We start from the raw sequence: 55,745 nt of genomic DNA on the forward strand, positions 1-55,745 counted from the left end.
CGATCATGGTGTATCACTTCCTGCAACTCATCATTGTGGGCTTCATCGCCGGGCGTCATGCCTCCCGCGCCGACATGCTGGAGGCCATTGAGGAAACCGCAGCCGAAGAGCCTGCACTGTTGCCCGATGAGACGAAATAGGGGCATTGTGCGCCCCCGCAGCGCTGGTGCTGTACGTGCCGGCCTGCTTCAGAAAATGGTGAAGTGTGTGAGCGAAAAGCTGAAGCTCATTCTGGCCTCTGGTTCGCCGCGTCGGCTGGCGTTGCTCAATCAGGCCGGGATCACGCCTGATCTGCTGATGCCGGCAGATATGGATGAAACGCCGGAGCGGGGCGAATTGCCGCGCCGGCTGGCCCAGCGTCTGGCGACGGCCAAGGGTGAACTGGTTGCCGCGCGTGCGCGTGAGGCCGGAACGCCGGGGCTGGTTCTGGCCGCAGATACGGTGGTCGCCGTCGGGCGGCGCATTCTGCCCAAGCCGGATATTCAGGAAGAAGCAGATGCCTGTTTGCGCCTGCTTTCAGGGCGTGGGCACCGGGTTTATACGGGCATCTGCCTTGTGGATCAGAATGGCTACAGCCACACTCGGCTGGTGGAAACGCGGGTGCGCTTCAAGCGGCTTTCCGGCATGGAACTGGCGGATTATCTGGCTTGTGGAGAGTGGCGTGGCAAGGCTGGCGGCTATGCCATTCAGGGCATAGCGGGCAGTTTTGTACTGAAGCTGGTGGGCTCCTACACTGGCGTGGTGGGGCTGCCCTTGAGTGAAACCGTGAGTCTGCTGGCTGGCCAGGGCTATGATGTGCGCGCGGGCTGGGCGGGGTGTGCGACATGAGCGGTACGACAGACAAGACACAGGAAAGCCTCACCGGCCGGCCATGCCCGATTTGCGGCAAGCCGGGCGTGCATGCCTATCGTCCCTTCTGCTCAAAACGATGCGCGGATGTGGATCTGAACCGCTGGCTCTCCGGCAGCTATGCCATACCCGTTACAGAAGAAGAGGATGAGGACGGAGAGCGCCCGGTGGAGCGCGCTCCGGTTCGTTATCGTTTTTCTGAAGATTAGGCGGCTTTTCCAGGCTGATTGAGGATGAGGGGCCTCCATCAGCGCCGTGTAGAGCGCTCTGCGCGCGCACGAATCTCTCGCAAGGCCGTACGCGTGGCGAAGAGCAGGGCCGTGCCAACAAGGGCAAGCGCAGCGATGACGGGCAGATGATCTGTCACCCCGCGCATCAGGAAGCCCGCAGCAGAGGCGCGCTCCACACTCACCACCATGGCGACCACGCCAATGGCCAGCATCAGGGAGAGTGTGAGCATGGCCTGTGTCACGGCATCGCCCGCCTTGTGAGCACGCAAGGCACGCGCCAGAGTTTCCGGATCTGCCGGGGAATTCATGGATGCGCCCATATTGTGTCCATAGGTGGAAAGATCAGCCTCCCACACCCGGTTGGTTTCTGCACCCTGAGCATGGCCATGAAGACCTTTGTGGGCACCATATGTGCCAAACATGCTGGACGGTGTACCAAAGCGGGACATGCTGACCTCACACGAAATGGCAGCACTTCGAAATCAGAAAAACGAATCACTCCTGCGCTGCGCATTCAACAATGGCGGCGGACTGTGGCTGCTCCGCAGCTGCACTTCGGCAAAACGTGGCGGTATCATGGCATCGACTTCGGCGGGCAGGGTTTTCCCCGCTATGCCGGCTCGGGCAGGACTGTGTCTGCGGGGCGCCAGCCCATGTCGACATGATCTGGCTCGGCTTCCACCCGTTGCAGCCAGCGCCGCGTGGCGGGGAATGTCTCAAGGGAAAAATCGCCATCTTCGGCCATATGGGTGTGCGCGTAGAGGGCGATATCCGCCACTGTCAGGGTTTCGCCGACAAAAAAATCCCGGTTCAGAAGGTGGCGTTCCATGGATTTGAGAGCGGCATAGCCTTCCTCCATCCAGCGGTCCACATCATGGGTGCGCAGATCTCGTCCGCCCCGAACCTGGCTTAGCCAGAAGCGCGCGGCGGCGATGCCGGGTTCATGGCTGTTCTGCTCGAAGAACATCCAGCGCAGGGTTTCGGCCTCATCCAGCGGGTTGTCCGGCAGGAAGGGGGAGTTGCGCGCGAGATAGAACAGAATGGCGTTGGATTCGGCCAGATAGCGCCCTTCAACAGCCAGCAGTGGCACCCGGCCTTCCGGGTTGAGCGCCAGAAATTCCGGGGTGCGATTCTCTCCGGCAAAAATATCGACATCCACCAGCCGGAAGGGGCGGCGGAGTTTCGCCAGAAGCAGCCGCACCTTGTAGGAGTTGCCGGATGACTGTGAGGAATAAAGGGTCAGCACCGCGCATGATCTCCAGAACGGGCCTAGTGCCGCTTTTGTGAGCATGTGGCCCAGAATGCCGGAAAGGCAAGATGGAAGCACCTTCCCCTTTCGTTTCTCGTTGTATCAGGCAGATGTTGGGCCTGAGGACGGGGTGTGTGAGCGGAGAAGAGTTATTCTGAACCGTGATTTATGCAGAGTTCTGCCTTGTTCCTGGCCAGTGGCTGCACTATCGTCCGCCCGCACCGGATTCCGGTGCCCAGCGTTCAAGTCACATCAGCGCCCGAAAGCTGAGGCGGAATTGCCGCAGATGGGAAGGGCGCGTCTGGAGCAGCAAGGCCATGAGCCTCATTTCGTCCGCGCTGAAGCGCATCAAGCCGTCCCCCACCATTGCCATCTCCAACAAGGCGCGGGAACTGAAAGCGGCCGGGCGTGATATCATTGCCCTGAGCGCGGGCGAGCCGGATTTCAACACCCCGGACAATATCAAGGAAGCCGCCATCGCCGCTATCCGCCGGGGTGAAACGAAGTATACCGCTGTTGACGGTATTCCCGAGCTGAAGAAAGCCATTTGCGCCAAGCTGAAGCGCGACAATGATCTCGACTACAAGCCGTCCCAGGTGTCTGTTGGCACGGGCGGCAAGCAGGTGCTGTTCAACGCCCTGGTCGCGACCGTTGATGCGGGCGATGAAGTGCTCATTCCTGCGCCTTACTGGGTGAGCTACCCGGATATTGTGGAATTCTGCGGCGGCAAGCCGGTGCCTGTGATGACGCGTCTTGAAGATAACTTCAAGCTGCGCCCCGAGGTGCTTGAGGCGGCCATCACGCCCAAGACCAAGTGGCTCATTTTCAACTCGCCGTCCAACCCCTCGGGCGCAGCTTACAGCCATGATGAGCTGAAGGCGCTGACCGATGTGCTGCTGAAGCATCCGCATGTGTGGATTCTTACAGACGATATGTACGAGCATCTCGTCTATGACGATTTCAAGTTCGTCACGCCGGCACAGGTAGAGCCGCGCCTTTATGACCGCACGCTGACCATGAACGGCGTCTCCAAGGCCTATTGCATGACCGGCTGGCGTATCGGCTACGTGGCCGGCCCGGAGCAGATCATCAAGGCCATGGGCACGTTGCAGTCCCAGTCCACCTCTAACCCTTGCTCCATTTCCCAGTGGGCGGCGGTGGAAGCGCTGAACGGGCCGCAGGATTTCATCGCCAGCAACAATGCCGTGTTCAAGGGGCGTCGTGATCTGGTGGTGTCCATGCTGAATGCCGCCGAGGGGCTGACCTGCCCGACGCCGGAAGGGGCCTTCTATGTGTTCCCCTCTTGCGCCGGCACCATTGGCAAGAGCACGCCGGGCGGCGTGAAGATCACCGATGACGAGGTGTTCGCCACTCAGCTTCTGGAATCTGAGGGCGTGGCGGTTGTGAATGGCTCAGCCTTTGGTCTGGGTCCGGCCTTCCGCATTTCCTACGCCACCTCCACGGAAGCGCTGGAAGAAGCCTGCAAGCGCATCCAGCGTTTCTGTGCAGCGCTGAGCTGACAGCTTCACTGAACTGAGTAGAAAGCGCCGATTTCTCCCCAGAAATCGGCGTTTCTTCTTTTTGTTGCCCGGAAAGTGGCAAATTCTGCGGTCAAGCCTGCGCTTGTGGGCCGAATCCGGTGCGGGCTTATGCGGCCTGTCATCCAATCCTCCTAAAAAGCGATTGGCTGTCACTTCAAGGAGCAATCATCATGAAGACCCTGTTTAAGGCAGGATGTATTGCGGGCGGTCTGCTCGCTGTTGCTGCGCTTCCGGCGAGTGCCGCATCTGGCGTCGCATCTCAGGATCGTGCGCAGGTGGGGCGTCTGGAATGCCAGATGGCGCCCAATGTTGCCTTCGTGATCGGTTCGGAACGTGATCTGAGCTGCACTTTCCTGTCGAACGCCCGTGGCGCGAAGCCTCAGACCTATCAAGGCGAAATGCGTCGCTTCGGTCTTGATATCGGCTTCAATGGCAAGGGCAAACTGGTCTGGAACGTGCTGGCGCCATCTTCAGTTATGAAGAATGATAGCCTGCGTGGCACTTATGTGGGCGCATCCAGCAATGCGTCTCTGGGGAATGGCGTTGGCGCCAATGTGCTGCTTGGTGGCAGCAACAACACCATATCGTTGCAGCCGCTTTCCATTCAAAAGCAGACCGGCGTCAATCTGGGGCTTGGTGTCTCCAGCCTGTCGCTGCGCTGAAAACCGGGGCGTTTGCAACGCCCCACCCAAGCGTCACATACGGGCAACGCGTCGCGAAAAACACTTTATTAACCTGAATAGAGTATTGCGCGCGCGCCAAGGTGCTCTTAGGTGACCCTATCGCCTTACAAAGGGGGATTCCATGCGTACCTTCTCTGGTCTTCTGGGCCTTGCCGCCATTGCGGCTGTCTCCGCCACCCCGGCCGTCGCTGCCGATCTCAGCACCACGCGCCAGGCTCCGGCCGCTGCTGCGCCGCAGGCTTCGGTGGAAGTGGGCGTGCTGGTTTGCAATGTCGAGCCGTCTGTCGGCCTCGTCATCGGCTCTGTCCGTAACCTCACTTGCGAGCTGCGCTCTTCCGCTGTCCAGCCTTATGGCGTGATGGGCAACTACAAGGGCACCATTTCCCGCCTCGGCGTGGATATCGGCATGACCACCGGCGGCACGCTGGCCTGGAGCGTGTTTGCGCCCACCAGCAATGTCGGCACCGGCTCCCTGTCTGGTAACTATGTCGGCGTTTCCGCCAATGCGGCCCTGAATGTGGGCGGTGGCGTGAACGTTCTGGTTGGCGGCTCTCGCAATTCCATCTCTTTGCAGCCGCTGTCTCTGGAAGGCACTTCCGGTGCAACCGTGGCTGCGGGTGTCGCGAATCTGCGTCTGGAGCCGATGGCAGCACCTCGTTACACGAAGTGATCTGATTGTCGCGCAGGGTTGGGGTAGAATGTGGTCATGATCATGTTCCGCCCCGTCCTGTTCGCGACAGCAGTGGGTCTGTGGTCGGCTTCGGTTTCTGCTCAACAGGTCGAAACCGTTGCGCCACAGGACTCGGTGCCCCAAAATTTGCCGCAAATCAATGTGGCTCCAGATCCGGCCCCCCCGGCTGTGCGGTCTGCTGTTCCTCCTGTGCCGGAGGCGCCTGAAGGGGCATTGCCGCAGGTTGCGGCGGGCCTGCTGGAATGTCGTGGCGAGTTCGCTACGGGAACGGGCTTTGGCTCGATGCGGCGTGTGCGCTGCGAATATCGCCCCACAGGTGGGCGCAATCACTATTATACGGGCACGCTTGAGCGGGTGGGGCTCGATATCGGCATCTCCGATCAGGGCAGCATGCTCTGGGGGGTGGTTGCCACCTCTCCCACGCTGGAGAAGGGGGCCTTGGCCGGCACCTATGTGGGCTTCACATCGGGCTTTGCTATCGGGCCCGGTTTTTCGGCTAATGTACTGGCCGCCAAGGATGCGACCCGTCAGGTAACCTTGCAGCCTGTCAGTATCTCTTCAGATAGCGGCCTCAGCCTTTCCATTGCCGGCGTGACACTGATCCTTGAGCCTTCAACGGCGGGGCTGGCTGGAGATCCGGTACCTCAGCGCTGAGGCGGAGGCGACCTCATCTGTATTTTTTTCGGGAGTGTGACTTTGATGCGCTTGACCCGCGCGGGTCTGGGACGCATCGTCCAGCCCGGTAGCCGTTATCGTGTTCGGATGGCTGAATTATCAGAAGTGGAGAGGGTCATGGGGAATCGGGCGCACGGCACTTTCGGGAAGACCGTCACACGCGCTGGATTCGCCGGCTTTGCGGCAGCCCTCGGGATTTGTCTTCTGGGCGCGGCGCCTCAGGCGCAGGCTGCCAATCTGCTGGAAAAGAATTTCTGGCTTTCCGGGCCGAATTTTTCGGGCAAAGTGCCGTCTTGTGATGAGCCCAGCGCTCTGGGCCTGATTGCCCAGCGTTTTTCGGAGACGGAACGCCGTTTCTGGGCTTCGGACCTGTCCATTTCCGAATTTGGTCCGGTGAAGGAAATCGCCTTCCGTCCGTGGGGGCCAGCCTATGTGCCAACCCGTTATTGCAGCGGCACGGTTGTTACCAGCGATGCGCGCAAGCGCTCCATTTATTATTCCATCGTGGAAGATGGCGGCTTCATCGGAGCATCTTGGGGGGTGCGCTGGTGCATTGCGGGTCTTGATCGCAATTATGCTTATGCGCCGGGATGCCAGATGGCGCGTCCGTGAGGCAGACCTGTCGCCGCAGGGGCCTGAGCATCATGCAAAAGGGCGGGCATTGGTTTGGGCGTTCGCGCGCATCCATATGCCGTGACGCAAGCAAAACCATGTGGAGGCTGCTGGTTTGTGGCATGGCTCTGCTGGGAAGCTCGCCTGTCTCCGCTGAGCGGCGTGATGTGTCAGGCCAGTTCGATTTTTATGTGCTTTCTCTCTCCTGGTCGCCCACCTATTGCGAAGCGCAGGGCGAGAAGGCGCATAAGGATAGGCAATGTAACCGCGAACGCCCCTATGCCTTTGTCGTGCATGGGCTGTGGCCGCAATATGAGCGTGGCGCGCCGGCAAATTGCATTTATCCGGCTCCTTATGTGCCTAACGGCACCTTGAATGCGGTGATGGACATTATGCCCAGCAGGGGGCTGGCGATCCATCAGTGGCGCAAGCATGGCACCTGTTCCGGCCTGAGCTCGGAGCGTTATTTCGATAAGCTGCGCGCTGCGCGCGAGCATGTTGTGGTGCCAGCGCAGTTCCAGCGGCTGGAGCAATATCGCACTCTCTCACCAGATGAATTGGAGGCGGCTTTCATGGCCGCCAATCCGGGCCTGAAGCGCAACATGATCTCCGTCAGTTGCGACAAGCATCGTCTGCGTGAAGTGCGCATTTGCATGAGCCGGGATCTTGCCTTCCGTCCCTGTGGCGAAGTCAACCGGCGCACCTGCCGGTTGAACCGCATGGTGATGCCACCTGTGCGGGCCAGGGGCGAGCCGCCATCTTCCAGCTGGTTGCCAAACTGGCTTCCCAGCTGGTGATTGCCACCAGGCTCCCCACCCTTTGGTGCAGCCTTTGCTGGCGCGCCGCATTTTCGGGTTGCTGACATGAATTATCGCCACGCTTTCCATGCCGGCAATCCGGCCGATGTCATGAAGCATGCGGCATTGGCGCGGGTGCTGGCTTATCTGGGGCGCAAGGATGCGCCCTATCGGGTGCTGGATACGCACGCCGGGGCAGGGCTTTATGATCTGGCCGGCTCCAGTGCTCAGCGTACGCTGGAGGCTGAGGCGGGCATTGAACGGCTGCTCGCGGCAGAGTTGCCGGCTCCAGCCGCTGAACTCCTCAGCCCCTATCTGGAAGCCGTGCGGACCCTGCGGGTGGATGGCGCGCAGCTTTATCCAGGTTCTCCCGCGCTGGCGCTGGCGCTGTCACGTTCGCAGGATCGGTTCATCTTCTGCGAATTGCATCCCGAGGAACGGGCGCGTCTGGAGAAGCGTCTGGGTGATGACCCGCGCGCCAAGATCATCCAGCAGGATGCCTATCAGGCGCTGCACGCCCATCTGCCCCCGCGCGAGCGGCGGGGCCTTGTGCTGGTGGACCCGCCCTTTGAGGAGGCGGGGGAGTTTCATCGCATGGTCGAGGGGCTGGAGGCAGCTTACCGTCGTTTCGCGACGGGCATTTTCATGCTCTGGTATCCGATCAAGGATCTGAAGGCCGTTGACAGTTTCTGTCGGCAGGTCGCGCATTTGCGCTTGCCCAAGACTTTGCGGGTGGAGCTGGATTTCGCCCAGGTTCGCAGCCTCAATACATTGTCGGGCTCAGGTCTCATTATCGTCAATCCGCCCTTCACGCTGGCGGAGGAATTGCGCACCATGTTCACGGCTATTGCGCCGCTGATGGCGCGGGATGGCAAGGGCCGGGTGCGTGTATCCTGGTTGACGGGAGAGCGTTAAGGCCACCTTGCGGACCTCGTGTTCCGCATTGTAGCCGGATGAGGGGCGCGTGCGTAAAATTTCACTGAAGTGGATACCACTTCGTGTGGAAACGTGCGACCACACAAGGTGTTGAGGCGTTGCCCGTGTTTCGTGTTCCACGTTTCTCGGTCTGCGGCGCTTCGTCTGCCTCCTAGCAATCGGGTGTCTGCCATGCGTCTGCGTTGTTCCCTGACTTCTCCCTTTGCGCGCAAGGTGCGCCTTGCCGCTGCGGTTCTTGGCCTGCCGCTTGAACTGGAACTGGCAGATACGCGCGACCCTTCGGATTCCCTGCGCCAGCAAAACCCGTTGGGCAAAATTCCGATTCTGCTGACGGACAGTGGTGAGGCGCTTTACGATTCCCGCGTCATTCTGGCCTATCTGGATTTGCAGGCCGGTGGCGGGCGTTTGTATCCGGCTGCCCCGCGTGAGCGCATTGAGGTCATGCAGCGTGAAGCGCTGGGAGATGGCCTGATGGATGCGGCCGTCATGATGTTCTATGAGCGCCTCTGGCGCCCGGAAGAGCTGGTTTTCCAGACATGGCTGGACCATCAGCACGGCAAGGTGACGCGCACGCTGGAGATGCTGGAGGCCAACCCGCCGGCAGAGCGTGAGCAGGTGGATGCCGGTGATATCACGCTGGCATGCGCGCTTGGTTTTCTGGATCTGCGTTTTGCGGGGGCATGGCGGGCGGGTCATCCGCGCCTTGCCGCCTGGCAGGATCAGTTGGCCGCGCGGTGCACGGGCTTTGCCGAAACGAAAGCGCCGGACGCCTGATTTCGGGCCGCTACCCTATATGCCTCTCACGGAGACGCCCTTTCCATGAAAACGCCCTCCACCCTGTTGGTGAAGAATGCGCTTGTGCTTGTCACCATGGATGGCGCGCGTCAGGAGATTCCGGGGGGAGGGCTTTATGCAGAAGACGGGCGCATTGTCGCCGTGGGGCGGGCGGAAGATCTGCCCGCCAGCGCGGATGAGGTGCTGAATCTGGCGGGCCATGTTGTTCTGCCCGGTATGGTGAACACGCATCACCACATGGTGCAGAGCCTCACCCGCGCTGTGCCCGGCGCGCAGGATGATGAGCTGTTCCAGTGGCTACGGACGCTCTATCCGCTCTGGCAGGGGCTGACGCCGGAAATGGTGGAAACCGCCACCCTCACAGCCATGGCGGAACTGATCCTTTCCGGCTGCACCACTTCATCGGACCATCTCTATATCTATCCCAATGGGGTGCGGCTGGATGATTCCATCCGGGCAGCCCGGCAGATTGGCATGCGTTTTCATGCCGCACGCGGGGCGATGAGCCTGGGGGAAAGCAAGGGTGGGTTGCCGCCGGATCGGCTGGTGGAAGATGAGGGCTTCGTGCTGCGCGATGCCGAGCGGCTCATCAACAGCTTTCATGATCCGGCGCGTTTTTCCATGCTGCGTCTGGTGGTTGCACCATGCTCGCCCTTTACGGTGAGCGAGGATCTGATGCGCGACAGCCTGAAGCTGGCTCGTCGTGCGGGCGTGATGCTGCATACGCATCTGGCCGAGAATGATAGCGATGTCACTTTCTCTCACCAGACCTTCGGCAAAGGCCCCACAGAATATGTGCGGGATCTGGGCTGGGTGGGGCAGGATGTGTGGCATGCCCATTGTGTAAAGCTGGACGAGCCCGGCATTGCGCTGTTTGCCCGTACAGGAACCGGCATTGCGCATTGCCCCTGTTCCAACATGCGTCTGGGCTCCGGCATTGCGCCGGTGAAGCGCTTTCGTGCAGAGGGTGTGAAGGTGGGGCTGGGGGTGGATGGTTCCGCCTCCAATGATGGGGGGCACATGCTGGGTGAGGCCCGGCAGGCCATGTTGTTACAACGCGTGGCCTCTGGGCATGATGCCATGAGCGCCCGCACGGCGCTGGAGCTGGCCACGCTGGGTGGCGCCAGTGTGCTGGGACGGGATGATATTGGCGTGCTGGCCCCGGATATGGCAGCGGATTTCGTGGCTTTCGACATGTCCGCTCCCGCTTATGCCGGGGCCCTGCATGATCCGGTGGCGGCGCTGGTGCTGTGCAGCCCGCAGCAGGTTTCTTTTAGTGTTATCAATGGGCAAGTGATTGTGCGTGAGGGGCGCTTGCAGACGGTGGACCTGCCCGCCATCACGGCGCGCCACAATGCTGCGGCGCAGGAGTTGGCGCGGCTGGCGCTCGTTTGAACGAGATCTAGCAGGGGGCTTGCAACCTCTTCATGCCCGGCCCCTGTTGCTGCGGGAAAGCTGTGTGAGGGGGCTTTCCCCTTACTCCCGTCGCCCCCATATTGATGGAATGGCCAAAGCATCCCGTCCCGGAAAGCTGGGGGAGCGATCCCAGCGACATTTCGAGCCCGCGCCTGAACAGGTGCTGGACCCTGCGCTTGCGAAATCCCTGGGGCTGGACCCGAAGGATCTGACCCTTGCCACGGCGTCTTCCGGGGCATCCGCCACGGTGGCGGCGCTCTCGAGCCTGATCGAGAATGGACGGCCGGAGGTTGATGGGCAGGTGTGGGTGCCACACCGGCCAGAGCGCCCGGAGAAATCCGAAGGCGGCGTGCGCTTCACCATGAAGAGTGATTTTGAACCGTCTGGCGACCAGCCACAGGCGATCGCCGAGTTGTGCGCGCAGGCGCAGGAGGGCGAGCGCGATCAGGTGCTGCTGGGCGTTACCGGATCGGGCAAAACCTTCACCATGGCCAAGGTGATTGAAACGCTCCAGCGCCCGGCCATCATTCTGGCGCCGAACAAGACGCTGGCGGCCCAGCTTTACGGGGAGTTCAAGAGCTTCTTCCCCGACAATGCGGTGGAGTATTTCGTTTCCTACTACGATTATTACCAGCCTGAAGCCTATGTGCCGCGCACGGATACCTATATCGAGAAGGAATCCTCCATCAATGAGCAGATCGACCGCATGCGTCATGCGGCGACCCGCGCCTTGCTGGAACGAGACGATGTCATCATCGTCGCTTCGGTTTCGTGTATCTACGGTATCGGTTCGGTCGAGACCTATTCGGCCATGACCTTTGACATCAAGGTGGGGGATCAGCTCGACCAGCGCCAGTTGCTGGCGGATCTTGTAGCGCTGCAATACAAGCGCATCCAGGCTGATTTCGGCCGCGGCACCTTCCGGGTGCGTGGCGATGTCATCGAGATCTTCCCAGCCCACTATGAGGATCGCGCCTGGCGCGTCTCGCTGTTTGGCGATGAGGTGGAGAGTATCTCGGAGTTCGATCCGCTCACCGGTCAGAAGAGCGGCGACATGAAGAGCGTGCGTGTCTACGCCGCCTCGCACTATGTGACCCCGCGCCCGACCCTGATTCAGGCCATTTCCGGCATCAAGGCCGAACTGAAAATGCGGCTGGAGGAGCTTTATGGCATGGGCCGCTTGCTGGAGGCCCAGCGGCTGGAACAGCGCACCCGTTATGATCTGGAAATGATGGAGGCGACAGGGGCTTGTGCCGGCATCGAGAATTATTCGCGCTGGCTCACGGGCCGAAAGCCGGGCGAGCCGCCGCCGACCCTGTTTGAATATGTGCCCGACAACTCCATGGTTTTCATTGATGAAAGCCATGTCACCGTGCCGCAGATCGGCGCGATGTATCGCGGAGACTTCCGGCGCAAGGCGACGCTGGCAGAATATGGCTTCCGCCTGCCCAGCTGCATGGACAACCGCCCGTTGCGCTTCGAGGAATGGGAGGCGATGCGCCCGCAGACGGTGCATGTTTCCGCAACACCGGGCCCATGGGAGATGAACCAGACCGGCGGCGTGTTCGTCGAGCAGGTCATCCGTCCCACCGGCCTGATTGATCCGCCGGTGGAAGTGCGCCCGGCACGCACGCAGGTGGACGATTTGCTGGGCGAGGTGCGTGCGGCGGCGGCCAAGGGTTATCGCACGCTGGTGACGGTGCTCACCAAACGCATGGCGGAGGACCTGACCGAATATCTGCACGAAAATGGCGTACGCGTGCGCTACATGCACTCGGACATCGACACCATTGAGCGGATCGAGATTATCCGCGATCTGCGGTTGGGTGCGTTTGATGCGCTTATCGGCATCAATCTGCTGCGTGAGGGTCTCGATATTCCCGAATGCGGGCTGGTGACAATTCTGGATGCAGACAAGGAAGGCTTTCTGCGCTCTGAAACCTCACTGGTGCAGACCATTGGCCGTGCGGCGCGAAATGTGGATGGCCGGGTCATTCTCTATGCCGACCAGATCACCGGCTCCATGGAGCGGGCGATGGCGGAAACCAGCCGTCGCCGCGCCAAGCAGGTGGCTTATAATGAAGAGCATGGCATCACACCGGAGAGCGTGAAGAAAGCCATCGGCGATATTCTCAACTCGCCCTATGAGCGCGACCATGTGCAGGTCGATACGGGCCTGATGGAGGAGGGCGCGGCCGTTGGTCACAATCTCAAGAATGTGATTGCCGATTTGGAGAAGCGCATGCGCGCCGCTGCCGCTGATCTCGATTTCGAGACCGCCGCCCGGCTGCGTGATGAAATCCGCCGGCTGGAAGAGACGGAACTGGCCGTGGCGGATGATCCACTGGCCCGGCAGGAGGAGGTTGAGGACCGGACCGGGGGCTTCAAGGGCGCGCGCAAATATGGTCGCGCTGCCAATACACCGCCCAAGGTCGCGAAAGGGTCTGCCGTGAAAGGCACGCGCCGCACGGCCGCTGCGGATGAGGCTGATGAGGGCTTCGGCGAAGAGCAGGCCGGATATGCCGCCTCTGGGAGTGCGGCCCCGAAAAGCCGGGCGCACAAGCCCTCTCTGGATGATATGGGGCCGGGCAGTGATCGCGTCGTGCCGTTAGCCGGGGATGAGTATCGCCCCGGACCTCGGCCAGACCCGAAAACAAAGGGCTATCGCAAGGGGGGGCGGAGGAGCCGTTAGGCAGCTTTGCCGCCACCCAATTGCAAGTCAGTGTGGCACAGGGGTGCCTTCCAGCTCGGTGTCCTCAATAGGGTTTCCGAGATGGTAGGCGAAGTGACGCACGGCCGTGCCATCCGCGCTGGTCTCGCAGCTATAGGAGAGATGATACCAACGCCCCCTGCTGCGCACGGCTGCCCCCGGTGCGTTGATGGAAGCCTCGCTCATTTTCGGATCGGAGAAGGCATAGGCGACAAGGCTGTCGGGGCGCATGTTCCTGTGTTTGCGGCTGATTTCGCCCATCGCCTCGGCATTGCAGCGCTGTTCCACCCGCTCTGAAGGGGACAGGCGCAGGATCATCGGGTCCGGGCGCGGGGCTGCCAGTGCCGCGGTTCCGCAAAGACCGCCAAAAGCGACTGTAGTGCCGAGCATGAGTGCCATGCGGGCGGTGGTGAGAGACGGTGGAAAAGGTGTTTTCACAGGTGATGAATCTCTGGGCCGGGCATCTTTGGCCATATGGTTTGGGAAGAGATTGAGCCTGCTCTTCAGGCATGTGCAGCAGGCTTCTTGGCTCCGCTTGTTAGAAGCAGCTTGTGGCGGAGATGAGGTTTCGCCCACACTGGCTGATATTGGTGAAACGGCCTGTGAAACAGTCCCGTCTGGATACAGGTTCCGATACGGATCATGTCATGACTGAAGAGACTTCCCATATCGCCATTTTCGCCCTTCAGGGGGGCTCGCGCGTGCAGATGCAGGGCCTGCTTCACAGGGCTGCGGAAAATATGCGGGCTGCGGGCCTGTATGTGCTCGGTGCTGTGGAATGCGTAAGCGAGGGCATGGAGGATGATGCCGTGCGCTTGCTGAATCTGGCCAGCGGTTCTGCCAACGCGCTGCATCAGAATCTTGGCGCCGGTGCAGCAGGGTGCAGCCTGGATCAGGAGCGGCTGGTCAATGTCTGCGCCGAGGTGGAGGCGGCTATAGCCGCCCGCTTGTCCGAAGGAGGGAGTGGGGCGGATACGGTGGTTGTTCTCTCCAAATTCGGTCGTGAAGAAGCTGAGGGGCGGGGGCTGACGGGTGCTTTTCATGCTGCCGTTTCGGCGGAGCTGCCGGTCTTGACGGCTCTCTCTCCCAATGCGGAATGGGCATGGGAGGGTTTCGCTGAGGGCATGGCGGAGCTGGTGCCCGTGATGGATGCGGAAGGAGCCGTCGGGGCTGCGGAGGATTGGTGGAGGTGCGCGCTGCCACAAGGCTGGCCGGGCACGAATCGTGAGATGGCGAAAACAGATGCCATTGGCGGGTAGGCGGGCTTGGCTATCACAGTTGCCTGCATTCGGAGGCGGAAAAAGCTCACGAAGCGGTGTTCCTTGAGGGGAAGGAACGGAATGCGCTTCCGTCTGCGGAAATTATGGTCTAAGGAAACACCCCAATGGTTCGCTTCACGGATGTGCGCGGATGTTTCAATGTGCCGCACCATATTCGTCGGGAAGCGACGAACCTTTAATGCCTCATGGGGCGCGTTGATCCGCGGCCCTTTTTTTACGCCCGGTGCGTGACATCTGTCATGCAGAGCGGATGGCGGGTGGTGCATCGCGACCGGGGCAACCCCGAGCAGGATGCGCCAGACGCCCAGTGCACCGAGCGCCCAAGAGAGAGCCAGAGCGCCGAAGAGCGATGCCGAAACGCACAGATCTCGAAACCATCCTCATCATTGGCGCCGGCCCGATCGTGATCGGACAGGCGTGCGAATTCGATTATTCCGGCACCCAGGCGGTGAAGGCGCTGAAGGAGGAGGGATACCGGGTCGTCCTGGTGAACTCGAACCCCGCCACCATCATGACCGACCCGGACATGGCGGACGCCACTTATATCGAGCCCATCACGGCCGAGATCGTCACCAAGATCATCGAGAAGGAGCGCGGCGACCGCTCCAGGGGCTTCGCCATTTTGCCCACCATGGGTGGCCAGACGGCGCTGAACTGCGCGCTCTCGCTCCAGAAGATGGGCACGCTGGAGAAATATGATGTCGAGATGATCGGTGCGACGGCCGAGGCAATCGACAAGGCGGAAGACCGCGAGCTGTTCCGCGAAGCCATGACCAAGATTGGTCTGGAGACGCCGAAATCCCGCCACATCAAGACGCTGGCCCAGGCGCTGGATGCGCTGGAAGAAGTGGGCCTGCCCGCCATCATCCGCCCCAGCTTCACCATGGGTGGTACCGGCGGTGGCATCGCCTACAACAAGGCCGAGTTCATCGAAATCATCGAGCGCGGCATTGATGCTTCCCCCACCAATGAAGTGCTGGTGGAAGAAAGCGTGCTGGGCTGGAAGGAGTATGAGATGGAGGTCGTCCGCGACAAGGCGGACAACTGCATCATCGTGTGCTCTATCGAGAATATTGACCCGATGGGTGTCCATACGGGTGATTCCATCACTGTCGCGCCAGCCCTGACGCTGACAGACAAGGAATACCAGATCATGCGTGACGCATCGCTTGCGGTGCTGCGCGAGATCGGCGTGGAAACCGGCGGTTCGAACGTGCAGTTCGCCGTCAACCCGGAAGATGGCCGTCTCATCGTCATCGAGATGAATCCGCGCGTGTCGCGCTCCTCTGCGCTGGCTTCCAAGGCTACGGGCTTCCCCATCGCGAAGGTGGCGGCGCGTCTGGCCGTGGGCTACACGCTGGATGAAATCGAGAACGATATTACCGGCGGTGCAACCCCGGCCTCCTTCGAGCCCACCATCGATTATGTGGTGACGAAGGTTCCCCGCTTTGCTTTCGAAAAGTTCCCCGGCGCTGATCCGGTGCTGACCACGGCCATGAAATCCGTGGGCGAGGCCATGGCCATTGGCCGCACCTTCCAGGAATCGCTCCAGAAGGCGTTGCGCTCTCTGGAAACCGGGCTCACCGGCCTCGACGATATCGAGATCGAGGGTCTGGGGCAGGGCGATGACAAGAATGCCATCCGCGCTGCACTGGGCACCCCCACGCCGGAGCGCCTGCTCTATGTGGCGCAGGCCATGCGTCTGGGGCTGACCAACGAGCAGATCCACGCGGCCTGCAAGATCGACCCGTGGTTCCTCGCGCAGATCCGCGAAATCATCGAGGCTGAGCAGAAGGTGCGCCAGTTTGGCCTGCCGCAGACGGCCGGCCAGTTCCGCCGCCTGAAAAGCATGGGCTTCTCGGACGCGCGGCTGGCCACGCTGGCTGAAACAAGCGAGGTCGGAGTGCGGGCTCTGCGCCGCAAGCTGGATGTGCATCCGGTCTACAAGCGCATTGACACCTGCGCCGCCGAGTTCGCCTCGCCTACCGCTTATATGTACTCCACCTATGAGGCGCCTTTCGCAGGCACGCCGGGGGATGAATCTCAGCCTTCCGATCGTGAGAAGGTGGTTATTCTCGGTGGTGGCCCGAACCGGATCGGCCAGGGTATCGAGTTTGATTATTGCTGCTGCCATGCGGCCTTCGCCCTCAAGGATGCGGGCTATGAGGCCATCATGGTCAACTGCAACCCGGAGACGGTTTCGACCGACTATGACACCTCCGATCGCCTCTATTTCGAGCCGCTGACGGCTGAGGATGTGCTGGAGCTGCTTGAGCGTGAGCGCACAAATGGCACACTGAAGGGCGTGATCGTGCAGTTCGGCGGGCAGACCCCGCTAAAGCTGGCGAAGGCGCTGGAAGAGGCAGATATCCCGATCCTTGGCACGTCCCCGGACGCCATTGATCTTGCGGAAGATCGTGACCGCTTCAAGCACCTGCTGGAGCGTCTGAATATCCGCCAGCCGGCCAATGGCATCGCCTATTCGGTGGAGCAGGCCCGGCTTGTGGCTTCTGATCTCGGCTTTCCCATGGTGGTGCGTCCTTCCTATGTGCTGGGCGGCCGTGCCATGCAGATCCTGCGTGATGAAAGCCAGCTCTCCGATTATCTGATGGATACGCTGCCGGGCCTTGTGCCGCAGGAGGTGAAGGCGCGCTACCCCAACGACAAGACGGGGCAGATCAACACCGTGCTGGGCAAGAACCCGCTGCTGTTCGATCGCTATCTTTCCGACGCCATCGAGGTGGACGTGGATGCGCTGTGTGATGGCAAGGATGTGTTCGTAGCCGGCATCATGGAGCATATCGAGGAGGCGGGCATCCATTCGGGTGACAGCGCCTGTTCGCTGCCGCCCTATTCGCTGAGCGATGACACCATCACCGAGTTGAAGAAGCAGACCAAGGCCATGGCCCTGGCGCTTGGTGTTGGCGGCCTCATGAATGTGCAGTACGCCATCAAGGGCGATGAGATCTATGTGCTGGAAGTGAACCCGCGCGCCTCGCGCACGGTGCCCTTCGTGGCCAAGGTGGCGGGTAAGCCCATCGCCAAGATCGCCGCTCGGGTGATGGCCGGTGAAAACCTCGACAGCTTCAAGATGAAGTGGGAGCGTCTGCACCACATCGCCATCAAGGAAGCCGTCTTCCCCTTTGCCCGCTTCCCCGGTGTGGATACGGTGCTGGGCCCGGAGATGCGTTCCACCGGCGAAGTGATGGGGCTGGATACCGATTTCGGCGAGGCTTTCGCGAAGAGCCAGCTGGGTGGCGGCACCACGGTGCCTAAATCCGGCACGGTGTTCGTCTCCCTGCGGGATGATGACAAGGAGCGCATTCTGCCCAGCATCAAGATGCTGGAAGAGCTGGGCTTCAAGGTCATCGCGACTTCCGGTACGCAGCGCTTCCTTGAGGAGCATGGCGTGGCCGCCAGCAAGATCAACAAGGTGCTTGAGGGGCGTCCGCATATTGTGGACGCCATCAAGAATGGTGACGTGCAGCTGGTGTTCAACACCACCGAAGGTGCACAGGCGCTGGCGGACAGCCGCTCTCTGCGGCGGGCCGCCCTCTTGCAGAAAGTGCCCTATTACACCACCTTGTCTGGAGCAGTTGCCGCAGCGCAGGGTATCAAGGCCTATGTCAGCGGTGATCTGAAGGTACGTGCCTTGCAGGATTACTTCCCGGCCTGAGGCGGGAACGCCTGTTCGGTGGCTCTGCCAGACGCAGGCCGGAATAAGGAGAGAGCCGGGTTCGGCTCTTGATCCGGCCCGCAATATAGTTTTGGCGCGCGGGAGCCTTTGGCCTCGCGCGCTTTCGTCATGTTCCGCCCGTTTTGCATGCGCGCCCTTTTCCAAGGGCGGCATGTCGGCAAGCTATTGCGGTGGCAGAACATGGCGTCGCGAGGTGGGCGTCGTGCCCACCCTCACGGCCGGTTCTCAGCCGCTGGGTCCTTTCTGGGTCCGGCGCGCTGAGCTTTTTTCAGGAGGTCTTGAAAGGACCCATGGAGAAGATTCCCATGACGGTCGGGGGCCATGTCGCCCTCGAACAGGAGCTGAAGCATCGCCAGCAGGTGGAGCGTCAGCGCATTATTGCCGCTATCGCCGAAGCCCGCGCCCATGGCGATCTTTCGGAAAATGCGGAATATCACGCTGCCAAAGAGCAGCAGTCCATGAATGAGGGGCGCATTGCCGAGCTGGAAGACAAGCTCTCCCGCGCGGAGATCATTGATGTCTCCAAGATGTCCGGCGATGTTGTGAAATTCGGCGCAACCGTGAACCTCGTGGATGAGGATACGGAAGAGGAGTCCGAATGGCAGATTGTGGGGGACAGCGAGGCGGACGCGAAGGCTGGTCGCATCTCCATCTCCTCGCCCATGTCACGTGCGCTGATTGGCAAGAAGACGGGCGATTCCGTTGAGGTTGTCACCCCGAAGGGGGCCCGTTCCTTCGAAATTCTGAACGTACGCTGGATCTGATACAGCGCATCTTCAGCTTCCATAGACCTCCCGCGCCAGATCAACCCAGGCGCGGGCGGCATGGGAGAGATAGGCGCCCCTGCGCCACACCAGTGCCATGTGCCATTGCGTGCCGGGTTCATCCAGCAGCACTAGTTCCACTGCGGCGGTGCGGCGCTGTTCGGCAATGGTGCGGGGTAGAAAAGCGATACCCAGCCGGGCCGCCACCAGTTCCACAATAAAATCCACTTGTCCGCTGCGCGCCGCGACATTGGGGGTGAAGCCATTGCGCTCACAGGCCGCGAGCAGAACCGGGTTCAGCGCAAAACCGCTTTCAAACAGAATGAAGGGCGAAGCCGCGAGGGCAGCAATGCCGGTTTTACTCTGGCCGGCAAGCGGGTGATCTTTCGGCATCACGACCAGCAGCGGCTCACATCGCACAGGCTGATATTCAAAATCATCGGTGGTGGGCAGCAGGGATGCGGCCATCTCCACTTCGCCCGTGAGCACGATTTCCTCCAGCTTTTTGGAGCCATGCTCCGCCAGACGAATTTCGATGCCCGGATAGCGGGCGCGATAAATGGCGAAGAGAGGTGCAAACAATGTGCTTGCACCAAGAGGTGGCAGGCCCAGACGCAGGCTGCCGGCTTTCAGTCCACGCAGATCAGCCAGTTCGGCGAGGAGGTCTTCCCGCTCCGTCAACATGCTGAGGGCGCGACGATAGACGATTTCTCCGGCAGCGGTCATCACGCTGCGATGCCCAACGCGGTCCAGTAGCGGCACGCCGAGTTCATCTTCAAGCTGTTTCACGGCCTTGGAAATGGTGGGTTGGGTGGCAAACAACAGCTTGGCGGCATTGGAAAAGCCACCTTGCCGTACCACTTCCACAAAGGCGCGCAGGGTTCTCAGTTCCATTCAATATTCCATATTGGAATGGAGTTAATTCAGTCAATTCATTTTCATTATAAGTTGGACTGGCCTATTCTGGGTTGTGTCGGCACAAGGAGGTGCCAGTCATGTCCAGTTTCATCCCATCACAGGAAACAGATGCGGCACAGAGCCGTGCGGGGCGGCATCGCAGCCCGCATCGTCTGTTTCAGCGCGCGCGTATCATGCTTCATCGCTCCAGCCTGTTGCAGATTCTGCTGTTAAGCGGCTTCTGGGCGGTGGGAGAATGCTTCGTACAGCTTGCGCATGTGCCTGTTCCGGGCGGTGTCATGGGTATGGTGGTGGTGCTGGTGCTGCTCTCTACAGGGTGGATTCGCCCGCGCGCTGTGCGGCGTGGAGCCTATTGGCTGCTTGCCGAAATGCTGCTCTTCTTCGTTCCGGCGGTGATGGCGGTAATCGACCATGGCGAATTTATTGGTGTGATGGGGCTGAAAATCGTCGCCGTCATCCTGGTGGGCACCATTCTGGTTATGGGCAGCACGGCGTTGACGGTGGAGCTGTGCCTACGGCTGGGCATGAAGAGAGAGGGGGAGCGCCATGTTGATGCATGATCCCGTTCTGGCCACCCTGTTCTGGTCCGCTGTCACCATCGGTTGCTATTATGCTGCCCGTTTCGTGCATCAGCGCGTGCGCCGGAGCTGGACATCGCCTTTGCTGACAACGCCGGTTTCTGTGGCTGTCATCGCGCTCTCGCTTCATGCGGGCTATAGCGAATATATCCGCAGCACACATTGGTTGGTGCTGATGATGGGGCCGGCCACAGTCGCCTTCGCCATCCCCATTTATGAGCAGCGCGAGATGATCCGTCGGTATTGGGCGGTGCTGCTGGTGGGGGTTCTGGTGGGCAGTACGGTGGCTATGTTCACCGCTTTCATCTTCGCGAACTGGCTGGGGCTGTCGCATATGCTTCAGGTCAGCCTTATGCCGCGTTCCACATCCACGCCATTCGCCATGTCCATTTCCAATGGTCTGGGTGGCGTGCCGGATCTGACCGCCGTGTTTGTTGTGGCGACTGGTATTTGCGGCGCGATCATGGGTGAAACCCTGCTGAAGCTGATGCCTGTGCGGACATCTCTGGCCCGTGGTGCGCTGTTCGGCATGGGTGCACATGCCGCCGGCGTGGCCAAGGCGCATCAGATGGGTGGGGAAGAAGGCTCCGTGGCCGGTCTGGTCATGGTGCTGGCCGGCCTGTTCAATGTGCTGATGGCTCCTGTTGTGGCGCAGCTTGTCTCCTGAATGATTTCTTATGTGAAACAGAAAAGGCCGGGTGGTGTTTTTCCCGGCCTTTTCTGTTTCAGTGCTGTGCATTCTCGCCCTGTCGTTGCTGCCTCAACTGTAGCGCTGGCGTGCCATTGGCTGTAGAGACAGACACTCTTGAGCCGGGCCTCGTGCGTCTGGTTCCGAAGAGGGTCAGATGCGCGCCTGTAGGTGAATGCAGAGCCGTAGAAGAAAGTTGGCGATATGTCTCAGCGTGTCCGCAAATTCATTGGCACGGTGCTCATGCTGGTGCTTGTGGTGGTGTGGGCGCTGGGGGCCATGGCCATCTCACAGGGGCGGGTGCTGGAATTGCACTGGGCCTTGCAATTGGTGTGCTTCGCGTTGCTGGGTTCGCTCTGGGTTGTGCCCGCAGCTTATCTGATCCTCTGGATGGAGCGGCCGGACAAGCGGGCCTGAGTTGGCGTAGAAGGCCGTTCTCAGGCCGCCGCCTGAGAGAGCTCAGATTTGGCGCAGCCCTCAGGCGGCTGCGCGTGTTGGCGTATCGGTGGGTTGTTTGTCAGCCTTCTGCGAGGGGCTGGCCGCTATCTCAAGCTTCTCAGCAGCCTCAAGGGTTGGCTCCGGCAGCAGATTGGCGGCGTGCGTGGTTGGTGTCGCCGCCACGGGCTCCAGTCGCAATATGGCGATGCGGTGAAAGCGCATGTCGCACAGTGCATCAAAGCTTTCCACGGCCGCAGTGGCCGGTTCATTGGCACCTTGTACGCAAACCGTCAGCGGCTTTAGCCCGGCCAGACGCGGTGCCTGCGTCAATGTTGAAATCGTGGGTGCGCAGACCACCACGATTTCATAAACCTGACGCAGCACATCCAGCAGATGCGCGAGACGGCGGGCATAGCCGGGCGGATTGCCGGAAGATGCCGGATTGCCAGCCCGAATGATATGCGCAGGCGATTCTGTATCGCGGGAAATCGCGGTGGCCAGATTGGCTTGGCCATTCAGCAGCTCACGCACACCGGGGGCCGTTGCTCCCGGTGCTTCGGCACCCTCGGCAATTTCCTCCAGAAAGACGGTGACTACACTGGCGCTCTCAGCCATGTGGCGTGCGAAGCTCAATGCGCTGCGACCGGCTTCCAGTGCTTCATCATCGGATGTGAACAGCGCAAGACGTCCGGTGGTGGTTGTGCTTTCCGCAGGGGAGAGCAAGGGCTCAAGGCGGTGGATGGCGGAGTTCAGCGCCAGCCCTTTGCCGGTGCCTTCATCCAGCCAGATGATGCGGGACGTGCCGGTGACCTCACGGGGCAGTTCATCCGGCCCGACAATACCTTGGGGCTCCGGTTCAATATTCTGTCGCCTCTGAGCAAACACCAGTGTGCCAGCAGCCAGAGCCAGAACGAGCATGGTGAGCGGAGAAGGCAGGTCTGGCATGGTGGAGTGGTTTGCAGGCTCACCTGCGCGCAGGGCCGGTAAGGGCATGTGCTGGCCATCAGCCATGCGCTGGCGTGTCTCGGAATCCAGATGCAGCATGGCGCGGGCATAGGCGCTGGCCGCGCGCCGGGACAAGGAGGGGCCCGGAGCCGCGACAGTCAGTTCCAGTGCCCGGCCGCCCTGAATGGGCTCAACCTGAAGGGCGGCGCGCAAGAGCCGGGCGGCCTCTGTCCGCTCTTCCGGGCTCACATCCCGTGCAGGGCTGAAATAGGCCAGATTGCCGGAAACAAGGTGCTGAATATCTGCATCCGAAAGCTGGCGCACGGCCTCCATGGAGAGCTCCCGAGAGGCGAGAAGCTGGGCCGTGCCATTTACAATGGCTGCTGGAGGCTGGGTTGCGAGTTCAAATTCCAGCTGTGATGTTCCCTCAAAGCGCAGGGGCAGGAAGCTGAGGGCAGAGGCAAGGGCAAGGGCGGCCCATGGGGTCCAGCGGGCATTCACAAGGCGCTGGCCAAGCTGAACCATAGGTGCGGTGGTGGCCAGAAGGATGCCGGATATGTGGCGCAGAACAGCTTCACCGGCGCGACGTGTGCCGGAGAGGGGCGAGCGCGTCTTTTCGCGCGCGGTTGCTGTGATGGGGGCCATGTTTCGCCCTCCTTGCCTGTGGCGCGGCCATCATGCCGCCTTCAGGCTTCAGGAAACTCCAAACATGGTTGAAAGAGCGTTAACGCGCTGGAGCCGGCACGGTGTGGGCGGGGCTCCCTGTAGGGAAGGCCCTCGCCACACCGCACCGAAAACATTTTAGCGATCTTCCCACTGCGGTGCGCGCTTTGAGAGAACGGCAGAGATGCCTTCATCCGCATCGCGTGCGAGCATGTTGTCGGTCATCACCTGGGAGGCGTAGCGATAGGCGTCGTCCAGTCCCATTTCGGCCTGGGTGTAGAAGGTGGCCTTGCCCAGCTTCACCGGGACCTGAGAGCGGGCGGCAATATGGCGGGCCAGCTGCTGCGCCACGGCAAGGGCGGAGCCCTTTTCCACCACGCGATTCACCAGACCCATGCGGGCGGCATCTTCCGCAAGAACCCATTCGCCCAACAGCAGCATTTCCATGGCGTGCTTGCGGGCGACATTGCGGGTGAGCGCCACCATGGGGGTGTGGCAGAACAGGCCGATATTGACACCCGGCGTGCAGAAGCGGGCATCCGCCCCCGCCACGGCCAGATCCGCACTGGCCACGAGCTGGCAGCCGGCTGCGGTGGCCATGCCTTCCACTGCGGTGATAACGGGTTGCGGCAGCCGCACAATGGCGGTCATCAGGGCCGAGCAGCGCTTCAGCACTTCTTCAAAATAGGTCCGGCCCCGGTCCTCATCGGATCTGTGGCTCTGGATTTCCTTCAGATCATGCCCGGAGGAGAAAACCGGCCCTTCCGCCGTCAGCACCACGGCGCGGACATTGCTGTCTTCAGCAATTCTGGCCAGCGTTTCGGAGAGGGAGGCCATCATGGCTTCAGAAAGGCTGTTGCGCCGCTCTGGCCGGGCCAGGGTGAGGGTGGCGATGCCTTCCTGAATATCACATGTCACGCAGGGCGGCTGATGCTCGGACGGGGCAGGGCTGCTCTCGGGGCTGCTCATGGGGCTCCTCACGGATTTTGTCGATTATGGTGCGGCTGAAAAACGGGCGGACAATGGCTGAGAGCCGGATGGCCGACCGGAAGTAGCTAGGCACAGATGGCTTGCTACTGGCAAGTAGAATTGAGCGGATGAAGAAAGGCGTCAGATTGTTCTGTTTCGTTCCGGTTCTCCATGCAGACACAACGCTTAAAGGCGGAGCTCAAAGTTGCGGATTTTTCTGACAGAGTGATTTGCTGCGTTCCCTGATGAAGGTTTGCAGGGTAGAAGCGAGCGCCAAATGAAAGACCGATGTGAAGCTTGATGATTGATATTCCAACCGTCGTCCTGTGGAACGGTGTGGCGCTGGCGCTGATTGGCGCGCTTTTCCTGCTTTACTGGGCTTGGCAGACCCGTGCGGCAGACCAGCTTTGGTGGTGTCTGCCGTTTCTGTTCGGGGTTCTGGCGGCCATCACGGTGGTGACGCCTCCGTCTTTGCCCGTATTGACGGGGAAGGGCGGGACGGTGCTGTGCATGATGCTGGCCTATGGCACCTTGTGGCAGGCTTCACGCGCATTCTATCGTCGCCGGAGCGTTTTGTGGCAGGTTCTGGCTGTGGTGGCGGCTTGGGTGGTGGCCTCTATCACGCTGCAATATGCGGGGGGGCCTGCCTATGCGGATATTCTGCTGCGGGGCGTTATCATTGCGCTGTTCAACATACTGGCGGCCCGTGAGTTCTGGCGTAACAGGGCGAAAGAAGAGTTGCCATCCCGCAAGGCTATCGTCGCCATTCTGGGGGCGAATGCGCTGTTTCAGGCCTTTAGCCATCTTTTTGCACCCCTGTTGCCGGCTCCCCTTGGGTTGGGCGACACGACAATTTGGGCGGTGGTGACTTATAATCTGGTGGTGTTGTTCATCGCGCTTTCAGTCACCATGCTGGTGATCTCGCTCTCGCGGGAGAAAGAGGCGGAGGAATATCTCCAGCTTGCCATTCATGATCCGCTCACCGGCCTGCTGAACCGGCTGACCTTCGATGAACATATGGCCGAGAAGGAAGGTGATGAGCGCCTGCCTTTCGCGCTGATCGTCATTGATATCGACTATTTCAAGCGCATCAACGATGACTATGGCCATCATGTTGGCGATGCGGTGATTGTACAGGCCGCACGCACGATTGAGCGCGGCGTGCGGCAAAGCGACAAGGTGTATCGCTTTGGCGGCGAGGAGTTCGTGTGCATGTTGCCGGGCGTGGGGTTGGAGACAGCGCAGCGCGTGGCCGAACGTATCCGAAAGTCCTTCGATGAAACCCTGACCCTTGTGCCGGAGGGAGAGGTGCATGCCACCATTTCGGTTGGTGTTGCGGCCTGCACGAATGGAGAGCGCAGCCCCTCCACTGTGCTGAACGATGCCGATGCGGCGCTCTATATGGCCAAGCGGCGGGGGCGGAATCGGGTGGAGGTGGCAACGGCGTCCTTCATGCCAGCCTGAATACTGAGAGGGGGCGTTCTCTCATTTGGGGGGCAGGAATGAGGCATGAGGGGGCATATTTCAGAGCGAAGGCAGAGAAAACCTGCTCTTAGAGGGTCATTTTCGATGGTAATATAAAACCATTTTTTCAACATATTGATTTCATTGAATAATTACAGCGTCATTGTCATTGACGATGACGGGTTGCTCCAGTACAAGCCCCTTCCATCGCCGGCTCGGTTGTGAGGACTGTGCCCATCGGCTTTTCCGGTGGGCGGTGTCCTTATTGCCTTTTCCGGCCTCTCAATCGGAAACGATCCCATGAAGACCTATTCGGCCAAACCCGCCGAAATCGAGAAGAAGTGGGTGGTGATCGATGCCAGCGGCCTCGTTGTGGGTCGCCTCGCCTCCATCATCGCCATGCGCCTGAAGGGCAAGCATCTGCCCATCTACACCCCTCACGTTGATTGCGGTGACAATGTCATCGTCGTGAATGCGGAGAAGGCGGTGTTCACCGGTCGCAAGTACGATCAGAAGGTGTACTACCACCACACCGGCTATGCGGGCGGCATCAAGGAACGCTCCGCGAAGTTCATCCTCGAGGGGCGTTTCCCCGAGCGTGTGATCGAAAAGGCCGTAGAGCGCATGCTTGCGCGTGGTCCGCTCGGTCGCCAGATCATGGGCAACCTGCGTGTCTATAAGGGTGCCGAGCACCCCCACGAGGCGCAGCAGCCGACCGTGCTCGACGTGGCTGCCCTCAACCGCAAGAATGTGAGGAACTGATATGGCCGAAGTTCTCCAGTCCCTCGACGCTCTTGCCGAGGTGAAGGTTTCCACCGAGGAAGCCGCTCCGGTGCACGTCCAGAAGCTCGACAAGTATGGTCGCGCCTACGCCACCGGCAAGCGTAAGGATGCTGTGGCCCGCGTGTGGGTGCGCCCCGGCTCTGGCAAGATCACCGTGAACGGCCGTGAGCTGGACGTGTATTTCGCCCGTCCCGTGCTGCGCCTCATCGTGAACCAGCCCTTCCAGGTGGCTGCTCGTGATGGCCAGTATGATGTGGTGTGCACGGTTTCCGGCGGTGGCCTTTCCGGCCAGGCCGGTGCGATTCGCCACGGCCTTTCCCGCGCGCTCTCCTTCTATGAGCCCGAGCTGCGCAGCCCGCTGAAGAAGGCCGGCTTCCTGACTCGTGACAGCCGTGTGGTTGAACGTAAGAAGTATGGCCGGGCCAAGGCCCGTCGTTCGTTCCAGTTCTCCAAGCGCTGATACGAACGCTTTTTTCAAAGTTACAAAACGGCGGGGTTTCCCCGCCGTTTTTTTATGCCTGCGAGAGGGTGGACATATTGCGGTGCGCGGACATTAAAAAAGCCTCCCGGTTTGAATGCCGGGAGGCTTTTTGCATCAGAAGCTGGGCAGAGACCCGTAGCCGGGCAGGGGGTTCCAGCTGCCATTCACTGTCGGGTCACCGGGCGGACCGGATTGGTAACCGGCATCAAACTGCGGCGGGAAAGCATAGTTCATGCTTTTATCATTGCCGATGGCGACATTCGGATTCACGGCTGGGCCGGGCCCCGGGTCCAGATAATTGCCTTGGGGAATCACCGGCAGCTGGATGGTTCCCGGCGTGATGACGACGTGCGGACGCGAATTCTGCGCGAGGCCCGCGCTGGAGAAGAGGCTGAAGCCCGCCACCAGAAGGGCCGCGCCATAGCGGGCAGATCCGGCTGGAATGATATGCATGAGATGCCTCGCACTGAGTTTGGAGCAATACACGCCCATGGCGTCTTGAAGCATGTTCCGCTCAAGGTGTGAAGGGTTTTGCCGGGAATGGTGTGTGCCAAATTCGGAAGTGCGGCTTGCGGGACGCACTGTCCACATGGGTGGTGTTGATTGTGCTGTGGCTTCTGAGGGTTGGGTGGAGCTGTGCGCAGCTCCCAGCCCTTTATGGAAGAGTTCCAGGTTATATTGTTATATCTTGCGTATTCATCTCTACATTAGAAGGGCTCAAGCTCTTCTGTGTCTTGAATATATTCCCTGTACATCATATGACTCTTCTGCGTTACATGTATATATTTTGAATTTCTCTAAAAACCTCAAAACTTGTCCGGGTCTTTGAGAGCCGCCAAATGTGCTTTGGAGTTGTTGCGATATGACACAGCAGGAGCAGCGCCCTGCTCTCGGAGACGTGGGAGGACAGGGGCATGTTGAAAGGGCTGAAGAAGGCCGGGGCAGCCGTACTATCCCCATGGTGAATGCCCGGCTCGATAGCCGGGATCTGTTCGCAACCAGCAGACTCATCACCATTGCCCATGGTGAGCAGACATATCAATTGCGGCTGACGGCTCAGAACAAGCTGATCCTCACCAAGTAAATCTGTGGCTGAATCTGGCTGGCTCACCTCCTGCCACAGCCGTGAGAGCCCCCCGCTTTGCGGGATCAGGCTTTCATATGCGCTGGAAGTCTAATGGGTGCGTGGCAATTCGCGCCTTTCCTTTGTCGCCTTCCTCTGCCAAATGCTCCCTTCAAAGGTGCTAGCGGATACGGTGCCGCGGCGTCGGCTCTTTTCGTGGCGGGCGTTTCTGCTATTGTCCGCGCCAATTCGACCGGACCTGACCAGAAGCATGGCCATTTCAAATCCCGCGCCCGGCAACAATATTCCTGTAAGCCGGACGTTCGCCTTCGATTTTCCGCGTCGCCTGATCCGCCTGCTGGACTGGGCATCAGCGGGGCATGGGCGCGCCTGTATTTTCCTTGTCATTGTCGCGCTTGTGGCGTTTTTGCCGGGCCTTGCCTCGGTGCCGCCCATTGATCGTGATGAGGCGCGCTTTGCGCAGGCCACCAAGCAGATGCTGGAGAGTGGCAACTATGTGGATATTCGCTTCCATGATGTTGCCCGGCATAAAAAGCCTGTCGGCATTCACTGGTTGCAGGCCGGCACAGTTTCTCTGGGCGAGTCGCTGATTGGGCCGGATGCGCGTTATTCCATCGTTTTCTATCGTCTGCCTTCCTTTCTGGCTGCCATCGGTGTGGTGCTGCTGACCTATTGGACGGCGCTTGTCTTCATGGCGCGTCGCGGGGCAGTGCTGGCGGCCCTTCTGATTGGCTCCTGTGTGCTGCTGGGGGTGGAAGCACGCCTCGCGAAGACAGATGCGGTGCTCTTTTTTACGATCGTGGCCGCTTTCGGGGCTTTGGCGCGTGCTTATATGCGCCCGCGAGAACAGCAGGTGGGCGATTGGGGGCTGGCTGCCATTTTCTGGACAGCCCTGGCCGCCGGCATATTGGTGAAGGGGCCCATGGCGCCCCTGTTTGTGGGGCTGACTGTTGTCGCCTTGGCGATTCTTGAGCGTTCGGGCCGGTTTCTCAAGCCTTTGCGGCCCTTTCCAGGGGTTGTCTGGTGCCTGCTTTTAGTTCTGCCCTGGTTTGTGGCCATTTATTACGTCACCAATGGCGCCTTCTACCAACATGCCGTTGGCGTGGACATGCTGGGCAAGGTGACCGAGGGGCAGGAAGGGCACTGGGGGCCGCCGGGCACATATCTTCTGGCTGTGTGGGGCACCTACTGGCCGTCCATCGTTTTGGCCGTTCTGGCCGCCCCCTTTGTGTGGCGAGCCCGGCGCGAGAAAGATGTGCGTTTCTTGCTGGCCTGGCTGCTGCCATCCTGGATCGCTTTTGAACTCGCGGCGACAAAGCTGCCGCATTATGTCCTGCCGGTTTATCCCGCTCTTGCGTTGCTTACAGCGCTGGCGGTGGAGCGGGGCGCGTTGGCGAAAGCCGGTAGCCGGCTGGCGGGCTTTGTGTGGTTCTGGCCGGGTCTTGCGGGTGTTCTGGCCATTGCCGCCGGCGGTCTTTATGTCTGGCTTGGCAGCGCCTATAGCCTGCTCGCCTGTCTTCTGTTGCTTCTTGCTGTCGCCCTTTTGGTGATTGCGGCGCGTGCCTATAGCCGTGTTGGGCCCGAGGGGGCCTTGCTCACGGCGGTGTGTGGGGCACTGGTGCTTTACTTCACCGTCTATCAACTGATGCTGCCGCACATGCGCCCTGTCTGGGTTTCCAATCGGCTGGCGGAAATCGCGGCGGAAAGCGGCTGTCCGGCGGGGAATATCGTTTCTGTTCCGTATCAGGAACCCAGCCTTGTCTTCCTTGTTGGCACGGATATTCGATATGAAGATCCGGTCAAGGCGGCGGAACGGCTGAAGGGTGGGGGGTGTCACCTGGCCTTTATCGGCGAGCCGCTGGCAGAGCTGTTCGCCCTGCGCGCGAAGCAGATTGGCTTGAAATTCGAGAAGGTTACGGAAGTACATGGCTTCACTATCAATGGTGGCCGGCCGGTGACCATCATGGTTTATCGCTCGCAGGCCAGTGAGGTGCTGCCGGCTCAACCGCATATTGCCCCACCTGTGCAGCTTCAGGAGGAGAGGCAGTGAGCGAGAGCGTTCCGGCATGTGAGAACAATCGGGTTCGCACCGTTCTGCGCATCTTCGGGCATGAGGCGCGGCAGGTGGTGGCAGGGCTCTTTGATGGCTTGGGCTATTTGTCCCGACGCCGGGTGCGGCGGCCGCAACCCTGGATCGGTTTTCCGGCCGCCTGGGAGCTGCTGGCTTTTGTGGCTGTTGCGCTGGGGCTGATTGCCGGCAGCATGTTGCTGGTGGACCCGCTGGTGCATGGTTTGCGCCTTCACCTGCCGGAATGGGTTGTCATCCTTTCCGAACGTTTGACCGATGTGGGGCTTGGCACCGTGGTGTTGTGGCCGCTTGGGCTGGCCCTCATCTATGTGCTGGCCTTGCGCCCCCGGCTCGATTCACTGGGGCAGCGTGTGGCATCTGCTGTTTATGCACGGTTGGGTTTTCTGTTTCTGGCCATTGCTCCGGTTGGGCTGGGTGTGGCTGTTTTCAAGCATCTGCTAGGGCGGGCCCGGCCTTATATGGCGCTGCATCTGCCGGGGCCCAATTCTCAGTTGAGCTTTGAGGCATTGGGGTGGAATGCCAGTTTCGCCTCCTTCCCTTCCGGTCATTCCACGACTATTTTCGCCGCGGCTGTCGCGCTGGGAGCGTTGTTTCCCAAGGCGCGCTGGCCGCTGGTGGGGCTGGCTGTCGTGGTGGCCACCACTCGGGTGCTGCTGAACTCCCACTATCCCAGTGATGTTCTTGCAGGTGCCTTTGTCGCGACACTTTATGTGTTGTGGCTGGTCCGCTTTTTTGCGGCGCGCCGGGTGGTTTTCACCGTGGATGACAGCAGCCATGCCGTGCCCATGGCCGGGCCTTCCGCGCGCTGGCTGGGCCGTTTGCTGCCGGGTGTTGCCCGCAGTTCTCATATTCCTCCTGAAGAGGCGAAACCGTGACCTCTCCTGTTTCAAGCGCCGCGCCCCGGCTTTCTGTCGTTATTGCCGTGAAGGATGAAGAAGAGAATATTGCTCCTCTCATCGCGGAAATTGATGCGGCGCTGAGCTTTGAGCCATTCGAGCTGATCTTTGTTGACGATGGCTCATCGGATGGCACGCTTGCCGCCCTGCGCAAAGCTGCACAAACGCGTCCTTATCTGCGCATTCTGGTGCATGAAAAATCATGCGGAAAAACCGCCGGTATCGATACCGGAGCACAGGCCGCGCTGGGCGATCTGCTTTTGCTGCTGGATGGAGATGGCCAGAATAATCCGGCCTATCTGCCGGACATGGTGCGGGCCATGGATGAAGGCGGGCCGAAGGTTGGCTTGGTGCATGGCGAGCGGCAGGGCCGCAAGGATACGCGCTTCAAACGTTTCCAGTCTCGCTTGGCCAATGGCGTGCGCCGGGGCATGTTGAAGGATGGGACGAGAGACACCGGTTGCGGGCTTAAGGTGGTGCGGCGTGAGCTGCATCTGCGTCTGCCGGTGTTTGATGGCCTGCACCGCTTCATGGCGGCGCTGGTGGTGCGGGAAGGGTATGAGATCCGCACCGTGAAGGTGGTGGATCGGGAACGCTGGCATGGCGTTTCCAAATACGGTTTCTGGAACCGTTTGTGGGTGGGCATCGGAGATCTCATCGGCGTGTGGTGGCTGATCCGTCGCCGCAAGGTGCCGAAGGTGGTGGAGCGTAATTGATGCTCGTCGAACTTGCCCGCTCAGTGGGGGATTATCTGCATGAAGTTTTCATCATGCAGTTTGATGGGTGGATGATTCTGGGTTTTGTGGCCCAGTTCATGTTCACCATGCGTTTTGTCGTGCAGTGGATTGCCAGTGAACGGGCGCAGCGCTCCGTTATTCCCTTTGCGTTCTGGACCTTCTCCCTCGGGGGCGGCTCCTTGCTGCTGATCTATGCGATCTACCGGCGAGATCCGGTATTCATTGCGGGGCAGGCGCTGTCGACCTTCATCTATATCCGCAATCTGCAATTCGCCCTGCGCGAAAGGCGGGCCAAAAGGGCGGTGACCTGAGCGCCACAAGCTGACAGCACCGGGTGTGATTGCCGCGCGGTGCTGGCTTCAATAGAGGATGTGGTCAACAGGTTCCGGGGCTGCTGGCAGGTGGGTTTCGCCCAGCGCTTCCAGCAGGCCGATTTCAAGATTGGTCGCCAATGCCTGAATGGGCAGATCATTCGGCATGGTGCCGAAGGGTTCTTCCAGCTCGCTGGCCAGTCCATCCAGTCCGAAAAAGGTATAGGCTACAAGGGCCGTCGCCAACGGAGTGACCCAGCCGAGAATATCTGCAAAGCCGAACGGCAGCAAAAAGCAGAACATATAGGCGGTGCGGTGCAGCAATAGCGTGTAGCCAAAAGGCACAGGCGTTGTTTTCACGCGCTCGCAGGTAGTGAGCGCCTCTGCCAGCAGGGAGGGGCTCTCATCCAGAAGCTGAAGCTCAATATCGGAGATCAGCCCTTCATTGCGCAGGTCTGACAGTTCTGTTCCGATGGCGCGCAGCAGGAATTCAGGCTGGTTGCGACACAGGGTGAGGCCGGATTTCAGATCGGCGGGTACGCAGCGATTGACATGGACAGGTGAGGCAGAAGGGCGCAGATGCACCACAAGCACATGCCCGAAGGCAATCAGCAGTTTCACCACCCGCCGCCGGGCAGAAATGGCACGCGGACCTCGGGCCTCCAGAAACAGCGTACGCCGTCCCAGATTGCGCCCCGCCACATTGATGAGGCCCCAAGCTTTCCGGGCTTCCCACCAGCGCTCATAGCAAGCGCCGTTGGAGAAGCCGAGAAAGACGGAAAGCGCAATACCCAGCAAGGCGAAAGGCGCGCCTGAAAATGTAGGCACCAGGCCAGGGTGCCAACTGTGCGCCAGCACGATCACGGCAGACATCACCATGATCGTCATGACCTGAGGAAAGATCCGCCGCAGCACCGAGCTTTTGATAATGATGAACAGGTGCAGCAGATCAGGACGTTCGCGCAGGATCATGGTGGCTTTCCGCCTCTCGGGCTTCTGCTTTCTTCAGGCTGTGTCTTCAGCTTTGCGCGTGCATCCGCATGAAGGCGTTATCGAGATCGGCCTTCAGATCATCAAGATTTTCCATGCCGATATGCAGCCGCACGGCCGGGCCTTCCGGCGCCCATTGCGTGGCTGTGCGGTAGGTGCTGCAATCGAAGGGAATGGCGAGGCTCTCGAACCCGCCCCAGCTATAGCCCATGCCAAACAGGGTGAGGGAATCGAAAAAGGTTGCCAGCGCCTTCTCCGGCACCGGCTTGAGAATGATGGAGAACAGACCGCTCGCGCCGGTGAAATCGCGTTTCCAGATGGCGTGTCCGGGGTCGGACGGCAGGGCCGGATGAAGTACCCGCGAAACTTCCGGGCGGGTGAGCAGCCAGTTGGCCATGTCCAACCCGGCCTGCTGGTGATGCGCCAGCCGCACAGCCAGCGTGCGCAGCCCGCGTGAGCCTAGCGCAGCGTCATCCGGGGATACGGAAAAGCCAAGGGCGCGATAGGTGGCCTTCAGCTTCTTCAGGGCCGGGCCTATGGCGGAAACAGTGCCGAGCAGGGCGTCGGAGTGGCCGCAAATATATTTGGTGGCGGCCTGGATGGAGAGATCCACCCCAAAGGCATGGGGCTTGAAGAACAGGGGCGTGGCCCATGTGTTGTCGATCAGCGTGGTGATGCCACGGGCACGGGCAATGGCGGTGATGGACGGCACATCCTGCATCTCGAAACTCTGGGAGCCGGGGGCTTCCAGAAAGATGGCGCGGGTATTTTCGCGGATCAGCCCGGCAATGCCCTCGCCGATGAGCGGATCATAATAGGTGGTTTCCACCCCCATATCGGCCAGAAACGTGTCGCAGAAGGTGCGGGTGGGCATATAGACCGAATCGACCATCAGCAGATGATCTCCCGCCTTGAGGGCGGACAGCAGGGCGACCGTGACGGCCGAAAGCCCGGATGGCGTGAGCACAACGCCATCTCCGCCCTCCAGCACCTGAATGGCTGTTTCAAGATCATCCGTCGTGGGCGTGCCATGGCGGCCATAGCTGTAGCGGCCCCGGTGGTGGATGAGATCATCATAGCTGGGGTAAAGCACGGTCGAGCCACGCACCACCGGCGTATTCACAAAGCCATCAAAGCGCTTCGGATCGCGGCCCAGATGCACCACTTCGGTTTCCGGCCTCAAGGTGGTCTTGTGCTGTTCCCCTGCCATGCCGGTCTCCTGCTCTTCTGGACGGATGTGCTGTGGCGCTTCCCATCCCGCCTCGGGCATGAGAATGTTGGCCCACTGCTGGCGAAATAGCCCTCCTGCACGGCGGCGTCGAGCCCGGATAGGGCAAATGAGCCCCAGAAGGCGGATCTGCCCACGCATTCGCCTCGAAACCGGCTGTTTTTGAACCCAGAAGAAGCGCCAGACTATTCTGGCCCCAAGTTCTGGCCCCAAGTTTTGACACCAAATTTTGACACCAAGTTTTGACCCTATGAAGGAACCTTTCGTGAAACGTCTTCTTCTCGCTGCCGTTGGCAGCCTGTTTCTGGCGGCCGCCCCTGCAAGCGCGGCGCAGGCCAGTACGCTGGATGAGGTGAAGGCCCGCGGCGCACTGAATTGCGGCGTGACACAGGGGCTGCCCGGCTTTTCCTATACCAATGACAAAGGCGAATGGGCGGGGATGGATGTCGATTTCTGCCGCGCCATCGCCGCAGCCATTTTCGATGATCCCGCGAAGGTGAAATTCTCTCCTCTCTCTGCGAAGGATCGTTTCACCGCCCTTGCTGCCGGCGCGGTGGATGTGCTTTCGCGCAACACCACCTGGACCATGAGCCGGGATACGACGCTGGGCTTCAACTTCGCCGGTGTCTCCTATTATGACGGGCAGGGCTTCCTGGCGCGTAAATCCCTGGAGCTGAAGGGAGCGAAGGATCTGGAGGGCGCATCCATCTGCGTTCAGTCCGGCACGTCCAACGAGGTGAATGTGGCGGATTATTTCCGCGCCGAGGGCATGAGCTACAAGGAGGTGCGCCCCTTCGACACTTTCGACGCCGCCATTACCGCCTATGAGACCGGCCGTTGCGATGTGTTCTCGGCCGACAAGTCGCAACTTGCGGCCTTGCGGTTGAAGCTCACCAATCCGGCCCAGCATGTGCTGCTGCCGGAAACCATCTCCAAGGAGCCGCTGGGCCCGCTGGTGCGCCATGGGGATGATCGTTGGTTTGATCTGGTGAAGTGGACCTATTTCGCGCTGGTGAATGCGGAAGAGCTGGGCATCACTGCGCAGAATGTGGACGAGAAGCTCAAGTCGTCTGATCCGCGCGTGAAGCGCCTTCTGGGCACGGAAGGTAAATATGGCGAGGATATCGGCCTGACGGCGAATTGGGTGGTGCGTATGGTGCGCGCGGTGGGCAATTATGGCGAAATCTATGATCGCAATGTCGGCCCCGGCACACCGCTGGATATTGAGCGCGGCATCAACAATTTGTGGACGAAGGGCGGCCTGCATTACGGTATGCCTGTACGCTGAGGCGCATGACGAGGCTGCCTCTCGATTCTGATGAAGAAGGCCCCACGCTTCTGGCCGGGGCCTTCGCATTTTGGGGAAGGCATGCCGCAGGTGGATCGGGGAAGAGGGCCGGAGCCGTGCCATGTGGCCCTGCCGGGTAGGGCGCCGCTGAGGGGCAGGATGTCCGGCATGAGGCTGGGCGCGGGGCCGGGCGCGGGGCCGGGCGTGTCCTGGCTGGTGCAGGGGCTGCTGGCATTTGCCCTCATCTGGCTGGGCTGGTCTTTCTATGGCAATGCGCAGGCCAATCTCGCGCGGCTGGGCTCCGTCTCCGGTTTCGGCTTTCTGGATCAGCCGGCGGGCTTTTCTGTCAGTATGTCCCTCATCGGACAGACGGATGGGCTGAGCTATGGGCAGGTGTTCATCATCGGCCTGCTGAATACACTGCTGGTGGCTGTGTGTGCCGTTGTGCTGGCCACTCTGCTGGGTTTCACCATGGGAGTGGCGCGGCTTTCCGGGAATGTGGTGATCCGCGCACTGGCTTCGGCCTATGTGGAGGTGACGCGGAATCTGCCTCCGCTGTTTCAGATCCTGTTCTGGTATCTGGCCGTTCTGGCCACATTGCCCGGCCCGCGCCAGAGCTGGAGCTTTGGCCTCGCGACAGTGCTGAATACAGTGAGCCGGGGTTGCGAGGCTTTCGGGCTTGAGACCTTTGCCGCGCGGCTGGCCATGTGGGCCGGAGAGAGCGGGACACCAGGGATTTTCCTGAATAATCGCGGATTGATCGTGCCGCGACCTCTTCCGGGCGAGGGGGCTGGCGCTATTTTGCTGGCGCTTTTTCTTGCCATCGCGCTGGGCCTGTTGCTGTGGTTCCGGTCGCGACAGCGCAGGGAAAGGACCGGGCAGGGCTTTCTCGTCTGGCCCCTGATCCTGGCGCTGATTATTGGCCTGCCATGGCTGGTGGCGGGTCTCACCGGTTTTTCAATAGAACTGGAAAAGCCGGTGCTGAGGGGTTTCAATTTTTCCGGCGGTCTTACACTCATGCCGGAATTCATGGCGCTGTTGCTGGCCCTGTCCATCTATACGGCCGGCTATATTGCCGAGATTGTGCGTGCGGGCATTCTTTCCGTGCCGAAGGGGCAGGTGGAGGCGGCGCGGGCGCTCGGACTTTCCGGCGGCAAAATCCTGCGCAAGGTGGTGCTGCCCCAAGCCATGAGGGTCATCGTGCCGCCCCTCACCAGCCAGTATGTGAACATTGCGAAGAATTCCACGCTGGGCGTGGCCATAGGCTACCCCGATCTACTCGGATTGTTCGGTGGCACGGTGCTGGAGCGCACGGGTCTGGCAATCGAGATCATTTCCATGATCATGGCGGTCTATCTCGCCATCTCGCTGTTCACGGCCCTGCTGATGAATCTTTATGCCCGGCGCATCGCGCTGGTGGAGCGTTAGGCCATGGGCGCGCAACGTGAACAGGGGGCCAAAGCCGGGGCCTATGTGGCTGATGCTCTCATTGCTGCCCGCCAGCCGCCCGCCGGCGAAGGTGGTGCGCTGCATTGGGTGCGGAGCAATCTGCTGGGCAACTGGCGGCAAATGGCGTTGACCCTTTTTGGCCTGTGGCTGCTTTATGTCATTGTGCCGCCGCTGGTGTCCTTCTTTCTGCTGGATGCGGTGTGGCAGGGCGATAATCGTGAAGCCTGCCTGCCATTGGAGGAAGGGCAGGCCGTGGGAGCTTGCTGGCCTTTCATTCAGGCCAAGTTCAACCAGTTGATCTATGGCTTCTATCCGGCGCAGGAGCGCTGGCGGGTAAATCTGGCTTATGGGCTGGGGGCGGCGCTGCTGTTGCCCTTGCTGGTGATTTCCCTACCGGGCAAGCGGCTGAATGCTGCGTTGTTCTTCGGGGCTTTTCCCATTGTGGCTTTCGTCCTGCTCACGGGCGGACATCTCGGACTTTCAGCATTTTTGCCATTTCTGCCGGCGGCTCTGGGCTTCTGGGGGCAGACTGCGGTGGTGGCTGTGACCCTGCTGGGTGCAGTTGCCTTGTGGAGCCTGTGGCGGGTCGGGCCATCCGCACTCCTGCGCAATCTGAAGCGCGTGGGGATGATGCTGGTGGTTGCGGGCCTTGTTCTGGCTGCGGTGGATATGGATTTCGGGCTGGCCCCGGTAGAAACGCGCCTGTGGGGCGGGCTGCTGGTGACACTGGTCATCACCCTGACGGGCATCACCGTTTCCTTGCCTTTTGGCATAGCATTGGCGCTGGGGCGGCGCTCGCGCCTGCCGCTGGTGCGGATCTGCACCGTGGCTTTCATCGAGTTCTGGCGTGGTGTGCCGGTTATCACTGTGCTGTTCTTCGCCATTTATATGCTGCCGCTTTTCCTGCCGGGAAACATGAATATCGACGCCCTTCTGAAAGCTCTTGTGGGCGTGGCGTTGTTTGCCTCGGCCTATATGGCGGAGGTGGTGCGGGGCGGGCTCGAGGCGGTGCCGAAGGGCCAGTTTGAAGGTGCGGAAGCGCTGGGGCTGAAGCGCACTCTGGCCTTGCGTCTGGTGGTGCTGCCACAGGCGTTGCGGGTCGCCATTCCGGGGATCACCAACACCTTTATCGGCCTGTTCAAAGATACGACGCTGGTGCTGATCGTGGCGATCTTCGATCTGCTGGGAGCGTTGCGTGCCGCCTTTACGGATCCGAACTGGGCCACGCCCTCCACATTGCTGACCGGCTTCGGCTTTGCCGGGCTCATTTATTTTGCCTTTTCCTTCGGCATGTCGCGCTATGCGCAGGCGCTGGAGCGACATCTGAACCGGGAGATGCGCGCGTGACCAACCTTTCCGAAAGCCATCCGGCCATGGATGTGGCCCCTGCGCTGGCCGTGGAGATGGTGGATGTGAACAAGTGGTTCGGCAGCTTCCATGTGCTGCGCGACGTGAATCTGGCTGTGCGCCGGGGGGAGCGCATCGTCATTTGCGGGCCATCCGGCTCTGGAAAATCCACGCTTATTCGCTGCATCAACCGGCTGGAGGCGCACCAGTCCGGCCGTATTATCGTGGATGGCGTGGAACTGACGGATGACATGCGCCAGATCGAGAAGGTGCGTAGTGAAGTGGGCATGTGCTTTCAGCACTTCAACCTGTTTCCCCACCTCACCATTCTGGAGAACTGCACCCTTGCGCCCATCTGGGTGCGTCAGATGCCGAAGCGCGCAGCTGAAGAACTGGCCATGCACTTTCTCACCAAGGTGCGCATTCCCGATCAGGCGCACAAATATCCCGGCCAGCTTTCCGGTGGCCAGCAGCAGCGGGTGGCCATTGCCCGTGCCCTGTGCATGCGCCCGCGCATCATGCTGTTTGATGAGCCGACATCGGCGCTGGACCCGGAAATGGTGAAGGAAGTACTGGAAACCATGGTGGAGCTGGCCGCAGATGGCATGACCATGCTGTGCGTGACCCACGAAATGGGATTCGCCCGGCAGGTGGCGGACAGGGTGATCTTCATGGATGAAGGGCAGATTGTGGAGATGAATGCGCCGGAGCCCTTTTTCTCCCGGCCGCAACATGAACGCACAAAGGCTTTTCTGAGCCAGATTCTGCACTGATCCGGCGGAGAACCCGCCCGGCAGATGTTGCCGGGCGGGCATGTTTTCTCTTCCGGCCTCTCAGGCTGGCAGATTGTCGATCAGGCGCGTGGTGCCCAGCCATGCGGCGGCCAGCAGGCGCATCGGCTCTCCCGGCTGCTTTAGCGGGGCAAGGGTTTCGGCATTGCGCGCCACCACATAATCGACTTCCAGCCCGCGGGTGGAAATGGTCTGGCGCGCGCGCAGAATGGCTTCCTCCGGGTTGGCTCCGGCGCGGATGGCTGTCGCGGCCCGGCTCAGCGCCTCATGGATGATGGGCGCAATGGCGCGCTCCTGTGGGGTGAGGTAGGCATTGCGCGAGGAGAGGGCGAGCCCATCCGTTTCTCGCAGAGTGGGCGCAGGAATGATGGCGATGGGCAGATCCAGATCGCGCACCATGCGGGTCACGACCTTGAGCTGCTGATAATCCTTCTCGCCGAAAATGGCGCAATCCGGCATGCACTGAATAAACAGCTTGCCCACCACAGTGGCCACGCCGGTGAAGAAGTGCGGGCGGAAATCGCTTTCCAGCCCGGCCGATGGGCCTTCAACCGTGATGCGCGTGGTGGCGTGCCCATCCGGATACATTTCCGAAACGGAGGGGGCATAGACCACATCTACATTCAGGCTTGAGAGCTTCTCCACATCTGCATCCAGCGTGCGGGGATAGCGGTCGAAATCCTCATTGGGGCCGAACTGGGCCGGGTTCACGAAGATGGAAACTACAGTGCGATCAGCGGCTTCCCGAGCTTTCCGCACCAGAGATTCATGGCCCTGATGAAGAGCGCCCATGGTTGGCACCAGCGCTACGCGCTCCCCTGTCGCCCGGAAGGCGCGAACCTGCGCCCTCAGATCCTTTACCGTGTGGACCACCAGTGGCTTGTTCGCCATTGTATTGCGCCTTTCATCCGCGCTCTTCTGTACCGCGCCGGCTGCGCGTTCCCTTTAGAAACTAGAACGAGGCGCGGCCGGAGGAAAGAAATTGCATGCGACTGCACAGCAGTTGCTTTCCATATGCCTAAAATGCGATGCCCGGCTTTGGGGGCGTGGTTTCATCCGCATTCCGACGTTACCCGTGTGCAGATCTCGTTGCAGGCTTGGCGCACACCCCTTGGTTCGCCTCGTCGTGGCGCTTATGTGTGAAGCAGGCCGGTGCGGCAGGGGGCGCTTATGGTGACATCAGACAAGGACAAGAGCGCTTTTTCGCCTGCGCGTCAGGAGATGAAGGGCAGGGGACAGGGAGCAGGTGGCGGAGAGGTGTCGTCCCGCTCATCCACTTCCACGCCAGTTTCCAGCGCCGAGGATGTCGCCCGTTTCCTGCAAGCCGCTAAAGCCGCGCCGCCCGCGCGCCCTGCTACGGGGCGGGGGCGGCTGGCCTTCGCGCTGGATGCAACCGGATCACGCCAGCCGACTTGGACGCTCGCCTGTGACATTCAGGCCGATATGTTCGCCGCTGCGGAAACTTATGGCGGGCTGGACATGCAGATTGTCTATTATCGCGGCATGAATGAGTGCCGCGCCTCGCCTTTCGTTTCCGATGCCGCCACGCTCAAGCGCCTCATGAGCAAGATCAGTTGCATGGGGGGCCTTACGCAAATTCATCGTGTGCTTGGGCATCTGGAAAAGGAGGCGGAGCGTTCCGGCCTCAGGGCCGCTGTCTTTGTGGGGGACGCGCTGGAAGAAAACCCGGATGCCCTGCATGCTGCGGCCGGTCAACTGGCCTTGCGCGGCGTAAAGCTCTTCATGTTTCAGGAAGGGCAGGACTGGCAGGTGGAGCAGACCTTCCGGGCGCTGGCGCAAATTACCGGCGGGGCCTATTGCCGTTTCGACTCTCGCGCCGGGGCCCAGTTGCGGGCATTGTTGGCCGCCGTTGCGGCCTATGCCGCTGGTGGGCGCGCGGCGCTGGAAAACCGGCGTGATGAAGGCGCCCGCAAACTGCTTGCTGCACTCAAGCCCTGAAAGGAAGATTCGTGGCCGCCCTTCTTGCCGGCGTACTTTTGTTGCTCATCGGCCTTTATGGTCTCACCATATGGACCCGTACGGACCCGAAGGTGCTCATACGTACAGCCGCGCGCACCTTTGCCGTTCTGGCCCTGATAGGGGCCGCTGGAGCTTTGGTACTGGGGCGCATTTCCCTGGCCATCCCTCTGGGTATGGTCGCCTTCGGGCTGCTGGGGCGCTATGGGCCTGCAAGTTTGCGCGGCATGCTGGGTGGGGCCGGAGGCGGGGGAAGGGCCCCGCGCAGATCTCAGGTCAGCACTCCTTTGCTGGAGATGGAGCTGGATCATGCCTCTGGCGCGATGCGCGGTCGTGTCTTGAGCGGGCCTTATGCCGGGCAGGAGCTGGATGCTCTGGCCGTGATGGATCTGCTGGCACTGCGCGCCATGTGCGATGCGCAGTCTCTCGCCTTACTCGAAGCTTATCTCGACCGCCGGGCGCCCGCCTGGCGTGAACACGCGCAGGGCGATGCGGGTGGGGGGGATATGGGCCGCCCGCCCGCCGGCAGTAGCGCGATGACGGAGCAGGAGGCCTATGAGGCTCTTGGGCTTGAACCGGGAGCCGATGCGGCCCGGATTCGCGAAGCCCATAGAAGGCTGATGAAGAAGGTCCACCCCGATCATGGCGGCTCCACTGCCGATGCGGCGCGGATCAATCAGGCCAAGGATGTGCTGTTGCGCAAACATGTCTGAATTCTCCCGCCTCGTCTCAATTCTTGAGAGTCATGCAGGCAAAGGCGTTACGCTTGAGTAAACGGCACGCAGCCTGTGCGCTCTTCTTGTCGAGGCCGGCAAAACGGGCCCGGTAAAGCGCGGTGGAACCACGGGTCACCTTCTCGGTGTAGGGGTCTGCATTGCCAAGCAGGGAGCGGGCCTTGGTCTGGGCCAGATCCAGGCGGGCGCGGGCCTGGCTCTCCGCATCGAATGCGCCGATCTGGATGCTCCAGCCACTGTCAGCCGAAGCCGGGCGCCGGGAGGTGGCTGCCGGGGCAGGCGCGGGGGCAGGAGCAAGAGCGGGGGCAGGAGCCAAAGATGCCGTGCGTGTCTGGGGCGGTGCAGCGCGCACCGGATGGCTCGGGCTGGGTGTGTTGGAAACAAAGCGGGAGGAATCTTTCACCGCCTGGCGCGCATCAAAGCCATTATCATTATCCGGTGCCATCATGGCCTCTCCCGAGGGGGAGAGAAAGCCCAGCAGGCCGGCAGGGGCAGAAGGCGGCGCAGATGCAAAGCGAACGGGTTCCGGCTCGGGCTGGGCCTGAGTCTCCGGCCGGGGGCGGGGCAGGGAAGCCGTGCGGACCGGCATGGGCTGGATGGGAGCGGTTGAACCGGCGCGGATCGTGCCGGTGGAGCCGGTGACTTCAGGCGCGGGCTCAACCAGAACCACATATTCAGGCCGGGGCAGTGGCGCGACATTATGCTCCACAATTTCCTCGCGCTCCACGGGGTCCGGCAGGGGGGCAGAGGCCAGGGCAAGGGCCAAGCCGTTTTCAGTAACACGCGGTGCGGTGCGGCGGCCGGCATAGGCGCGGGGCAGGTATTGGGAGATCAGCTCTGCCATGCGGGCATCACGCGAGCGGCCTGTGCGCCCGCCGAGCACAACGCCGACCATGTAGCGGCCATCACGCTTGATCGAGGTCAGCAGATTGAAACCCGAAGCACGCGTATAACCTGTCTTGATGCCATCCACGCCTTCCACACGTCCCAGCAGGCGGTTGTGGTTACCGATTCGCTTGCCCTTGTAATAGAAGGAACGGGTGGCGAAATAGCTGTACTGCTTGGGGAAGCGATCCTGAATGGCGCGCCCGAGAATGGAGATGTCGCGCGCGGTGGTGACCTGCTCCTTGTTGGGCAGGCCATTGGCGTTGCGGTACACCGTGTGCTTCATGCCTAGTGCGCGGGCCTTGCGCGTCATCATGCGCGCGAAATTTTCCTCAGATCCACCAATGGCTTCAGCGATGACAACCGCGACATCATTGGCGGAACGGGTGACAAGAGAGCGAATGGCGTCTTCCACCTGGATGGTGGAGCCTGCACGCACCCCCAGCTTGGATGGCGGCTGCCGGGCAGCATATGCCGAAACGGGCAAGCGGCTCTTGGTAGAGAAGCGCCCGGCCTCCATCTGCTCAAACAGCAGATAGAGCGTCATCACTTTGGTGATGGAGGCAGGGTGCCGCAGGGAATCAGCATATTTGCTATGAAGCACACGGCCGGTGTTGGCATCCACCATGATGGCGGCATAACCGGATTTCCAACCGCTGGACTTCGCTTCCGCCGTGGCAACCAGGGTCAGGCTGATAAACAAGGCCAGCCCCAGGGCTTTGGTCAGGAGCGAAAGGCTCGTGGAAACTGAACGCATGGACATGCCCCGTGTGCTTGGTCACCTATGTTCAGGAAATGAACCACAGCCCAAAGACCCGCCTGTTCGGGACAGGGCGAGGCGGGGCGGAAGTTCCAGATGTGACCGGAACTGAGCGTAGGAAAGCGGAGTTACCAAGGCGTAAACTTGGATTCTGAAAAATTGTGCACCGCACAAAAGTGCTTGACTCTTATGTTGCAGTGCATATGCTGCATTTCTGGATGGAGCTAAAGCTCTTCCATCGGAATTTTGGCAGAGCCGGCAAAGTGCCCACTGGGTCAGCCGGGGCAGGATGATAAGAGGGTTCCCATGGTGCAGACCGCTGAAGACTTCCAGAAAATCGGCAAGGACAATATGGAAAACGCGATGAAGAGCTTCGGCGTTCTGTCGAAGAACGCTCAGGCCATCGCTGTTGAACTGGCTGATTACACCAAGACCTCTTTCGAGCAGGGCACGGCCGCTCTCGAGAAGCTGCTGGGCGCGAAGAGCGTTGACCAGGCCATCGAGATTCAGCAGGCCTATCTGAAGTCCTCTTACGAGGGTGCGGTGGCCCAGGCGACCAAGATGGGTGAGCTCTACACCGAGCTCGCGAAGGAAGCTTACAAGCCCTTCGAAGGCGCGTTCAACAAGTTTCAGGGTTGATTTGCCGGCTTTGGAGTGGGCGCCGCGCCTGCTCCTGTCCGAGACTGTGCCAGATCTGCCCCTGATGGACAGTTGAAAAAACTGGAAAGCCCGGCTCGCAAGGCCGGGCTTTCTGTATATATGCGCCGCAAGATATGATTGGGCTGGAAATTCGCTCGCTGATGTGCAAGGGAAGTGCCAAGTTCAGCGCAGGCCTTTACGGCCCTTCTGCCAGCCCCGCGCTTGGGCAGGATCATTCCCCAGCGTGTGGTGTGTGCTGACGTTACGCCTTTCAGGGCTGAACAGGGCGGGCCAGGGCGCAATCAACATGAAGCAAACCGAATATTCCCGAATGTTTCCGGTGATAATGGCCGGTGATGATGAGTTTCATCATGATGGCGAGGGCGATGACACCGCTGTCATCACGAGGACGCGTCCGCAGCTGAAACGCCCGAACCTGTATCGCGTGCTGCTGCTGAATGATGATTACACGCCTATGGAATTTGTGGTGCTCGTGTTGCAGCGCTTCTTCAACAAGACGGATGATGAGGCGCACCGCATCATGCTGCATGTGCACCATCAAGGCGTGGGTGAGTGCGGGATCTATACCTATGAGGTCGCCGAGACGAAGGTGACGCAGGTGATGGATTTTGCGCGCAAGCATCAACATCCGCTGCAATGCGTGATGGAAAAGAAATGAGCCGGCTGAACTGATTTGTGGCCATGGGGCCCTGCCGGGGCGGCCCTCAACGGTGCCGGCATTTCTTGTTAGGACACACCTCATTCCCAGTGTTGCACTTTTTTTGATCGCGCTCAAAAAATGGTGTTTTATTTTTTAATTCATTGATAAATATTCAAAAAAACATTTAATAGCCTTATTCGGAAGCTCTTCTGTCCATTCTGGAATGGCTTCACATCGTCTTGAGGGGCTTGCTTCCCCAGGCGTCCGGTACGAAGTTTATATGAAAGGCGCACATGCCCTGCCGCGCCGGCGGCGCCTCCGCAGGGCTGGGTTCGGTGCGCGAAAGAGGTGCCGATGCCAACTTTCTCTCGCAGCCTGGAACAGTCTCTGCATCGCGCATTGGGCCTCGCCAATGAGCGCCATCACGAATATGCAACCCTTGAGCATTTGCTGCTCGCCCTGATCGAGGATCAGGATGCGGCCGCTGTCATGCGCGCCTGCAATGTTGATTTGGATAAGCTCCGCCAGAATCTGGCCGAATATATTTCTACAGAGCTGGAAAATCTGGTCAGCAGTGGTGATGAAGAGGCCAAGCCCACCGCTGGCTTTCAGCGTGTGATTCAGCGTGCTGTCATTCATGTGCAGTCTTCCGGGCGGGAGGAGGTGACTGGCGCAAATGTGCTGGTGGCCATTTTTGCCGAGCGGGAAAGCCACGCAGCCTATTTTCTGCAAGAGCAGGATATGACCCGCTATGATGCGGTGAATTATATTTCTCATGGCATCGCCAAGCGCTCCGGCATGTCTGAAAACCGGCCCGTGCGTGGGGCGGAAGACGAGGTGGAGACGCGTAGCCCCGCCGGAGAAAAGCAGAAGAAAGCCAGTGCGATTGATGCCTATTGCATCAATCTCAACAAGAAGGCGCAGGAAGGCAAAATTGATCCGCTGATCGGTCGCGACAAGGAACTTCAGCGGACAATTCAGGTGCTGTGCCGCAGGCAGAAGAATAATCCGCTGTTTGTGGGAGACCCTGGCGTTGGCAAAACGGCCATTGCCGAAGGGCTGGCCAAGCGCATTGTTGAAGGTTCCGTGCCCGCTGTGTTGGGGGATGCGACGGTCTATGCGCTGGATATGGGCGCGCTTCTGGCCGGAACCCGCTACCGCGGCGATTTCGAGGAGCGCCTCAAGCAGGTGGTCAAGGAGATCGAAGAGCAGCCCCACGCCATCATGTTCATTGATGAGATCCATACGGTGATCGGCGCGGGGGCGACCTCCGGTGGTGCGATGGATGCCTCAAACCTGCTCAAGCCGGCTCTGGCGTCAGGCTCCCTGCGCTGCATGGGGTCCACGACCTATAAGGAATACCGCCAGCATTTCGAGAAGGATCGCGCCCTTGTGCGGCGTTTCCAGAAAATTGATGTGGCCGAGCCCAGCGTGGCTGACGCCATTGAAATTCTGAAGGGCCTCAAGCCGTATTTCGAGGCTTATCACAAGCTGCGTTACTCCAACGAGGCCATCAAGGCTGCGGTGGAGCTTTCTGCCCGCTATATTCATGATCGCAAGTTGCCCGACAAGGCAATTGATGTGATTGATGAAAGCGGTGCGGCGCAAATGCTGCTGCCCGAGAACAAACGCAAGAAGACTGTGGGCCTGAAGGAGATTGAGGCTACCGTTGCCACAATGGCGCGTATTCCGCCCAAGTCCGTTTCCAAGGATGATGCGGAAGTGCTGGCCAATCTGCAAACCACCCTCAAGCGCGTGGTGTTTGGGCAGGATAAGGCCATTGAGGCGCTGACAGCGGCTATCAAGCTGGCGCGCGCCGGCCTGCGGGAGCCGGAAAAGCCGATTGGCTCCTATCTGTTTTCCGGCCCCACCGGCGTTGGCAAGACAGAGGTGGCCAAGCAGTTGGCTTCGGCGCTAGGGGTACCGCTGCTGCGTTTTGATATGTCTGAATACATGGAGCGGCACACTGTCAGCCGGCTCATCGGCGCGCCTCCCGGCTATGTCGGCTTCGATCAGGGGGGCTTGCTGACGGACGGGGTGGATCAGAACCCTCATTGCGTGCTGCTGCTGGATGAAATCGAGAAGGCTCACCCGGATCTGTTCAACATTCTGTTGCAGGTGATGGACCACGGAAAGCTGACAGATAACAACGGTAAGCAGATTGATTTTCGCAATGTCATCCTCATCATGACCACGAATGCGGGAGCTGCGGATCTTTCAAAACCGGCTTATGGCTTCACCCGCTCCCGCCGGGAGGGGGATGATATGGAGGCTATCAACCGGACCTTCTCGCCCGAATTCCGTAACCGGCTGGATGCCACTATCGCTTTTGGCCATCTTTCCACGGATGTCATCCGCCATGTGGTGGAGAAATTCGTGCTGCAACTGGAGGCCCAGCTGGCTGACAGGCAGGTGACGATTGAGCTGACGGAAGCGGCCACCAACTGGCTGGTGGAGCGTGGCTATGATGAGCAGATGGGCGCGCGGCCCATGGGGCGCATTATTCAGGAAAACATCAAGACACCGCTGGCGGATATGGTTCTGTTCGGCGCGCTGAAGCGTGGCGGCCATGTGCGGGTGGTGGTGGAAGGCGAGGGAGCGGAATCGCGCCTAGGCTTTGAGTTCCCTGAAGAAACTGTCGATCCCACGCCTGAGCAGGAGGGCAAATCTGCCCCGCGCCGTAAGGGCTCTGCGAAGGGGGCTGGTGGGGGCAGCAAGACCGCCCCATCTGCCCGGAGCCCTGATGAGATGGCGCCAAATGGCGATGGTGGGTCAGCGCCCACCGGAGGGGAGATCAGGGGGGCTCGCACGGGCAGCCCAGTGCCGAAAGTGCCTCTCGCAAAGGTGTGAGCAGGGTTCTTCTGAAAATGAATGATGAGGGCGGCCTAAAGGGCCGCCCTTCGCGTTTGATCGGAACTTCAGGACTGCGGCCCTATCTGGATCAGGCTTCTCCCAGCCGGATGGCGAGATGCTCCGCCACCGTGAAATGGGTGAAGCTGCGCTTGCCCAATGTGGCGACAGGGCGGATGCCCAGACTGGAGGTGAGGAAGAGTTCCTCCGCTGCCATCAGGTCATCCGGTGTCAGAGTTTTTTCCCGTGCGCCTTGCCCCAGCAGGGCTGCGCGCATCACACCGGGCAAAGCGCCGTCGCTGACAGGCGGGGTGACGAGGCGTCCTTCCATGACCGCGAAAATATTGGCGATACTGCTTTCAGCAATGTGCCCCTGTGTATTCAGCAGCAGGGCATCATCAGCCCCCAGCCGCGCGGCCTCCTGTCGGGCGAGAATATTATCCAGATAGTTCAGGGATTTGATGCCAGAAAGCGGAGAAAATTCATTGCGCCGAGTGGCGGAGGCCACAATCAGCCGGGCCGGGAGTGGCCGGGGGGGCATGGGGGCGGCAGTGATCAGAAGGGTTGGTTCAGGTTCGCTCGGTGGCAACACGCCGCGCGGGCCAGGGCCGCGGGTAAGAGTGAGGCGCAGCACGCCATTTTCCAGCTCATTTGCGGCGCGCAGGTCTTCAAGAGCGGAGGCGAGATTGTAGGCTGGCATCGCAATGTCCAGCACCTGTGCACCACGTACAAGGCGGGAAAGATGGGCTGTAAGCCGCTGCATGCGCCCGGCACGAATGCGAATGGTTTCAAACAGGCCATCGCCCAGGGTGAAGCCCCGGTCTGCCGGTAAAATATGCACGGCATCGGCCTCGAGAAGGGTGCCGTTGAACAGGCTTTTCATCGTCCTTCTCCCGAAAGGGCGCGCAGCATGGGTGAGAGTTTCACCATGCTTTCCTCATATTCCGCTACCGGATCTGAATCCGCCACGATGCCGCCCCCCGCATGGGTGAGCAAGGTGGCGCCGACACGGGTGATGGTGCGGATGACAATGGAGGAATCCATCGCCCCATCAAAGCCGATCCAGGCCACAGAGCCGCAATAGACCCCGCGCGAAAAAGGCTCCAGCTCATGAATGATCTGCTGTGCCCGGATTTTGGGTGCGCCGGTGATGGAGCCGCCGGGAAAGGTGGCGCGCAGCAGATCCACGGGGCCGAGGCCCTGCTCAAGCTGGCTTTCAATGACGGAAACGAGGTGGTGCACGCTGGAAAAACGCTCCAGCCCGCACAATACCGGCACGCGCACGCTGCCCAGCCGGGAAACGCGGCTGAGATCGTTGCGCATGAGATCGACGATCATGAGATTTTCGGCATTGTCCTTGATGGAAGCTTTAAGCTCTGCGGCCAGAGCGTCATCCTCGGCGGGGTGGCTTCCACGCGGTCGGGTGCCCTTGATGGGGCGTGTTTCAATATGCCCTGTCGGGGTCAGTTTCAAAAACCGTTCGGGTGAAGCGCTGGCGACAGCCAGTTCTGGCCCGCACCGCAGAAAAGCGGCAAAAGGTGTCGGGCTCAACGTGCGCAGGCGCTGATAGAGCGCAAAATCGCTCAGGCCCTCTGGTATCCGGGCTTGCATCTGTTGGGTGAGGTTGGCCTGAAAAATATCCCCCGCGCGAATATATTCGATCACCTTTTGAATGGCGTTTTCCACCTCATCGCGCTTGCGATCGGGGTGGAAACGGGCGCGCGGCCCCCAGTTCACAATAGGGGGGGCGGCATCCGGGCGGAGGGCCGGGGCAATGCGGGCTTGCAAATGTTCTGCACGCATTCGGGCACGCTGATGGCGCGCGTCTGTGTCGCTTTCCGGTGCGCCGGTTGCGAGGATAAAGGCGCGGCGGGTCTCATGATCGAAGGCGATGACCGTATCATAGAGCCCCATGGCCATTTCCGGTACGTCCGGGGTGCCTGTATGGGGGCGAGGCAGATGCTCGACATGCCGGCCGAGTTCGTAGCCCAGAAAGCCGATAGCGCCGCCACGGAAGGGAATGGCGGGAAAATCCTCCCGGTCCATATCGGCCCGATCCGTCATATGTTCGCGCTGGGTTTCCAGTGCGGCTTGCAACACATCAAATGGTGTGCCGCTGACGACCTTTCCATCAACACACACATTTTGGGATGAGGCTGTGATGAGCTGATAGGGCGAGATGGCCAGCCAGGAATATGCCGCGCGCGGATCATTTCGGGCGCTACTGTCCAGAAAGGCCAGCCAGGGTTCATCCGCCAGATGCGCGCAGATGGTGAGAGGGTCCACATACGGAATTTCAACACGCAACACGGGCAGACAATCCAAGGCAACAGGGGCGGGCCGCAAGCTCCCGGACTTTTTAGCACAGGGTTGTTGTGAGAACATCTGCACAGAGATGAGGCGGGTGAAATTTTTGCTGAAAAAGCAGCGCTTTACCCCAACTTTGCTTTTTGCACTGCACGCAGTGACAAAACGTTCTATGAGAAAGACATGCCCTCAGGCGCATTGCCTGCTTTTTGAACACACAGCCCTGTAGATCAACGTGTCCCTCTCATCGCCCCCATCTCCCTCGCCGGCACCATGCCTTCCGCTCTCGGAGGAAGGAGACGCTTCTCCATTGCAGCCGGAAGCGCCGGAGCGTTCTGGTGCAGGATGGTTTCTTGCTGGCATGCGGCATGGCATCGGTATGCCGGGGCTGGTGCTGTTTGCAAGTTATCTGGGATATGGAGCACTGTTGCAGGGCATCAGCTTTCCTCTTGGAGCGGGGATGCTGTCCACATTTCTGGTATGGGCTCTGCCGGCTCAGGTTATTCTGGTGGGCGGGCTTTCGGCTGGCACGGCATTGCCGGCCCTGGCGCTTGCGGTAACCTTGTCATCCATCCGCTTTCTGCCCATGGTGGTATCTATCGCCCCCTATATGCGCGGGCCAAAGCGTAGCCTGCTTCTGGAACTGATCTGCGCGCATTATGTGGCACTGACCCTCTGGGCCGAGGGCTTGCGTCTCTTGCCACACATGCCTGGGCAGGCGCGGGTGCCCTTTACGCTGGGGCTGGGCAATATGTTGGTGACGCTCAGCATCTGCGCTACGGCTGTTGGCTATTATATGGCGGGTGAAGTGCCTTTGCCTGTGGCGGCGGCGCTGCTGTTCATCACACCCCTCTTTTTCACGCTGGTGATGGTGCGGGGCGCAGCGCGCGCGATGGACTGGATGACCCTTGCCGCGGGCGCGGGGCTGACGCCGCTGGTGCAGCATCTGGATGGCGGGCTGGATCTGATGGTGGCAGGGATCGGAGGCGGAACACTGGCCTATTTTATCAGCCGCTCCCTGCGCCGCAGGAGCCGGGCATGAGCGAAGCGCTCACAGAAGGTGCGGCTGTGCTGATTGTCGTGCTGGTAGGGTTTCTGCCCACGGAAATCTGGCGCTCTCTGGCTGTGATGGCCGGTCGCCGGGTGGAAGAAGGCAGTGAGCTGTTTCATTGGGTGAGGGCCGTGGCGGGGGCGCTTCTGGCCGCTGTCGTGGCACGCCTGCTGCTGAGCCCGGCTGGAGCGCTTCTTGCCATTCCGCTGCTGGTGCGGCTCGGGGCGGTTGGGGGTGGTGTGGCGGTGTTTCTGCTTGCGCGCAAATCGGTTCTCGCCGGAGTTCTGGCCGGGGAGGCGCTGCTTCTGGGGGCGGCCTTCTGGTTTGATGTTTTCTGAGGCTTGGGCGATCTGATTTTGGCCAGATCAGATATGGTCAGCTACAAAAAAGGGCGCCCTAAGGCGCCCTTTTCATTTCTGGTGTGAGGTACTTCCGGCGTGCGGCATGCGCCCCGGTGTGACCCAAGGCGCATGGCGTCATCACACCGAGTAGTACATGTCGAACTCCACCGGGTGCGGCGTCATTTCGAAGCGCATCACTTCCTGCATCTTCAGGTCGATATAGGACTCGATGAAGTCCTTCTGGAACACATCGCCCTTCAGCAGATAGTCATGGTCGGCCGCGAGAGACTCGAGAGCTTCGCGCAGGGACACGGAGACGGTGGGGATTTCCTTCAGCTCGGCCGGGGGCAGATCGTACAGATCCTTGTCCATGGCCTGGCCGGGGTCGATCCGGTTCATGATGCCGTCCATGCCGGCCATGAACAGGGCCGCGAAGGCGAGATAGGGGTTCGCGCCCGGATCGGGGAAGCGAACCTCGACGCGCTTGGCCTTCGGGTTGTTGGTGTAGGGGATGCGGCAGGAGGCCGAGCGGTTGCGCGCGGAGTAAGCCAGCAGCACCGGCGCCTCATAACCCGGAACCAGACGCTTGTAGGAGTTGGTCAGCGGGTTGGTGAAGGCGTTGAGGGACTTGGCGTGCTTGATGATGCCGCCAATATACCACAGGCAGTGGTCGGACAGATCGGCATATTTGTCACCGGCGAAGAGCGGCTTGCCGTCCTTCCAGATGGACTGATGCACATGCATGCCCGAGCCATTGTCGCCAAACACGGGCTTCGGCATGAAGGTGGCCGTCTTGCCATAGATATGGGCGACCTGATGGATGCAGTACTTGTAGATCTGCAAATGGTCGGCGCCGGTCACCAGAGACTGGAACTTCAGGCCCAGTTCGTGCTGGGCGGAGGCCACCTCATGGTGGTGCTTCTCGACTTCCACGCCCATACCGGCCATTGCGCCGAGCATTTCGGAGCGCATGTCCTGCGCGGAGTCGATCGGGGGCACGGGGAAGTAGCCGCCCTTGGTCTTCACGCGGTGGCCGAGATTGCCGCCCTCATAGTCGGAATCGCTGTTGGTGGGCAGTTCGACGGAGTCGAGCTTGAAGCCGGTATTGTAGGGGTCGGCCTTGAAGCGCACGTCATCAAAGATGAAGAATTCAGCTTCCGGGCCGAAATACACGGCATCACCCACGCCCGTGGACATGGCATAGGCTTCCGCCTTCTTGGCGATGGAGCGCGGGTCGCGGCCATAGGGCTGGCCGGTGGTGGGCTCCAGCACGTCGCAGACGAGAACGAGCGTGGTTTCCGCAAAGAAGGGATCAATGGTGCCGGTGTTCAGATCCGGCATCAGCAGCATGTCCGACTCATTGATGGACTTCCAGCCAGCGATGGAGGAGCCGTCAAAAGCGGTGCCTTCGGTCAGGAGCTCTTCGTCCACCATGCGGATGTCAAAGGTGACATGCTGCCACTTTCCGCGCGGGTCAGTGAAGCGCAGGTCGACGTACTTAACATCCTCATTCTTGATCTGATCAAGGATGTCCTTGGCCGTCTTTGTCGTCATGTGAATGTCTGCCTTTCTGCGGAGAAGTGGTAAACTGGAATGTGTCAGATCGCGTCAAGCCCGGACTCGCCGGTGCGGATACGGATGGCTTCTTCAATGGGCGAGATGAAGATCTTGCCGTCACCGATGCGCCCGGTCTGGGCGGCCCGGCGCACCGCTTCCACGGCCTTGTCGACCATGTCATCGGCCAAAACGACTTCGATTTTCACCTTGGGCAGAAAATCCACCACATATTCGGCGCCGCGATACAGCTCCGTGTGGCCTTTCTGCCGCCCGAAACCCTTGGCTTCGGTTACAGTGATGCCTTGCAGGCCAACATCCTGCAGGGCTTCCTTCACTTCATCCAGCTTGAAGGGTTTGATGATTGCCTCGATCTTTTTCATGCGCTCCGTCTCCCGGGCTCGGCTCTCCGCCGCATGGTCGAGCCGAAATGTCTAAAGCAGGATGCGTGCCAGTTGCCAGTTTGCATGACAAAGAAGGCTCATGCCCGTGTTCTGGCGGCTGTCTGGCGGCGAGTTTGCACGTTTAATAGGCATATCGCCTATTCCTTGGTCAACAAGGGTGGGCGGGACATGCGCAGTGTACATCAACCGGACGTGGGCGACAGGGCCTGTTCGGGCATGGAGGGATGAATGCACGAGCTTCTGAATCCAGAGCAGATGGGCCGGGCGGATCGTCAGGCTGTCGCCATGGGCGTTCCCTCTCTTGTTCTGATGGAGAGGGCTGGCATGGCGGTGGCTGATGTTGCCGCCAGAATGTGTTCGCAGGCCGGCGCCGGCGGGAAGGTCATGGTGCTGTGTGGTCCGGGAAATAATGGTGGAGATGGTTTCGTCGCCGCCCGTCTGCTGGCTGCTCGTGGTTTTCCGGTGCGCCTGGCCTTGCTGGGTGCGCGCGAACGCTTGCGTGGAGATGCCGCAGAAAATGCGGCCCTGTGGCGTGGTCCTGTGGAAGCGCCCGAAGCTCTAGACCTGGCCGGCGCGGATGTCATCATTGATGCCGTGTTTGGGGCGGGTCTGGCTCGCGACCTGGAGGGTGGGGCGCTTTCTCTGGTGCAGCGTATGGAGGTTTGTGGCCGGCCTATTGTCGCGGTGGATTTGCCTTCCGGGTTGGATGGCGCCACGGGAGAGGTGCGGGGTGCGGCGGCAGCTGCGACGGAAACGGTCACATTCTTTCGTCGCAAGCCGGGGCATCTGCTGGAACCGGGGCGCAGCCTGTGTGGCCGGGTGCATGTGGCGGATATTGGCATTCCTGTCGCCGCTCTGGATGAGGTGCGGCCGGATAGCTTCGTGAACCAACCCGCTGTCTGGGGGGCGGCTTTTCCGCTGCCGCAGGCGCGCGGCCATAAATATGATCGGGGTCATGTCGTTGTCGCCAGTGGCGGGGCCTGGACTTGCGGGGCTGCGCGCCTTGCCGCACGTGGTGCCCTGCGTGCAGGTGCGGGGCTTGTGACAGTTGCCTGCCCGCAAGAGGCGCTGCCTCTGCATGCGGCTTCATATGCAGCCATCATGCTGCGGCCGATGGAAGATGCCGGGGGGCTGGCGCATCTGCTGAATGATTCCCGGCTGGGCACTGTGCTGCTTGGTCCAGGTTTGGGTGTGGGGGAGGAGACCCGGCGCAAGGTGCAGGTGGCGGCCTCGGGCCGTCATCTCATTCTGGATGCCGATGCGCTCACATCTTATGCAGGGGCTGCTGTAGATCTTGCCGCGCTGGCGCAGGAGATGAAGGCGCTCGTCATCACCCCGCATGATGGGGAGTTTGCGCGGCTGTTTCATGATATGCCTCAGGTGCTTGAAGCGCCCGGAAAGCTGGCGCGGGCACGGGCGGCCGCCGCGTTTCTGGGGGGTGTTGTTGTGCTGAAGGGGGCAGATACGGTGGTTGCGGCCCCGGATGGCCGCGCCGGTGTCGCCGAAAATGCCCCGCCTTTTCTGGCCAGCGCCGGAGCCGGAGATGTGCTGGCGGGAATGGTGGCGGGTCTGCTTTCTCAGCACATGCCGCCTTTTGAGGCCGCAATGGCGGCTGTGTGGGCGCACGGTGAAGCTGCACGCACGGCAGGGCCGGGGCTGATAGCGGATGATCTGCCGGAAGCGCTGCGGGTGGTTTACCGTCGTCTCTATGAGATGTATGGCGCCTGGGGTGATGCTTCGGCGAAATGCTGATGCGGCAGGGCTTCATGGCATGAGCAGAAAAGGTCTCCCGTGGAGCCCTTGCAGGTGAATTTCGCAGAATTATCTGTGGGTAGGTCGTAAAATGGGCCGACAGGGGTGCCGATGCGGCAATTTCCCGGTGCGAAGCCTCGAAAAGGCTGCATTTTATTGCTGCACCCCCATATGGGCATGATATAAGCCCCGACCCGATCGGCTTCTGTGCCGGTCGAAGCCTCCCATGGTGCGTGCCCTATGGCGCTTGCCGGGTTTGCGGGCGTGGCGGAACTGGTAGACGCGCGGGATTTAGGTTCCCGTGACGCAAGTCGTGGGGGTTCGAGCCCCTCCGCCCGCACCACTTGCCGGGCACTTCATCTGAGGTTTGCCTGACAGGGCTTGCCTCGGGTGTGACTTGTCGGGCGAATTGTCGCCGGCAAGTGGCGAGCCGGCCGCAAGTGAGGCCAGAGATGTGGTGCCAGGGAAGCGCCATGGAGAGTGAACGAATTCCCGCCGAAATGGCGGACAGGATGTGAAGGCAAGACGATGCAGGTGACCGAGACCCAGGCCGAAGGCCTCAAGCGCGCGTTCCACGTTGTGGTGCCCGCCAGCGATCTGGAGGCCAGGGCCGAAGCGCGCCTGGACGAGATCAAGGGCCAGGTGAAGCTCAATGGCTTCCGCCCCGGCAAGGTGCCCGCCGCTCACCTCAAGCGCATGTACGGTAAATCCGTCATGAGTGAGGTGATTGAGCTGATCATCAACGAATCCAACGGCAAGGTCGTGGAA

Annotated in this window: 54 protein-coding genes and 1 tRNA gene (1 of these 55 running past the window's edge); 40 read left to right on the forward strand and 15 right to left on the reverse strand. The window is 60.7% G+C overall.

Going from position 1 to position 55,745, the window contains the following annotated elements; all coding sequences use genetic code 11:
* The first annotated feature begins 207 nt into the window (after positions 1–207).
* A complete protein-coding gene (locus ACT6QH_RS03375; RefSeq protein WP_444973407.1) occupies positions 208–828 on the forward strand; it encodes a Maf family nucleotide pyrophosphatase in 621 nt (206 codons plus the stop codon).
* Positions 825–1,058 carry a DNA gyrase inhibitor YacG gene (gene yacG / locus ACT6QH_RS03380; protein ID WP_444973408.1) on the forward strand — a complete coding sequence of 78 codons (234 nt, stop codon included), beginning with the start codon at positions 825–827 and terminating at the stop codon, positions 1,056–1,058. The genes ACT6QH_RS03375 and yacG overlap by 4 nt, the downstream gene beginning before the upstream one ends.
* 38 nt (positions 1,059–1,096) lie before the next feature.
* Here yacG and ACT6QH_RS03385 read toward each other — a convergent pair whose 3' ends face one another.
* A complete protein-coding gene (locus ACT6QH_RS03385) occupies positions 1,097–1,528 on the reverse strand; it encodes a hypothetical protein (RefSeq protein ID WP_444973409.1) in 432 nt (143 codons plus the stop codon).
* 161 nt (positions 1,529–1,689) lie between these two features.
* On the reverse strand, positions 1,690–2,370 hold the full coding sequence (locus tag ACT6QH_RS03390) for a glutathione S-transferase family protein (protein ID WP_444973527.1): 681 nt from the start codon (positions 2,368–2,370) through the stop codon (positions 1,690–1,692).
* A 275-nt stretch (positions 2,371–2,645) separates the two neighbouring features.
* Between ACT6QH_RS03390 and ACT6QH_RS03395 the strand changes: the two genes are divergently transcribed.
* From ACT6QH_RS03395 to uvrB, 10 genes are all read left to right on the forward strand, one after another.
* The gene (locus ACT6QH_RS03395; protein WP_444973410.1) at positions 2,646–3,848 is read left to right on the forward strand and encodes a pyridoxal phosphate-dependent aminotransferase; all 1,203 of its coding nucleotides are present in this window, start codon (positions 2,646–2,648) and stop codon (positions 3,846–3,848) included.
* Between the two features lie 191 nt (positions 3,849–4,039).
* Complete coding sequence (locus tag ACT6QH_RS03400; protein WP_444973411.1) at positions 4,040–4,531, forward strand: DUF992 domain-containing protein; 492 nt, start codon at positions 4,040–4,042, stop codon at positions 4,529–4,531.
* 142 nt (positions 4,532–4,673) lie between these two features.
* A complete protein-coding gene (locus ACT6QH_RS03405; RefSeq protein ID WP_444973412.1) occupies positions 4,674–5,222 on the forward strand; it encodes a DUF992 domain-containing protein in 549 nt (182 codons plus the stop codon).
* A gap of 42 nt (positions 5,223–5,264) precedes the next feature.
* Positions 5,265–5,897, forward strand: a complete 633-nt coding sequence (locus ACT6QH_RS03410) for a DUF992 domain-containing protein (protein ID WP_444973413.1) — start codon at positions 5,265–5,267, stop codon at positions 5,895–5,897.
* A 138-nt stretch (positions 5,898–6,035) separates the two neighbouring features.
* A complete protein-coding gene (locus tag ACT6QH_RS03415; RefSeq protein WP_444973414.1) occupies positions 6,036–6,530 on the forward strand; it encodes a hypothetical protein in 495 nt (164 codons plus the stop codon).
* Positions 6,531–6,652: 122 nt separating this feature from the next.
* Positions 6,653–7,327 (forward strand): ribonuclease T2 family protein, encoded by a 675-nt coding sequence (locus ACT6QH_RS03420; protein ID WP_444973415.1) that lies wholly within the window; start codon positions 6,653–6,655, stop codon positions 7,325–7,327.
* A 66-nt stretch (positions 7,328–7,393) separates the two neighbouring features.
* Entirely contained in the window at positions 7,394–8,242 is an 849-nt protein-coding gene (locus tag ACT6QH_RS03425; RefSeq protein WP_444973416.1) for a 23S rRNA (adenine(2030)-N(6))-methyltransferase RlmJ, read from the forward strand.
* 192 nt (positions 8,243–8,434) lie between these two features.
* Positions 8,435–9,037 carry a glutathione S-transferase N-terminal domain-containing protein gene (locus ACT6QH_RS03430; protein WP_444973417.1) on the forward strand — a complete coding sequence of 201 codons (603 nt, stop codon included), beginning with the start codon at positions 8,435–8,437 and terminating at the stop codon, positions 9,035–9,037.
* Between the two features lie 45 nt (positions 9,038–9,082).
* The gene (locus ACT6QH_RS03435; protein WP_444973418.1) at positions 9,083–10,453 is read left to right on the forward strand and encodes an 8-oxoguanine deaminase; all 1,371 of its coding nucleotides are present in this window, start codon (positions 9,083–9,085) and stop codon (positions 10,451–10,453) included.
* A 109-nt stretch (positions 10,454–10,562) separates the two neighbouring features.
* The gene (uvrB, locus tag ACT6QH_RS03440) at positions 10,563–13,166 is read left to right on the forward strand and encodes an excinuclease ABC subunit UvrB (protein ID WP_444973419.1); all 2,604 of its coding nucleotides are present in this window, start codon (positions 10,563–10,565) and stop codon (positions 13,164–13,166) included.
* Between the two features lie 27 nt (positions 13,167–13,193).
* Here uvrB and ACT6QH_RS03445 read toward each other — a convergent pair whose 3' ends face one another.
* Positions 13,194–13,622 (reverse strand): DUF930 domain-containing protein, encoded by a 429-nt coding sequence (locus tag ACT6QH_RS03445; protein ID WP_444973420.1) that lies wholly within the window; start codon positions 13,620–13,622, stop codon positions 13,194–13,196.
* Between the two features lie 209 nt (positions 13,623–13,831).
* Between ACT6QH_RS03445 and ACT6QH_RS03450 the strand changes: the two genes are divergently transcribed.
* The 3 genes from ACT6QH_RS03450 to greA all read left to right on the forward strand — a co-directional run bounded on the left by ACT6QH_RS03450 (position 13,832) and on the right by greA (position 18,925).
* A complete protein-coding gene (locus tag ACT6QH_RS03450) occupies positions 13,832–14,443 on the forward strand; it encodes a DUF2478 domain-containing protein (protein WP_444973421.1) in 612 nt (203 codons plus the stop codon).
* A gap of 370 nt (positions 14,444–14,813) precedes the next feature.
* The gene (gene carB, locus ACT6QH_RS03455) at positions 14,814–18,140 is read left to right on the forward strand and encodes a carbamoyl-phosphate synthase large subunit (RefSeq protein WP_444973422.1); all 3,327 of its coding nucleotides are present in this window, start codon (positions 14,814–14,816) and stop codon (positions 18,138–18,140) included.
* A 311-nt stretch (positions 18,141–18,451) separates the two neighbouring features.
* Positions 18,452–18,925 carry a transcription elongation factor GreA gene (greA, locus tag ACT6QH_RS03460; protein ID WP_444973423.1) on the forward strand — a complete coding sequence of 158 codons (474 nt, stop codon included), beginning with the start codon at positions 18,452–18,454 and terminating at the stop codon, positions 18,923–18,925.
* A 12-nt stretch (positions 18,926–18,937) separates the two neighbouring features.
* Here the strand turns inward: greA and ACT6QH_RS03465 are convergent, their stop codons facing one another.
* Positions 18,938–19,819, reverse strand: a complete 882-nt coding sequence (locus ACT6QH_RS03465) for a LysR family transcriptional regulator (protein WP_444973424.1) — start codon at positions 19,817–19,819, stop codon at positions 18,938–18,940.
* Positions 19,820–19,920: 101 nt separating this feature from the next.
* Between ACT6QH_RS03465 and ACT6QH_RS03470 the strand changes: the two genes are divergently transcribed.
* The 3 genes from ACT6QH_RS03470 to ACT6QH_RS03480 all read left to right on the forward strand — a co-directional run bounded on the left by ACT6QH_RS03470 (position 19,921) and on the right by ACT6QH_RS03480 (position 21,526).
* The gene (locus ACT6QH_RS03470) at positions 19,921–20,403 is read left to right on the forward strand and encodes a CidA/LrgA family protein (RefSeq protein WP_444973425.1); all 483 of its coding nucleotides are present in this window, start codon (positions 19,921–19,923) and stop codon (positions 20,401–20,403) included.
* Positions 20,390–21,088, forward strand: coding sequence for an LrgB family protein (locus ACT6QH_RS03475; RefSeq protein ID WP_444973426.1), 699 nt, complete (start codon positions 20,390–20,392; stop codon positions 21,086–21,088). The genes ACT6QH_RS03470 and ACT6QH_RS03475 overlap by 14 nt, the downstream gene beginning before the upstream one ends.
* A 225-nt stretch (positions 21,089–21,313) precedes the next feature.
* The gene (locus tag ACT6QH_RS03480; protein WP_444973427.1) at positions 21,314–21,526 is read left to right on the forward strand and encodes a DUF2842 domain-containing protein; all 213 of its coding nucleotides are present in this window, start codon (positions 21,314–21,316) and stop codon (positions 21,524–21,526) included.
* Positions 21,527–21,586: 60 nt separating this feature from the next.
* On the opposite strand, the gene ACT6QH_RS03485 is transcribed toward ACT6QH_RS03480, so the two are convergent.
* A complete protein-coding gene (locus ACT6QH_RS03485; RefSeq protein ID WP_444973428.1) occupies positions 21,587–23,137 on the reverse strand; it encodes a P-loop NTPase family protein in 1,551 nt (516 codons plus the stop codon).
* 156 nt (positions 23,138–23,293) lie between these two features.
* On the reverse strand, positions 23,294–24,124 hold the full coding sequence (locus tag ACT6QH_RS03490; protein WP_444973429.1) for an enoyl-CoA hydratase: 831 nt from the start codon (positions 24,122–24,124) through the stop codon (positions 23,294–23,296).
* A 300-nt stretch (positions 24,125–24,424) separates the two neighbouring features.
* Between ACT6QH_RS03490 and ACT6QH_RS03495 the strand changes: the two genes are divergently transcribed.
* The 3 genes from ACT6QH_RS03495 to rpsI all read left to right on the forward strand — a co-directional run bounded on the left by ACT6QH_RS03495 (position 24,425) and on the right by rpsI (position 26,831).
* Positions 24,425–25,588: a GGDEF domain-containing protein gene (locus ACT6QH_RS03495; protein ID WP_444973430.1), complete on the forward strand. Its 1,164-nt coding sequence runs from the start codon at positions 24,425–24,427 to the stop codon at positions 25,586–25,588.
* Positions 25,589–25,888: 300 nt separating this feature from the next.
* The gene (gene rplM, locus ACT6QH_RS03500; protein ID WP_444973431.1) at positions 25,889–26,350 is read left to right on the forward strand and encodes a 50S ribosomal protein L13; all 462 of its coding nucleotides are present in this window, start codon (positions 25,889–25,891) and stop codon (positions 26,348–26,350) included.
* Between the two features lies 1 nt (position 26,351).
* The gene (gene rpsI / locus ACT6QH_RS03505) at positions 26,352–26,831 is read left to right on the forward strand and encodes a 30S ribosomal protein S9 (RefSeq protein ID WP_444973432.1); all 480 of its coding nucleotides are present in this window, start codon (positions 26,352–26,354) and stop codon (positions 26,829–26,831) included.
* 135 nt (positions 26,832–26,966) lie between these two features.
* Here the strand turns inward: rpsI and ACT6QH_RS03510 are convergent, their stop codons facing one another.
* The gene (locus ACT6QH_RS03510) at positions 26,967–27,305 is read right to left on the reverse strand and encodes a hypothetical protein (protein WP_444973433.1); all 339 of its coding nucleotides are present in this window, start codon (positions 27,303–27,305) and stop codon (positions 26,967–26,969) included.
* Between the two features lie 409 nt (positions 27,306–27,714).
* Here ACT6QH_RS03510 and ACT6QH_RS03515 point away from each other — a divergent pair, with 409 nt between their 5' ends.
* From ACT6QH_RS03515 to ACT6QH_RS03535, 5 genes are all read left to right on the forward strand, one after another.
* Entirely contained in the window at positions 27,715–27,936 is a 222-nt protein-coding gene (locus ACT6QH_RS03515; RefSeq protein ID WP_444973434.1) for a hemin uptake protein HemP, read from the forward strand.
* A gap of 250 nt (positions 27,937–28,186) precedes the next feature.
* Positions 28,187–29,986 carry an ArnT family glycosyltransferase gene (locus ACT6QH_RS03520; RefSeq protein WP_444973435.1) on the forward strand — a complete coding sequence of 600 codons (1,800 nt, stop codon included), beginning with the start codon at positions 28,187–28,189 and terminating at the stop codon, positions 29,984–29,986.
* The gene (locus ACT6QH_RS03525) at positions 29,983–30,900 is read left to right on the forward strand and encodes a phosphatase PAP2 family protein (protein ID WP_444973436.1); all 918 of its coding nucleotides are present in this window, start codon (positions 29,983–29,985) and stop codon (positions 30,898–30,900) included. Before ACT6QH_RS03520 ends, ACT6QH_RS03525 begins: the two co-directional genes overlap by 4 nt.
* Positions 30,897–31,637, forward strand: a complete 741-nt coding sequence (locus tag ACT6QH_RS03530) for a glycosyltransferase (RefSeq protein WP_444973437.1) — start codon at positions 30,897–30,899, stop codon at positions 31,635–31,637. Before ACT6QH_RS03525 ends, ACT6QH_RS03530 begins: the two co-directional genes overlap by 4 nt.
* Complete coding sequence (locus ACT6QH_RS03535) at positions 31,637–31,969, forward strand: lipid-A-disaccharide synthase N-terminal domain-containing protein (protein WP_444973438.1); 333 nt, start codon at positions 31,637–31,639, stop codon at positions 31,967–31,969. The genes ACT6QH_RS03530 and ACT6QH_RS03535 overlap by 1 nt, the downstream gene beginning before the upstream one ends.
* Positions 31,970–32,017: 48 nt before the next feature.
* Here the strand turns inward: ACT6QH_RS03535 and ACT6QH_RS03540 are convergent, their stop codons facing one another.
* Together ACT6QH_RS03540 and metC are read right to left on the reverse strand one after the other, a co-directional pair.
* Entirely contained in the window at positions 32,018–32,941 is a 924-nt protein-coding gene (locus ACT6QH_RS03540; protein WP_444973439.1) for a bestrophin family protein, read from the reverse strand.
* Between the two features lie 46 nt (positions 32,942–32,987).
* Positions 32,988–34,169, reverse strand: a complete 1,182-nt coding sequence (gene metC / locus ACT6QH_RS03545; RefSeq protein ID WP_444973440.1) for a cystathionine beta-lyase — start codon at positions 34,167–34,169, stop codon at positions 32,988–32,990.
* A 283-nt stretch (positions 34,170–34,452) separates the two neighbouring features.
* On the opposite strand from metC, the gene ACT6QH_RS03550 reads away from it, so the two are divergent.
* From ACT6QH_RS03550 to ACT6QH_RS03565, 4 genes are all read left to right on the forward strand, one after another.
* Positions 34,453–35,475 (forward strand): amino acid ABC transporter substrate-binding protein, encoded by a 1,023-nt coding sequence (locus tag ACT6QH_RS03550; protein WP_444973441.1) that lies wholly within the window; start codon positions 34,453–34,455, stop codon positions 35,473–35,475.
* Between the two features lie 159 nt (positions 35,476–35,634).
* A complete protein-coding gene (locus ACT6QH_RS03555) occupies positions 35,635–36,903 on the forward strand; it encodes an amino acid ABC transporter permease (protein ID WP_444973442.1) in 1,269 nt (422 codons plus the stop codon).
* 3 nt (positions 36,904–36,906) lie between these two features.
* The gene (locus ACT6QH_RS03560) at positions 36,907–38,271 is read left to right on the forward strand and encodes an amino acid ABC transporter permease (protein WP_444973443.1); all 1,365 of its coding nucleotides are present in this window, start codon (positions 36,907–36,909) and stop codon (positions 38,269–38,271) included.
* Positions 38,272–38,297: 26 nt separating this feature from the next.
* On the forward strand, positions 38,298–39,044 hold the full coding sequence (locus ACT6QH_RS03565) for an amino acid ABC transporter ATP-binding protein (protein WP_444973528.1): 747 nt from the start codon (positions 38,298–38,300) through the stop codon (positions 39,042–39,044).
* Positions 39,045–39,104: 60 nt separating this feature from the next.
* On the opposite strand, the gene panC is transcribed toward ACT6QH_RS03565, so the two are convergent.
* Positions 39,105–39,953 (reverse strand): pantoate--beta-alanine ligase, encoded by an 849-nt coding sequence (gene panC, locus ACT6QH_RS03570; RefSeq protein ID WP_444973444.1) that lies wholly within the window; start codon positions 39,951–39,953, stop codon positions 39,105–39,107.
* Positions 39,954–40,283: 330 nt separating this feature from the next.
* On the opposite strand from panC, the gene ACT6QH_RS03575 reads away from it, so the two are divergent.
* A complete protein-coding gene (locus ACT6QH_RS03575; protein ID WP_444973529.1) occupies positions 40,284–41,021 on the forward strand; it encodes a VWA domain-containing protein in 738 nt (245 codons plus the stop codon).
* Positions 41,022–41,032: 11 nt separating this feature from the next.
* The gene (locus ACT6QH_RS03580; RefSeq protein ID WP_444973445.1) at positions 41,033–41,752 is read left to right on the forward strand and encodes a DnaJ domain-containing protein; all 720 of its coding nucleotides are present in this window, start codon (positions 41,033–41,035) and stop codon (positions 41,750–41,752) included.
* A 16-nt stretch (positions 41,753–41,768) separates the two neighbouring features.
* Here the strand turns inward: ACT6QH_RS03580 and ACT6QH_RS03585 are convergent, their stop codons facing one another.
* A complete protein-coding gene (locus tag ACT6QH_RS03585; RefSeq protein WP_444973530.1) occupies positions 41,769–43,415 on the reverse strand; it encodes a D-alanyl-D-alanine carboxypeptidase in 1,647 nt (548 codons plus the stop codon).
* 309 nt (positions 43,416–43,724) lie between these two features.
* Here ACT6QH_RS03585 and ACT6QH_RS03590 point away from each other — a divergent pair, with 309 nt between their 5' ends.
* The 3 genes from ACT6QH_RS03590 (at position 43,725) to clpA (ending at position 47,568) form a co-directional block, all read left to right on the forward strand.
* A complete protein-coding gene (locus ACT6QH_RS03590) occupies positions 43,725–44,057 on the forward strand; it encodes a phasin family protein (protein ID WP_444973446.1) in 333 nt (110 codons plus the stop codon).
* Between the two features lie 331 nt (positions 44,058–44,388).
* On the forward strand, positions 44,389–44,736 hold the full coding sequence (gene clpS / locus ACT6QH_RS03595) for an ATP-dependent Clp protease adapter ClpS (protein ID WP_444973531.1): 348 nt from the start codon (positions 44,389–44,391) through the stop codon (positions 44,734–44,736).
* Between the two features lie 336 nt (positions 44,737–45,072).
* On the forward strand, positions 45,073–47,568 hold the full coding sequence (gene clpA / locus ACT6QH_RS03600) for an ATP-dependent Clp protease ATP-binding subunit ClpA (RefSeq protein ID WP_444973447.1): 2,496 nt from the start codon (positions 45,073–45,075) through the stop codon (positions 47,566–47,568).
* A 91-nt stretch (positions 47,569–47,659) separates the two neighbouring features.
* On the opposite strand, the gene ACT6QH_RS03605 is transcribed toward clpA, so the two are convergent.
* Together ACT6QH_RS03605 and pabB are read right to left on the reverse strand one after the other, a co-directional pair.
* Positions 47,660–48,451 (reverse strand): aminotransferase class IV, encoded by a 792-nt coding sequence (locus ACT6QH_RS03605; RefSeq protein WP_444973448.1) that lies wholly within the window; start codon positions 48,449–48,451, stop codon positions 47,660–47,662.
* A complete protein-coding gene (gene pabB, locus ACT6QH_RS03610; RefSeq protein ID WP_444973449.1) occupies positions 48,448–49,878 on the reverse strand; it encodes an aminodeoxychorismate synthase component I in 1,431 nt (476 codons plus the stop codon). Before pabB ends, ACT6QH_RS03605 begins: the two co-directional genes overlap by 4 nt.
* A 358-nt stretch (positions 49,879–50,236) precedes the next feature.
* On the opposite strand from pabB, the gene ACT6QH_RS03615 reads away from it, so the two are divergent.
* Together ACT6QH_RS03615 and ACT6QH_RS03620 are read left to right on the forward strand one after the other, a co-directional pair.
* The gene (locus ACT6QH_RS03615; protein ID WP_444973450.1) at positions 50,237–50,917 is read left to right on the forward strand and encodes an AzlC family ABC transporter permease; all 681 of its coding nucleotides are present in this window, start codon (positions 50,237–50,239) and stop codon (positions 50,915–50,917) included.
* Positions 50,914–51,264, forward strand: a complete 351-nt coding sequence (locus ACT6QH_RS03620; RefSeq protein ID WP_444973451.1) for an AzlD domain-containing protein — start codon at positions 50,914–50,916, stop codon at positions 51,262–51,264. Before ACT6QH_RS03615 ends, ACT6QH_RS03620 begins: the two co-directional genes overlap by 4 nt.
* A gap of 141 nt (positions 51,265–51,405) precedes the next feature.
* Here ACT6QH_RS03620 and glnA read toward each other — a convergent pair whose 3' ends face one another.
* Positions 51,406–52,821, reverse strand: coding sequence for a type I glutamate--ammonia ligase (gene glnA / locus ACT6QH_RS03625; RefSeq protein WP_444973452.1), 1,416 nt, complete (start codon positions 52,819–52,821; stop codon positions 51,406–51,408).
* 44 nt (positions 52,822–52,865) lie between these two features.
* Entirely contained in the window at positions 52,866–53,204 is a 339-nt protein-coding gene (locus ACT6QH_RS03630) for a P-II family nitrogen regulator (RefSeq protein WP_444973453.1), read from the reverse strand.
* A gap of 249 nt (positions 53,205–53,453) precedes the next feature.
* Here ACT6QH_RS03630 and ACT6QH_RS03635 point away from each other — a divergent pair, with 249 nt between their 5' ends.
* The 3 genes from ACT6QH_RS03635 to tig form a co-directional block, all read left to right on the forward strand.
* A complete protein-coding gene (locus ACT6QH_RS03635; RefSeq protein WP_444973454.1) occupies positions 53,454–54,977 on the forward strand; it encodes an NAD(P)H-hydrate dehydratase in 1,524 nt (507 codons plus the stop codon).
* Positions 54,978–55,235: 258 nt separating this feature from the next.
* Positions 55,236–55,320, forward strand: a tRNA-Leu gene (locus ACT6QH_RS03640).
* A gap of 185 nt (positions 55,321–55,505) precedes the next feature.
* Positions 55,506–55,745: the beginning of a trigger factor gene (gene tig / locus ACT6QH_RS03645; RefSeq protein ID WP_444973455.1), read on the forward strand. It continues 1,113 nt past the right edge of the window; 240 of the gene's 1,353 nt are visible here — the first part of the coding sequence; it begins with the start codon at positions 55,506–55,508; its stop codon lies off the right edge, out of view.

The organism is Haloleucobacter albus, from assembly GCF_052492075.1.

Coding starts and splice junctions, on each gene's coding strand:
- ACT6QH_RS03430 (WP_444973417.1), top strand. CDS start 8,435: ATGCGTCTGCGTTGTTCCCTGACTTCTCCCTTTGCGCGCAAGGTGCGC.
- rplM (WP_444973431.1), top strand. CDS start 25,889: ATGAAGACCTATTCGGCCAAACCCGCCGAAATCGAGAAGAAGTGGGTG.
- ACT6QH_RS03475 (WP_444973426.1), top strand. CDS start 20,390: ATGTTGATGCATGATCCCGTTCTGGCCACCCTGTTCTGGTCCGCTGTC.
- glnA (WP_444973452.1), bottom strand. CDS start 52,821: ATGACGACAAAGACGGCCAAGGACATCCTTGATCAGATCAAGAATGAG.
- ACT6QH_RS03410 (WP_444973413.1), top strand. CDS start 5,265: ATGTTCCGCCCCGTCCTGTTCGCGACAGCAGTGGGTCTGTGGTCGGCT.
- ACT6QH_RS03635 (WP_444973454.1), top strand. CDS start 53,454: ATGCACGAGCTTCTGAATCCAGAGCAGATGGGCCGGGCGGATCGTCAG.
- ACT6QH_RS03565 (WP_444973528.1), top strand. CDS start 38,298: ATGGATGTGGCCCCTGCGCTGGCCGTGGAGATGGTGGATGTGAACAAG.
- ACT6QH_RS03590 (WP_444973446.1), top strand. CDS start 43,725: ATGGTGCAGACCGCTGAAGACTTCCAGAAAATCGGCAAGGACAATATG.
- ACT6QH_RS03540 (WP_444973439.1), bottom strand. CDS start 32,941: ATGATCCTGCGCGAACGTCCTGATCTGCTGCACCTGTTCATCATTATC.
- greA (WP_444973423.1), top strand. CDS start 18,452: ATGGAGAAGATTCCCATGACGGTCGGGGGCCATGTCGCCCTCGAACAG.
- ACT6QH_RS03575 (WP_444973529.1), top strand. CDS start 40,284: ATGAAGGGCAGGGGACAGGGAGCAGGTGGCGGAGAGGTGTCGTCCCGC.
- ACT6QH_RS03605 (WP_444973448.1), bottom strand. CDS start 48,451: ATGAAAAGCCTGTTCAACGGCACCCTTCTCGAGGCCGATGCCGTGCAT.
- ACT6QH_RS03395 (WP_444973410.1), top strand. CDS start 2,646: ATGAGCCTCATTTCGTCCGCGCTGAAGCGCATCAAGCCGTCCCCCACC.
- ACT6QH_RS03535 (WP_444973438.1), top strand. CDS start 31,637: ATGCTCGTCGAACTTGCCCGCTCAGTGGGGGATTATCTGCATGAAGTT.
- panC (WP_444973444.1), bottom strand. CDS start 39,953: ATGGCGAACAAGCCACTGGTGGTCCACACGGTAAAGGATCTGAGGGCG.
- ACT6QH_RS03510 (WP_444973433.1), bottom strand. CDS start 27,305: ATGCATATCATTCCAGCCGGATCTGCCCGCTATGGCGCGGCCCTTCTG.
- ACT6QH_RS03480 (WP_444973427.1), top strand. CDS start 21,314: ATGTCTCAGCGTGTCCGCAAATTCATTGGCACGGTGCTCATGCTGGTG.
- rpsI (WP_444973432.1), top strand. CDS start 26,352: ATGGCCGAAGTTCTCCAGTCCCTCGACGCTCTTGCCGAGGTGAAGGTT.
- uvrB (WP_444973419.1), top strand. CDS start 10,563: ATGGCCAAAGCATCCCGTCCCGGAAAGCTGGGGGAGCGATCCCAGCGA.
- ACT6QH_RS03495 (WP_444973430.1), top strand. CDS start 24,425: ATGATTGATATTCCAACCGTCGTCCTGTGGAACGGTGTGGCGCTGGCG.
- ACT6QH_RS03425 (WP_444973416.1), top strand. CDS start 7,394: ATGAATTATCGCCACGCTTTCCATGCCGGCAATCCGGCCGATGTCATG.
- clpA (WP_444973447.1), top strand. CDS start 45,073: ATGCCAACTTTCTCTCGCAGCCTGGAACAGTCTCTGCATCGCGCATTG.
- ACT6QH_RS03620 (WP_444973451.1), top strand. CDS start 50,914: ATGAGCGAAGCGCTCACAGAAGGTGCGGCTGTGCTGATTGTCGTGCTG.
- ACT6QH_RS03615 (WP_444973450.1), top strand. CDS start 50,237: ATGCGGCATGGCATCGGTATGCCGGGGCTGGTGCTGTTTGCAAGTTAT.
- ACT6QH_RS03385 (WP_444973409.1), bottom strand. CDS start 1,528: ATGTCCCGCTTTGGTACACCGTCCAGCATGTTTGGCACATATGGTGCC.
- ACT6QH_RS03485 (WP_444973428.1), bottom strand. CDS start 23,137: ATGGCCCCCATCACAGCAACCGCGCGCGAAAAGACGCGCTCGCCCCTC.
- ACT6QH_RS03420 (WP_444973415.1), top strand. CDS start 6,653: ATGGCTCTGCTGGGAAGCTCGCCTGTCTCCGCTGAGCGGCGTGATGTG.
- ACT6QH_RS03585 (WP_444973530.1), bottom strand. CDS start 43,415: ATGCGTTCAGTTTCCACGAGCCTTTCGCTCCTGACCAAAGCCCTGGGG.
- ACT6QH_RS03405 (WP_444973412.1), top strand. CDS start 4,674: ATGCGTACCTTCTCTGGTCTTCTGGGCCTTGCCGCCATTGCGGCTGTC.
- ACT6QH_RS03560 (WP_444973443.1), top strand. CDS start 36,907: ATGGGCGCGCAACGTGAACAGGGGGCCAAAGCCGGGGCCTATGTGGCT.
- ACT6QH_RS03465 (WP_444973424.1), bottom strand. CDS start 19,819: ATGGAACTGAGAACCCTGCGCGCCTTTGTGGAAGTGGTACGGCAAGGT.
- ACT6QH_RS03435 (WP_444973418.1), top strand. CDS start 9,083: ATGAAAACGCCCTCCACCCTGTTGGTGAAGAATGCGCTTGTGCTTGTC.
- clpS (WP_444973531.1), top strand. CDS start 44,389: ATGTTTCCGGTGATAATGGCCGGTGATGATGAGTTTCATCATGATGGC.
- yacG (WP_444973408.1), top strand. CDS start 825: ATGAGCGGTACGACAGACAAGACACAGGAAAGCCTCACCGGCCGGCCA.
- metC (WP_444973440.1), bottom strand. CDS start 34,169: ATGGCAGGGGAACAGCACAAGACCACCTTGAGGCCGGAAACCGAAGTG.
- ACT6QH_RS03630 (WP_444973453.1), bottom strand. CDS start 53,204: ATGAAAAAGATCGAGGCAATCATCAAACCCTTCAAGCTGGATGAAGTG.
- ACT6QH_RS03555 (WP_444973442.1), top strand. CDS start 35,635: ATGTCCGGCATGAGGCTGGGCGCGGGGCCGGGCGCGGGGCCGGGCGTG.
- ACT6QH_RS03400 (WP_444973411.1), top strand. CDS start 4,040: ATGAAGACCCTGTTTAAGGCAGGATGTATTGCGGGCGGTCTGCTCGCT.
- ACT6QH_RS03520 (WP_444973435.1), top strand. CDS start 28,187: ATGGCCATTTCAAATCCCGCGCCCGGCAACAATATTCCTGTAAGCCGG.
- ACT6QH_RS03470 (WP_444973425.1), top strand. CDS start 19,921: ATGTCCAGTTTCATCCCATCACAGGAAACAGATGCGGCACAGAGCCGT.
- ACT6QH_RS03390 (WP_444973527.1), bottom strand. CDS start 2,370: ATGCTCACAAAAGCGGCACTAGGCCCGTTCTGGAGATCATGCGCGGTG.
- ACT6QH_RS03450 (WP_444973421.1), top strand. CDS start 13,832: ATGACTGAAGAGACTTCCCATATCGCCATTTTCGCCCTTCAGGGGGGC.
- carB (WP_444973422.1), top strand. CDS start 14,814: ATGCCGAAACGCACAGATCTCGAAACCATCCTCATCATTGGCGCCGGC.
- ACT6QH_RS03490 (WP_444973429.1), bottom strand. CDS start 24,124: ATGAGCAGCCCCGAGAGCAGCCCTGCCCCGTCCGAGCATCAGCCGCCC.
- ACT6QH_RS03415 (WP_444973414.1), top strand. CDS start 6,036: ATGGGGAATCGGGCGCACGGCACTTTCGGGAAGACCGTCACACGCGCT.
- ACT6QH_RS03515 (WP_444973434.1), top strand. CDS start 27,715: ATGACACAGCAGGAGCAGCGCCCTGCTCTCGGAGACGTGGGAGGACAG.